Source organism: Streptomyces sp. NRRL WC-3618, assembly GCF_001280005.1.
In the GTDB taxonomy this organism is placed as follows: domain Bacteria; phylum Actinomycetota; class Actinomycetes; order Streptomycetales; family Streptomycetaceae; genus Streptomyces.
In genome coordinates this window covers 1-57,671 of the sequence record NZ_LGDW01000002.1, presented here as the reverse complement: position 1 = coordinate 57,671, position 57,671 = coordinate 1, and the positions used below count along the sequence as shown (strand labels likewise).

The window sequence follows — 57,671 nt, the reverse complement described above, 5'->3', positions numbered from 1 at the left end:
CGCCGTGACCTACGGTGTGGACGCGGCCCGGGAAGGCCCCGGAGAGCTGCTCCGCGACCGCGGCGAGGGTCCAGAGCTCGGCAGCCGGGTTGGCGTCCAGAGCGGCACGCAGCCTTCCCTCGTCGAAGTGGTCGGCGTGCTCGTGGGTGACCAGGATCGCGTCGGCGCCGGCCGCGGCGTCCTCCTCGCTGAATCCCCCGGGGTCGAGGACGAGCGTCTGCCCGTTCTTCTCCAGGCGGATGCAGGCGTGCGACATCTTCGTGAGCTTCATGGTTCCATCCTGCCGCGCGGGCCCGGTCCCTGAGCGCCTGGGGCTGGTGCTTTCACTACCCTGCTGCGGCGGGTCACACGTCGGGCGTCGTCTCCTCGCGGATGACCTGCTGGGCCACCTTGAACGCGCTGTTCGCGGCCGGTACCCCGCAGTAGACGGCGGCCTGGAGGAGTACTTCCCTGATCTCGACCGGGGTGAGGCCGTTGCGCAGGGCGGCGCGCGTGTGGAAGGCGAGTTCGTCGAGGTGGCCGCCCGCGACGAGGGCGGTGAGGGTGACACAGCTGCGGGAGCGCCGGTCGAGGCCGGGCCGGTTCCAGATCTCGCCCCACGCGTATCTGGTGACGAAGTCCTGGAAGTCGCCGGAGAACTCGTCCGCCTGTGCGAGCGCCCGGTCCACGTGCGCGTCGCCGAGCACCTCACGCCGGACCTTCATCCCCGCGTCGTACTGATCCGGACGGCCCTGCCCCGCGGGCAGTACGGCGGGCGGGGCGATCTCCGCGATGGGGGTGGTCGGCGAGGGCGCGGCCAGGACCGGCTTGGCCGGGGCCGCCGAAATGGCCGTCTGGCCGGTGCCGAGGTCGTACGCGGGCTGCCATGCCGTCGAGAAGTGGCGGACGAGGAGATCGGTGACGGCCGCCGGCTGCTCGACCGGGACCAGATGGGAGGCGCCGGGCACCACCGCGAGGCGGGCGTCCGGGATCCCCGCGACCAGGGTGCGGGCCTCGGCGGGGCCGGTGACCTGGTCGTCGGAGCCGACGAGGACGAGGGTGGGCACACCGACGCGGGCCAGGTCGCCCCGTACGTCGAAGGAGGCGAGCGATTCGCAGGCCGCGATGTAGCAGCCGGGGTCGGTGGTGCGGACCATCTGTACGGCCCACTCGGTGATCGCGGGCTGCGCGGCGGCGAAGCCGCTGGTGAACCAGCGTTCGGGGGAGGTACGGGCGATGGGGTCGAGCCCGTTCGTGCGGACGATCACCCCGCGCTGGCGGAACTCGTCGGCCGTCCCGAACCGGGGTGAGGCGGCGATCAGCGCGAGCGAGGCAAGCCGCTCGGGGTGGCGCAGCGCCAGTTCGGTGCCGATCGCGCCGCCGAGCGCACAGCCGGCGTAACCGAAACGCCGTACGCCGGCCGCGTCGAGCGTGGCGAGCAGACGGGCGGCCAGGTCGGTGACCGACCCGGACGGGCGTGCGGGGGCGCCACCGTGCCCGGGCAGATCGAAACGGAAGATCCGCCACTGCTTCACCAGCTCGGGCACCTGGCGATCCCACATATGCCATGTGGTGCCCAGTGAGGGTCCCAAGATCAGGACGGGAGCCTCTTCTGGCCCGTCAAAGCGGTATTGCAGGGTGTTCGACGGTGTCTCACTCACGCGTCAGACCCTCTCACGTCTCACGGACGCCCCTATAACGCGGGGGTGCTGGGCACCGGTCTGACCAGGTTAAAGACCTCGCGGGCGGCATACCGTTTGAGGCATCGGATGATCTCACGGCGGGTCTTGCCCTCCTGGGTGCGGCGTTCGTAGCACGCCTGGGTGCGGGGGTCGTGGCGCAGGCGGGTGAAGACGATCCGGTGCAGGGCGGCGTTGGCCTGCCGGTCGCCGCCGTGGTTGAGCCGGCGCGTGCGCCGCCGGCCGGAGGAGTACTCGATGGGGCTGACTCCGCAAAGAGCAGCAAAGGACGCCTCGGTGTTCAGCCGCTCGGGATTGTCCCCCATGGTGATCAGGAGGGTGACGGCGCTGTCCGGACCGATACCCACCGGCACGAGCAGCTGTGGGGCGTGACGTTCGACGAGCCGGGTCAGGCGCTGGTTCAGCTCATTGACCTGTCCGGTGAGCTGTTCGATGCGCTCGGCGAGCATGCGCAACGTCGTGTGGGTGGCCTGGGCCACCGCGTCCTCATCTCCCCCACCATCAGGGAGGCTGAGGGTCGCGCAGGTGCGGAACAGCTCGGCATTGCCCAAGCTCAGGACGACCTCGCGCCGAACGGGCGGATCCGTGCTCGAGGAGGTGCTGCGCTGTCGGGTCGTCACGAGGGTTCGCCTCCCACGTGGTGACGTGCTGGCTGGGTGAACGGCACCGGTCTGCCCGGACGGTCTGAACCGTGATGGCGCCTGGACTCGGCAAGGCCCTTATAGGGACACGCCCTGTGGCTCGGTGACAGCGGAAAGCATCCCGCAACGACGGTCGACATGCCTGTGACTGGACACTTCGGTCAAAGATCTCAAGAGTCAGACCCCCGTACGGGACCGCATCGCGCAACCCTCCCATCGGTCTCGGCGCAACGGCACGTCCCGACCACAGCCGGATGGCTTCGCCCGAACCAATGCCCAAACTGGCCGGAGCAGGCTGAGAATGAGTCGAATCCCCGCCCACTCGTGACCGGCAATGACGCACATCCGTGTGCGCCGCCGTACTGGCTTCCTTCGTCGTCGACCATGGCACGGGCACGAACGACCGCAGACGCGGGGTCACGCCGAGGTGCCTGCGCCCCTGCGGAACGTTCATGCCGAGTGTGCGCCCTGTCTCAGGCGGCAGCTGACATCACCGAGCAGTTCTGTGCTCGTCAGAGGCGCACGACTTCACCATGGGGGACCGCCCCCTCACCCCGGAACAGCCCATGCTCGGCGACGACATGAAGCGCCGCTGGGCGGCGTTCGACCGCACCGGGACTCGAATGTCCCGGGGCAGACTCCGTGGCCCCCTGTCGGTGCCCCGTACACCGCCCTGACCCTGGCTCCGGGCAGCACTCACGTCTCGACCGACTTCGCGATCCGGCACCCGTGCGACTTCTGGACCCGTGCGGCGGTCGCAGACGCCAAAGCGCTGGTCAGCGTCGCCCGGTCGGAGGATCTCCCATGGCCGCGAGCCAGGCGGCCCGCCGCCGGGGCGAGGCCCGCGACAGCCAGGCGTCCTCGATGAGCTCTTTGAGCTCCTGGTGGGTGAGTTCGCCGATCCGGCTCGCCCGCAGCAACACCGACGGGTGCCCGTCGAAATGCGGCGTGGTGAAGAACGGGGAGCCGGGATCCTGGACCAGCGCTGCCTTGTCCCCCTCGGACGGCACCCAGAACATGATGACGTCCGGGTAGCGCTCACCGGTCTGCGGATCGACCGCGTCCGGCCGGGGAGTTCGGAAGAACACAAAGGACTTGCGGCCGACCTGGTAGACCGGTTTCCCGTGCACCCCGTGCTCCACCGTGACGTGCGGCATCGCCAACGCCAGTTCGTGCACGTCCTCGACCCGTGCCCGCCTCGGCCTCATGCAGGAGAGGCTAGGTGGCCTCGCGGTCTCTCGCCAGCGGGCGGACGAGGGGAGGCCGGGCTGCCGTTCGGCTGCTCATGCCACGGTGTCGAGGATCTCCCGGACCATGTCGAGCGAGGTGGCCGGATGCAGGAAGGCGAGCCGTCCGACGGTCCGGCCTTCCCATCGGGGGGCGACGAAGCCGGTCCGGCCGGCGAGCAGCCGCTGCGACCATGCCTGGTAGTCCTGGGTCGTCCAGCCGGTGCGGTGGAGGAGGACGACGGAGAGCTCGGGGTCGCGGAGCAGTTCCAGGTGGGGAGCGCGGCGTATGAGCGTTCCGGCTCCCACGCCGGGGCGTCGTTCCCCGTGAGCAGCATCTCGCGGGTGGGCATGAGCGCCGCGGTCACCGCGTCGGCCACGTGGGAAGCCTGCTCCAGGGCGTCCTCACCGAGAGCGCGGGGCCGCGTCGCCAGCAGGTCGACCGACCCGAGGACGTAGTCGCCGAAGAACAAGGGGAGCGCGTACACCGAGCCCACCCCCGGCAGCTTCTCGCACGCCATCGCCCCGAAAAGCGGCCAGGGCGTCAGTTCGTGCCGCAGGTCGTCCACGGCCACGGGCTCGCCGGTCTGCGCGGCACTGATGCAGGGCCCCTCAAGCACCGTGAACTGGATCTCCTCCAGCAGCAGGGCGGCGTCCGACGCGGTGAGCAGCTGCCGGGAGGGAGTGTCGGTGAGCAACGACAAGGTGGCGCCGTCCACGCCGAGCCCCTCGCACACCGCCGCGCACACCCGCCGGGGAACCTCCTCGCCGGGGGTACCCACCGCGGTTTCCGCGACCAGCCGCGCCGTTTCATCGCCTCGGCCGTCATCCGGCCCTCCGCGCTGACGCATGTACCCCGGTGCCCACTGTCACGTGTCTCCCTGTGTCGTCCGAGCGGACGGCCACCGCCGACTCGCGAGGCCCTGTCCCCTCGGCGGACGCCGATCCGCGCATGTCAGGTGCCCTGTGTCGCCGCGGGCAAGCCACGAACGGCACCTGAGAACGACCCGGTCGACTCGGGGAGAGCCGGCCGGGGCAGCAAGCGGGCGGCGCGAAGGGCGGTCCCCTCTCGGCGCGTGGCTCCGTCAGGCATCAGGCATCAGGCATCAGGCATCAGGCATCAGGCATCAGGCATCAGGCATCAGGCATCATCTGAAAGCCGACCACGCTGATGATGTGTGCGCGACTCCTTCGCCAGGGCGAGCGGCTTCGCCTCGCACGGGCGGTGAACGAGAACAACGCCGAGACGATCAGCGGCGGGACCACGGTGCACAGCGCTTCGATGGGTGTTGTCGCCGTCCGGGCGGTGAGAACGGGAGCCGCTCGTTCACCGTCGGCTGCTCCTGACGTCCCCCGTACTCCGCGCGAAGGACGAACGCAGCCAGGCGGCGGTCCATCCGGTCTGCATCGCGGCATCGAGGAGGTACGTCGGCCGGATCCGCCGCTTGGGTACGTAGACCAGGTCGACGGCCAGCAGCGTCACGGCGGTGCCCAGACCGATGCGACGGGCGTGGGCGGGGCCCTGCGCGTCCCCGGCCGCAGCGAGCTGGGCGACGCCGGCAGAGGCAAGCAGTCCACCCGTCGTCATCTGCAGCCACACGTCGGTCTTCGGGCCGAAGACCCACTCGAAGCTGCGCAGGTGCAACAGGGGCCACAGTCCGCCCACGATGTTGAAGGCACCGTGCGCGACCGCGAGCGTGTGGGCAGGCCCTCGCACTCCGATTCTGCTCAAGGGACATCCCTTTCGTAGGTTCCGGCCGGGTACCCCTGCCCAGGCGCCCTCATCCGGGCCGAGTTCGACCGTCGTCGTGACCCGGGTGACGGAGGGGTTCCTCGGCGCCGAACCGAACCCGAAGCGCACGGGCGGCTCGACCGGTGCCATCGCCCCGAGGTCCGCGCCTCCGTAGACGGCCGAGACGGCACGGATCGGCAGCAGGTCCCGGGCGCCGTACCACTCCCGGCGGCCCCGTCCGGCGCTGCCGCGGGTGCGCACGCCGGGCAGCAGCAGACGGGCGGGCCGGTCCGTCAGCGCGCTCCATGCCGGACTGCGGGCGAGCGCGCCGGGCACGGCCCTCAGCGCGAAGCCCAGAAGCCCACGCCGACCGGTGGTGAAACGCAGGTCGAGTGGCCCGGCGGTGACGGTCCAGGCGTCGTGCGTGACGCTCACCTCGACCGGGACGACACGGACCGTGTCGAAGACGTAGGTGCCGCTGATGAAGTCCGCTGTCTCGCACGTGGGGGCCAGCAGCAACCTGGCCCCGTCGGCCCGCTCCAGCATCACGTCGCAGAACGCTCCGAAGGGCGACCGTTGCCAGTGTCCGAGCACGATCCGTGTGCCGGAGGAGGTGCCCATGCCCGCGATCCAGCCGTCGAAGCGCACGCGAGGGCGTCGCGTGACGGCGCCAGAATTCGGGCGAGGGGAGTCAGGAGAGCTGGGAGACGCGCTCCGGGCCGCATGGCCTGGAGGGCCCGAGCCGTACATGCCTGACTCCTTCCGAGAAGTGCACCAGCGGCTCACCGAGGGGGGCTTCCCGCAGGCCCGCCGCGACGGTCAGCGTCTCCTCCAGTACATCGACGCCGGCGTCGGCCAGCGGCCACGGCTCGTGCTCGACGGGCGTCTCCCAGAGCATGCCGAACCTGCGCGTGTACGCCCGCCAGCGCGAGGTCAGCCACACATCCCGCTCCGTCGGATCGATCGGGTCGCCAGGCCGGACGACCAGGCGGTAGGAGGCGTCACCGATCCATCGGGAACCGGAGTACGAGACGGTGTCCCCGTCCGTGGACACCCGGAGGGTCCCCGGGTTGTACGGTGCGCCGATGGCACGGGCCGCCACCATCGGGGGGAAGGCGACCTCGATGGACAGGAACCAGAGCCCGTCCCGGCCGTCACGGTGCCGTACGTACGTGCGCAGGTTGGTCTCCGCGAACGTCGGCAGGCCGGGCAGCGAGGCGGGAACACCAGGTGGTCGCACGTCCGCCATGACAAAGGGAGTGAACCCCACCCAGGCGGCCCCCTCGTACTCGTCCACGACCAGCCCCCCGGGCAGAAGCGCCTGGACCGCCTCGGGCCGGAACGGCCAGTGGACGAACGTCTGCGTCAGCCAGCCCGCCCGCAGCGCCGGCAGGCGCACCCGCTGTTCTGCTCCGTATGCCACCACGGGCGTCGGGTCCCCCGCGCACGATCGAAGGAAACACACGGGCACCGGCACGGCGGGCGGAAGCCGCTCGTCGTGGTTCTGACCGTAGACGTCCAGCAGGACGAGGCCGCCGGCCGGGACGTGGCGGCCCTGCCAGGTCAGGTCGGTGATGGCCTGGCCGCCGAGGAACGGCGCGAGGGGTAGAACCGGCGGACCTCGTGGGCGAATGCCGTGGCGAATCCAGCCTCGCCCGATCGGAGCCGCTCCTTGTGCTCCGGCCAGAGGTGCAGGGCGTGCGCGGAAAAGGCCACGAACCAGCTCAGCGCGGTGGTGGGCCGGATGACGTTGAGCAGTTCCACCGCGGCGATCCGGGGCGTCAGCTCCGTGCCCGCGGCGTCGAGGTGGCGGCAGACGCGGTCCAGCACCGAACCCGCGGGGACCTGGGCCGTGCCGGACCTCACCTCGGTGACGAGGGCGGCGAACCGCTGTTCCTGCCTGGACCGCGCCGTGGCCGAAGAGGGTGCTCAGCACCGGGCCGGGGAGCGCCCCGTGCCGGCGCACGTGCTCCTCGTCGTAGAAGAAGCGGACCGCGTCCGGGCCCCGTACCGCCAGGGCCGGGACGCCAAGAAGGCGGAGGTTCAGCGCCGCGTCGTTCTCGGCGCGCATCAGGTCGGGCAGCCAGGCGTAGCCCTCGCTCAGCAGGGCCAGAGACTCGGGAACCAGTCGGTGGGCAGTCATGGCCCCTGGGAGTTCCCGTGGCGGCCCGCACGACACCGGCGCGGTTCAGCCACCGACAGGTCACCCCCGCATCACTCCTGCCGCCCGGAACTCTCTTGAGCACCAGTCCCCGGTTCCGCCAGCCGTCGGTGGGCCGCCGCCTTGACTCCGTCTGGCAGCACCTTCCCGGCCAAGCCCTGCGCCTTGGCCTTCAGCGACCCTGTCACGGCCTTCTTCTCGCCCTCCACGATCGCTCGGAACGCCTGCTCGGCCACCTGCGCGGGATCGTCCTTGTCCATGGTGCCGAACCGGGTGTCGTCCGCCATGCCCGCCCGGTCGAAAAAGTCCGTGTCCGTCGGGCCCGGCATGACCGAGGTGACGGCCACGCCGGTATCCTTCACCTCCTCCGCCAGCGCTTGGGCGAAGGACTGCACGAACGACTTGGACGCGTTGTAAACGGGCTGGAAGGACCCCGGCATCATCGACGCCACGGACGAGGTGAAGGCGAGCCGGCCCGCGCCACGCGCCACCATGGCTCGAAGCAGCGGCTTGGCCAGCCGCACGGTCGCGGTGACGTTGAGGTCGATGACTTCTTGGTCGTCGGCGAGGTCGGTGTCCACGAAGGCTCCGCCTTGGCCCACCCCGGCATTGAGGGCGGCGACATCGACCGTCAGGCCGTCGAGCGCGTCCAGGAGCCGGAACCGTCCTTCGCTGGTCCGGAGATCGGCGCGCACAGCTTGGACCTCCACGCCCAAGTTCCGCAGATCTTGGGCGGCGGACTCCAACGACTCGTCTTCGGCGTTCACCACGAGGTCGTAACCGTGGAGCGCGAACTGCCGGGCCAGCTCGTGGCCGATTCCGCTGGACGCACCGGTGATCAGGGCGAGTGGCCGTGTGTCAGTCATGACGGACGAGTAACCGCCCCGCCCCATGCCACGCCTCGGGGAGACCGCGCGGCTGCCACATGCCCCACTGGTCCGAACACGAGAACAGAGAGCGGCGTGAACGCAGAACAGGCGGGGTCCAGGAAGCTGCTCGCGCAAGCTTCACGCGTGATCACTTGAATCATTCCTGGTGGCTCCTGCCCGCCCCCCACAGTGCTGCCTCACCGGTGTCGGCACACTCCCCATTGCTCCCGCACGACTGCCAGGGGATCCGACCCCCGCCACGGGGCCCGAGCGGCCCTACTGTCCTGCAAGGGCCTGTCCGATGAGGGCGGGCAGGAACGTGGTCAGGAAGAACGGGCCGAGGCTGTTGTGGTGGAGAAAGCGACGCACACCACGCCGTGCGCGTCGTGTGGTGTCCCCGCCCTGCTCCGGTGCGGGGGTCATCGGTGCATCAGTGCCGGCGTCATGACGTACGCAAGGCCGACCACGGTCACGAGCAGTGTTCCGGAGAGCAACGTCCTCACGGTCTGACGTCCCGCGTCCCGTGCGGCCCCCGGCGGAATCGGGCCGGCCTGTCACCATGTGAGAGGTGGCGGCTCACTCGTGGGGCAGGGGCTCCCTGACAACTGAAACCGGTACGGCGCCGATGGGCGCCGCCGTACCGCTGCGCGGCCCAGGGGAGCAGCTACCCCGGCTGGTTCCGTCACGGTGATTGCCCGTACGACGGCAGGGCACCCGGCCGCTGTGGCAGAGCGACCGCGGATCCTGCTGACGGGGTGGTTCGCCTTCCTGGACGGGGAGGCGACCGCCGGGGACGTGCTCGCGCTGAACCGGGTGCAGGAGGCTTTGCGACGGGTGGGGCTGGACCACGATGTGGCCTGGAGCCCCCAATTCCGGCCGGAGGGCCTGTCCTTGGCGCAGGTCCGCCCCGAGGACTACTCCCACCTGGTGTTCGTCTGCGGTCCCCTGCACGGTCCGCAGATCGAGGAACTGCACCGGCGGTTCGCGCACTGCGTGCGGATCGCCGTGGGCACCTCCGTCGTCGACCCCGGCAGCCCCGCCGTCACCGGGTTCCACCGCGTGCTGGCGCGGGACGCTCCCGGTACTGAGCCAATGCCGGACCTGGCAGCCGGCGCGCCCGCCCTCCCCGCCTGTCCCGTGGTCGGGGTGATCCTCACCCACGGTCAGCAGGAGTACGGAGCACGTCGGCAGCATGCGCGGGTTGCCGACGAGGTGACACGCTGGCTGTCCCGCCGGGACTGTGCGCGCCTGGAGCTCGAGACCCGGCTCGACGTGCGCGACTGGCGGTTGAGTGCGACACCCGCCCAGCTGGAGTCGATACTCTCCCGGCTCGACCTGGTCGTCACCGACCGGCTGCACGGGATGGTGCTCGCCCTGCGTGCCGGGGTTCCCGCGCTGGCCGTCGACCCGGTCGAGGGCGGCGCGAAGGTGACGGCGCAGGCACGCGCCTGCGGCTGGCCCGCACTCGTCCCCGCCGAGCGGCTCGAGACATCCGTGCTGGACCAGTGGTGGGAATGGTGTGCGGCCGTGGGCCGAGGGCGCGCCCGCGAGATCGGTGCCCGGTTCCGCCGAGGTGTCACTTCGGACGGCGCGGAGGATCTTGTCCAGGCCCTTCGGCCGGGCGCCACCGGTTAGCCGGTGATCGAAAGCGCCCTGCGCCGCGACCGGTGGATGCGCACGCTGGATCTGGGCCTTCGCCGCTGTCTGGTCCCTGACGTTGTACTCCGTCCTACGGCTGCGGTGCCGGTGGACGGAGTCGGCAGCGTGCCGGGAGTCTCTGCCTGCGAGGCGTGGGGCACCCGGCACCAGGAGGTGATCATCGCGCCCGAGCCCGGAGGCAAGAAGTACGACACGAAGAGGGCCAGGTTGCGCAAGGAGGCAGAGCAGTCGGGGGTTTCCGGCCAGGACGCCAACGAGGCCGCCAACGATTCCCTGCAACAGGATCCGAAGTGGCAGAGTCAGGGACCTCGCACCGAGCGCGGCCGCGGCCCGAAGGGCGAACGCCCCGAGAACGCCGACTGAAGCCGCCCGTTGTCTCCCCCTGAGCGGGGCCGCCCAGGACGCGCGGCCCCGCTCAGCCTACGTACTGGCGGGCGGTCGACTGGCGCTGTGCGGCCTCCAGGAGTCGCAGCCGGGACTCGACCTCCGCGGGCAGCACCCGCCGTTCGCGCAGTACCCACGGCAGTGCGGCCGCGGCCTCGGCGAAGGCGTGCAGGGAGGCGGTGTCGCGCGGGACGGTGCGGGCGAGGTTCAGGGTGCGGCGCAGGGCCCGGCCGGCCGGGCGGCGCAGCCAGGTGAACCACAGCGTGTTGCGGATGCCGTGGGCGCGGCGCAGCGTGGCGTCCCGGACGGCCGACGGCTGGTGGTGGACCGTCAGGTGGTCGGCGTATGTCAGCCACCAGCCATCGGCGGCGAGATCCGCGGCGAGCAGCTCCTCCTCGCCCCCGAGCCACAGCCTGGGGTGGAAGCCGCCGGCAGCCCGGAACGCGTCGGCGCGCAGTACGGTCGCGGCGGCGAGGAAGGAGCCGAGCGCCGGTCCGGGCAGCCAGTCAGGCCCGGGGATGGGCGAGTTGCGCAGTTCGGTGACGATCGGGTCTTCCGTGCCGTCGGGTTCGACGATGATGCGTGCCGTGACCGCGCCGACCGCGGGGTGCCGGTCGAGCAGGTCGGCGGCCCCGGTCAGGGAGCCGGGAGCCCACCAGGAGTCGTCGTCGCAGAAGGCCACGTAGGGTGTCCGCACCTGGTGCATGGCGAGGTTTCGTCCGACGGCGCCGAGGTTGCGGCCGGGGCAGAGCAGCAGTACCTGGGGGTGGTGGCGGGTGACGGCTTCGGCGGTGCCGTCGGTGGAGGCGTTGTCGGTGACGATCACCTGGGGCCGCTCCGGCAGTTCGGCCAACCGGTCGAGGGTACGCAGCAGTTCGGGGCGGCGGTTGTGGGTGATGACGAGGACGGTCGTGCGGGGATCGGTCATGTCGTTGCTCCGATGGCTGCGGCCGCGGTTTCAAGCTTGCGGGCGGCATGTTCGACATCCGGGGGCAGCGGCCGACGCGCGCCCAGTGCGGCGGGCAGGCGGGCGAGGGCCTCGCGCAGGGCCTGGCGGGCGTCGGGATCACACCGGGCCTCGGTGGCCAGTTCCACGGTACGGGCGAGCGCGTAGGGAAGGGGGCGGCGCAGCCATGCGGTGAGCAGGGCGTTGCGGCGGACGGTGGCCGAGCGGCCGTTGCGGGGCGACGGTGCCGGGTGGTGGTGGGCGACCACGTCAGGGCAGTGGGTGACGCCCCAGCCGCGGGCGGCGAGGTCGTAGGCGAGCAGGGTCTCCTCGCCACCGAAGAACAGCACCGGGTGGAAGCCGCCCACGTCCAGGTAGGCGCTGCGGCGGACGACGGAGGCGCAGGCGAGGAAGCCGAGGACCTGGGTTCCGGGCAGATCGGGCGCCGGGCCCATGTCCGTTCCTCTCGTCTGCGTCGGGGGCCCGCCGGGTTCCCGGCGGCGAACACCGCGAAACGCCTAGTCGTCCGGGCCTGGTCCGATCGGGAAGGTGGTCCCCCTTCGCCAGCTGCCGGTGACACGAGCCGTCATCGCGGTACCCCGATCGCCCTGCTTGTCCGCCGACGCCACATGGCGTCGGCGTCCGAGGTCGTCAGTCCCGGGCGGCTGTCCGCAAGGCGAGGAGGGGCAAAGGAAAGATCTCCTGCATCGCCTTCGTCGCGCCCGGTTGCGCGGACTTCGGCAGGGCGTTGGTGACATTTCGGGCCATGTGAACCCAGCACCGCTGATGGCGGGCGGCGGGGAACACCTCGGCCAGCGCCCGCCACAGTCCCATCGCGCCGTCGCCGACGACCAGTTCCGGGTCGCGCATGCCGCGCCGTCGCCCTCGGCGGCACGGCGGGGAACTTCTCCAGCGCGGGCACGAAGTCCCCAGACGACAGACCGTGCAGGTAGAGCATCGGCAGCACCTCGCTGACCTTCGGTGACTTGTGGCACCACGGCGGCAGGATCTTCGAGGAGAACCGCTTCCGCTCACCGGTGGCCTCGTCGATGCGGCGGTCGTTCACCCGCGGCGCGGTGACCTCGACGGGTCCGGCTGGGGTCACCCCGGTGCGGGGCCGGTGGTGGCCGTTGCGGACGACCATGCGGCGCCCACGCTCGTCGGTCTCGGCCGCCAACTCGACTATGTACTGGTTGACTTCCGCCTCCAGCGCCGCGGCCAGCATGCGGCGGGCGCCCTCGCGCACGATCTCATCGATCAGGGAGCCGTCTCGCGTGGCGGCGTCGTCATTCACCACGGTGAGCACGGGCGTGCCTTCCCGACCGGCGCTCGCAACGCCGGCCCACTCGGTGACCATCAAAGGATCATTCGGGAAGGTACGCCCTTCGCGTGCCCTCCGGAACTGATCCACAGGTAGTGAGCATTGCTCGATTCCCGGCAGCCAGGTCGACAGCAAAAGACAGCAGGCGTGAACACACCTGGGCGCTCAGCCGCACTGTCGCGTTCGGGTGATTCAATCGGCTGCGGAGACTGAGGGTGAACGGCAGCACTCTGGAGAGGCTTGTGGCGATGAGCGGATACGTGGAGCTACCCGGCGTGAAGACGTGGTACGAGGTGGAGGGCGCCGGTGACCCGCTGCTCCTCCTTCACGGCGGCTTGTGCACAAATGAGATCTGGGGGGCCCAGCGGGCCGCCCTCGCGGCGAGGTACAGCCTGTTCCTGCCCGAGCGTCGCGGGCACGGGCATACGCCCGACGTTGAAGGGCCGCTCTCGTACCAGGACATGGCCGATGACACCATCGCCTTCCTGGAGTCGGTCGTCGGCGGCCCGGCCCATCTCGTCGGATGGAGCGACGGCGGGATCGTCGCCCTACTCGTCGCCATCGCCCGCCCCGACCTGGTTCGGAAGGTTGTGGCCATGGGGGCCAACTTCCTCCCCGCCCCGGAGAGCTCCGCGGCGCCGGCGATGCTGGACAACATGTCGGCGGATGCTCCCGCCATGGCGGGGTTCCGCGGGATGTACGAAGTCGCGTCGCCCGACGGCGCCGCCCACTGGCCGGTCGTCGTGAACAAGATGGCCGACATGATCCGCACGCAGCCCACCATCTCCACCGAGGACCTGGCTCGCCTCAGCGCGCCCACCCTCGTCCTCGTTGGCGACGACGACCTGATCACACTCGAACACACGATCGCCCTGTATCGCGCGATTCCCGACTCCGAACTGGCCGTCGTCCCGGGAACCTCTCACGCGCTGGCGATGGAGAAGCCCCAGCAGGTCAACCAGCTCATTGTCGACTTCCTCACGAACGATCCGATCCCAACGATGTTCCCCGTCCGGCGCGCCACGGGCACACCATCAGACGGCGGTCCGGCATAACGCCCGAGGAGCCAACGGACGACGTCGACGTAGGGAAGTCCACCCGGGAACCCTCAGACCTCAACACGGGGGATCCACCCATCACGAGCTACGTTTCCGCAGGTCAACGAATTCCGCCGGTAGCCGGAACTGGAGCACCGACCAGATCACGGAGGGCCTTGTTAAACCCCTCGGCGCACCGGGTACTCGGCACCGCGTCCCCGAACAGCCCTGACAGCACACGACGGGCGGCGAAACCATGGAGCGGCCCACAGGCACGACGACAACGGCTGGACTCGCTCTCGTCGTGGTCGACATGATCAACACGTACGAACACGAGGACGCCGAGCTGCTCGTACGGTCCGCCGAACGTGTCGTACCCGTCGTGGCGGAACTGATCGGCCGGGCCCGAAGCGCGGATGTGCCGGTGATCTACGCGAACGACAATTTCGGGCTGTGGCGCTCACACCACGGAGAGCTCGTGGACACCGCGCTGTCCGGACCGCACGCCGACCTGATCAAGCCGATAACGCCGGACGACGAGTCACTCTTCGTGGTCAAGGCGCGCCATTCCGCCTTCTACGAGACACCACTGTCCTACCTCCTGTCGCGACTGGGCGTCAGGCACATAGTGCTGAGCGGTCAGGTCACCGAGCAGTGTGTCCTTTACTCCGCCCTGGACGCGCACATCCGCCATCTCGGGGTCACGGTGCCCAGGGACGCCGTCGCGTCCATCCATCCGCGTCTGGAGTCCGCCGCCCTGGAGATGATGGAGCGCAACATGGGCGCCCGGATCACCACGGCGAAGGAGATCGTCTTCGTCCGCCCCGCCCCCGGGCCCACGCCTCCCCCGTCGTGACGAGGCCGGACGGCTCGGTCCTCATCACGGGCTGATCGCGTACGGCCCCGGGGCCAGGTCACTCCAGGCCGGCAAAGACACTCGAGTCCAAGTGTCCGAGGAGATCGGCGGGACCCCGGTACACCGCGTGGGCGCCGGCCGCCTCCAGGTCGGCACGCGGGATCCCGCCGGACAGCACCGCCACGGGAGCCACCCCGTCCTGTGCGGCGGACTTCATGTCCCAGACGGTGTCTCCGACGAACACGGCCCGTTCACTCGGCACCCCGGCCAGTTCCCTGGCCAGCCGGACGGGGTCGGGGGCGGGTTTGCCCTCGGCCACGTCGTCCGCGCCGGCCGCTCCGAGAATGACGTCGTCCGCGCCGATGGCCCGTCGCAGCGCGGCGAGTTCCGCTCCGCCCGCCGATGTCGCCAGGACGATTCCCCAGCCCCGCTCGGCCAGTGCGCGCAACAGGTCGCCCGCCGCGTCCAGCGCGGGCAGCCGCTCGAAGTACGTCGCGTAGAGGGCGTGGTGGGCCGCGGCGAGCTGTTCGTCCTCCTCCGGGGCGCGGTCGTCGCCGAGCAGGTGGGCCAAAAGGTCGCCGCCGCTGAGGCCCACGGCACGGTGGATCTGCCGCATCGGGACCCGGTGGCCCGCCTGGCGGAACGCCTCCCACCAGGTGACGACGTGGAGGTGATTGGTGTCGACCAGCGTCCCGTCGACGTCGAAGATCGCGGCGCGTTTCGTGGTCATCCCGGGTGCCCTCGCCCTCTCACAGGTCACGCAGGGCCGGCAGCAACTTCCGCTCGGCCCACTCCATGTACGGTTCCTGGTGGTCGCCGCCGATCTGGACCAGGGCGACCTCGGTGAACCCCGCCTCGACATAGGGGCGTACCGCCTCGACGACGGCGTCCACGTCGTCCCCGCAGGGAATGGACCGGGCCACGTCCTCAGGCCGTACGAACTGGGTGGCACCCTCGAACGCGGCAGGTCCGGGCAGTTCGGAGTTGACCGGCCAGCCGCCGCCGAACCAGCGGAACTGCTCATGGGCGCGGGCGATCGCCGCGTCACGGTCGGTGTCGTAACAGATCGGCAGCTGGCCGACTTTGGGCTTTCCCGCGCCGCCGTGGCGGTCGAACGCGGAGATCAGGTCCGGCTCGGGTTCGGTGGCGATCACCAGGTCGGCGAGACGGCCGGCGAGTTCACACGAGCGGTCACCCGAGACGGCGACACCGATCGGCGGGGGCGCGTCGGGCAGATCCCACAAAGTGGCGTTCTCGACGTCGAAATGGTCACCATGGTGGTTGACGTTCTCCCCGGCGAAGAGCGAGCGGATGATCTCCACCGCCTCTTCCAGCCTTTCCAGCCGGACATGCGGGGCCGGCCAACCGCCGCCCACCACATGCTCGTTGAGGTTCTCACCGGAGCCGAGTCCCAGGCGGAACCGCCCCTGCGAGAGGAGTTGCACGGTGGCGGCCTTCTGGGCGACGACCGCCGGGTGGTAGCGGGTCGTCGGGCACGTCACGTATGTCATCAGGGGAATGCGTTCGGTGGCCTGCGCGGCGGCACCGAGCACGCTCCACGCATAGGGGGCGTGTCCCTGGGACGTCAGCCAGGGGAAGTAGTGGTCGGACGTGACCGAGAAGTCGAAACCGGCGCGTTCGGCGCCGACCACATGGCCGACGAGCTCGCGCGGGCCGGCCTGCTCGGTCATCATCGTGTACCCGATCTGCACCATGCCGCTCTTCTCCTAGTGGGTCGACTCCGCGCTTTCGGTTTCCCGCGGTTTCCCGGCTCGTCACCTCTTCGTCCCGAGGCGCAGGTCGATCTCCTTCTCCTGGTCTCCCGACGCGGTGCCCCGCTCCTGCACGTCGAACGCGGCGCTCAGCGCCTCGCGGAGTCGGTCCACGGCCAGATAGCCGCCCTGGATCGTCGCGGCGACCGGGCCCTCCAGCGGGGTGGGCCCGGTCGGGATCCACTCCTGGGTCGGCTCGAACTCCGCCGTCCACACGGCGGAGCGGTCGCCCGGCTGTCCCTGGAGCACGTCCCCGGCGGGACGGTCGGTGGGAAATGCCGTGCGCAGCACCTCGAAGATGGTGGCGGAGTCCTCCTTGGACGCTCCGGTGAGAGACACGGTGGCCATCAGGGTTGTTCTCCTTCGGGTAGGGGCGCCGGTGAAAGGTCGTCGCCCGTTCGGCGGTGTCGGGACGGGTGTCCGGTTATTCGGGACTTCTCCCACTCTCGCCCGCCTCCGCTCGCGCGGCGCGCGGAGCAGCAGCCGCACAGGCTTCCGGGTCGCGCTCGCTCAGGGTGCTCTCGATTCCTCGGGCGGGGGTGGTGCCAGGTGCGCGTACCCCTTTGGCCAACGACGATGCAGACGATCTCGGTCCCCGAATACCGGTCGACGGTCACCGCATGCGACGCCGCCGCCCGACAGCACCGGCTGATCCTCAGCCGTGGCGGGTACGCGGGTCGGCATGGCTGATGGTGTACAGGCTGGACATGGGGGCTGTGGCGGGCTCGGCGCTGCTGCTCGGTGCCGCGCTGGGGTACGGGCTACGGGTGCCGCAGAAGGTGATCGCGACCGTGATGGCCTTCGGGGCCGGCGTGCTGATCTCAGCGGTGTCCTTCGAACTGGTCGGGGAGGCGTACGAGCAGGCAGGGCTCGCGCCGCGGTCGCCGGTACCCTCATCGGCGCCCTCGCCTACACCGGGGGCAACGTCTGGCCGGCCCGGCGTGGAGGGCGTCACCGCAAACGCTCCGGTCACCAACGGGCACAGGCACAGCCCTCGGAGGCCGAGCAGGGGGATCCGGGACCGCGCTCGCACTCGGCGCGCTGCTCGACGGTGTGCCGGAGTCCGCGGTCATCGGCGTCAGGCTGCTGGACGGCGGCACGGTCAGCCTGGCGACGGTGGCGGCGGCGTTCTTCAGAGCAGCCGCGGCCTCGCGCGAACACCCTCAGGAATCGCTTGATCCCAGCAGTCTCGGCCACCGGCCGGGACGGCGCGCCCACTACCGCCGCCGCGAGCACGGCGACTGGTACAACGCCACCTGGCTTCAAGCCGGGTCCGCCCGCCGTCCTGTACTTGATGGTCCACATCGGGTTGGGTGCCGCGAAGGTCGGCATCTGCAACGAAGGCAGTGGACGGATGCGAGATCACGAGCGCAACCGCTGGAAGCAAGTGCTGATCACGACCTGGTCGTCGGTGCCGGGCCGTCGCCATCCGTCTACTCCAGAGCGGCCATGTGGTCCGCGGTGCCGCCACGCCACTCGACCATGAGGATGGTCGCATCGTCGCTGGTGCGCCCGCCCCGCTGCCGCCTCAGGGTGCGGGAGAGCCGACGCGCCTCGGCCCGCACTCCCACTTCGGAGTGATCTGCGAGGTTGACACAACGGATGAGCCGTTCCTCGCCGAACGGTTCTCCTTCCGCGTCGCGTTCCTCGATCACACCGTCGGTGTAGAACAGCAGCCGGTCGCCGCGCTGGAGTGTGTATGCGCTGATCTGCGGGCGCTCCCCGCCGAAGCCGACCGGCAGGGTGGGCGGGCTGTCCAGACGCCGCAGGACCTGACGGTCGCGGATCAGCAACGGCGGGGGGTGGCCCGCGTTGACCCACCGCAGCTGGCCGGTTGTGATGTCCAGGTCCATCATCTGGGCGGTGACGAAGTGGTCGGGGCCGAACTGTTCGGCGATGGCCTGATCCATGTACACGTACTTCTCGGACAGGCCGACCCCGGCGCGCCGGGTGTGCCGGTAGGCGCCGACCGCGACCGTCGCCATGGTGGCGGCATCCAGGCCGTGGCCCATCGCATCGAACACGGCCACGTGCAGCATGTTGTCATTCAGGGCGTAGTCGAAGCTGTCGCCGGCGATGCTGTAGGCAGGCTCCAGGATCCCGGCGAGGGCGACCTGTGGCACGGACATCGTCAGCGGCGGCAGCAGGGACCACTGCATCTCCGCGGCCACACTCATCGGTTCCTGACGACGGGCCTGGAAAAACCGGTCGGTGTAGGCATGCTTGGTCACCAGCATGTCGGCAACCAGACCGGCGAGCCTGCGCAGCAGCCGCCGGTCGTCGTCATCGACCGTGTCCAGGGTGAGGGCCATCACTCCCACCTCATCGCTGCCGTCCAGCAACGGCAGGTACATCCGCACGCCGTCAGGCTGACTGACCTCAAGGGGGGTCACGTACAGGAAGGCTGCGCCGGCCGGGGAATCATCGACCGGCTCGGCGTCACCGACCAGCAGTCTCCTGCCGGGCAGCGGCACGAGCAGCTCCTGTGCGTAGTCCTGCAGCAGGATCGAGACCTCGCGGCCGCCGATCCTGGCCACTTCTTCCGCGACCAGCGGCGCAATCAGCTGGGGCGGCATCTCATGCGCCCGGTCCAGCAGCACGCCCAGGAGCCGCTCGCCGAAACCCTCCGACCGGTCCACCGTCCCCCGGTCGGCTCGCCGCTCGTTTCGTGTCATAGCCCGTCCTCATACCGAATACCGGTCGACCGACATCGATCACAGGCGCGAGAGACGGTCGCCGCTCCTCTTGTACGCATCGCTCTCAGCCGTCGTGATCATCGTTCACCGACACCACACTCACCAGACCTAATCGCACTTAATCATAATTAAGTACTCAAACCGCTCGCAAAGAGCCATAAGCAGGTGCTCAGAGGCCTTTTTTGTGGCGGTTCGACGAGCGGAACTCTCACAGTGAATCCGTACCGACCACAACAACTCATGGCGAGTTGCCGTTCCGGGTCATGGTGCTGCCCGGTCGGCTGGTGGTGGACGTGGCGCACACCTGGTAGCCGCCCAATGCTGACTTTTCTGACGGTCGGAGGCGAGGGCTCCAGCGGCCTCGCCTTCGACCTCCTCGTCGACACACCGTGTGAGGCTCCTGCGTTGGCACGACTCACTGCGGGCAGTGTCCCGGGTGCGCGACGTGGCGGCGCACGGCGTCGAGGTTGCGGGCCGCCCGTCGCGCCGCCGGGATGCTCCACGGCAGGCGGCCGCAGGGCCGGCTCAGGGCTCGGGGCAGGCTCAGCCGCGTCGGCGGGCCCGAGTGGCGATCACGGGCCGCGCCTGATTCGCTGGTTGTGGAAGGTGGGCCGTATCAGCGCCCAAGCCTCTCGCAACCCTCGGAACCGGTGAACAGCGCCTATTCGGCTGCCGTTTTCGGAAGGCGGGACGATGATGGCAATACCCCAGTGGCGAAAGCTGGTTGATCACATCCAGGGTGTTCCCGAGGGCGTTTACGAGACGAATGCGCCCGGCAAGGGATACAACAACCGGACCCCCTTCGGTAAGCAGTTCGGCGCGGACGGCCAGGCGTGGTGCGTCATGTTCGACTGGGACATGTACGCCGATGCGGCTCTGGAGCACCTCGTGCCCAAGGTCGTCAACGTCACCACTTTCAGCAACTGGGCGCGCGCCCGCGGCCAGTGGTCCCTGTACCCGTCGGTGGGTGCGTGGGTAAACCTGCACGGGGGCAAGCACACCGAGCTGGTGGTCGGCTTCGATGACACGCACGTACGCACCAAGGGCGGGAACACCATCCCCGAGGGAGCCGTGGACGACGGCCAGGGCTACGGCGTCTACTCGCACCGCACTGAGCGCAGCAGTCCGGGAGTCGTCGGCTACTTCGCGCCCCGGTTCGAGGACGGCTGTCCGCCCACGGCCGACCCGAACGACCCCCGGGGCGGGACGGCCTCCGCGTCGTGGCTCTGGCCCGGCACGGTACTGCCGGCCGTCGAGCTCTCGGTGGCGGCCTCAGACGTCGTGTACGGGGCGAGGAACATCGCGGTGCGGACCGTCCAGGCCGCGCTGGCGAAGGAGGTCGGGCTCGACTACGCCGCCGCGCCAGGGACGTTCGGGCCACGTACGAAGGGCGCGGTGGCTGCCTTCCAGCGCAAACTCGGACTGATCGGCGCCGACGCGGACGGGGTGTTCGGCCGGTTCTCGCTCACCGAGTTGGGCCGTCGGCAGGGGTTCACCGTCCTCGGGCTGAGTTTCTTCGACGGCCGGCAGCCGACCCCCGGCTCCGACGGAGGCCCCGCCCCCGACGCCGCCCCCGCTGCGCACCCGCCCACCGCTGTCGGGCACTCCGCCATCCCGCTCGCCCAGGTGACCTTCGGCCACGTGAAGGACGGAAGCGCCACGGCCGCCGCCAAGGAGGCCTGCGGCATCCTCGGGGTGCCGCAGACCCACTGGCTGCCGGGCATCCTCGTCGCCGCCCGGCGCGAGTCGTCGTACCTCTTCAACGCGGTCAACACCTGGGACAGCAACGCCGTCGGTCCCCTCCGGAGCGACGGCCACCCGCGCGGCTGCTCCCGGGGCCTCATGCAGGTCGTCCCGGGTACCTTCGCCGAGTACCACCAGCCCGGCACGTCGAACGGGATCTACGACGGCGTCGCCAACGTCTGTGCCGCCATGAACTACGTCATGGGCCGCTACGGCGTGTACCGCGACGGATCCAACCTCGCCGGCCGGGTCTGCCAGTTCGACCCCCACCGCGGGCCCTGCGGGTACTGATCACGAGCCCCTACCCGAAGGGATGCCGGTCATGTCCAAGGTCGTACTTCTGTCCCAACTGCGTCCCGGCGCGCACAACGACAGCGTGCTGGTGGTCCAAAACGCCCTGGCACAGGCGGTGGGGCTCGATTTCAGTTCGGGCCCGGGCACCTTCGGCCGCCACACCCAGGACGCCTACGCCAAGTGGCAGCGGCAGCTCGGCTTCTCCGGCGCCAGGGCGGACGGCCTTCCGGGATTGGAATCGCTCCAGGAACTCGGCGCCCGCTTCGGCTTCGTGGTAGGCGGCGAGGGCTCGTCGAACGGGGTGCCCTCCCCGGTGCCCGGGCACATCATCACCTACCGCTACGGCATCGAGAACCCTCGGTACATCGCCGGCTACCACACCGGTGACGACTACGCCGCGCGGGAGGGGGTCAAGGTCGTCGCCGTCCGCGACGGCACGATCCAGTGGTCCAACGGCAACGGGGGCGCGTACGGGCAGTGGATCGGTCTCCACGCCGACAACGGCCGGGTCTACGTCTACTGCCACCTGTCGCAGCGCGGTGTCGTCGTCGGCCGCGAGGTCAGGGCGGGCGACACGCTCGGCAAGGTCGGCAGTACCGGCCACGTCACCGGCCCGCACCTGCACTTCGAGGACCACCCCCGGGGGGTGTTCGTCTACGCGCACGGCCGCAGACCGTCGTGGTGAACCGGCCGGGCCGGCCGGGGAGCGGCATTCGGGATCGCCGGTGACTTCGTTGTCTTCACGGTGAAGGTCTGGGTGGTCGCGGTCGGCGGCAGAGCGGGGCGGTGTGCTGGGCCACTTCTTCCCCGCAACTACCTCGCCCTTCTCGGACTGGTAGCCGCCCTGTGCTGCTATGAACGACTCGTCCGCCTCACTCACCTCACCACGTAGGACACGGTCTTCATTCGTGTCCACTCGTTTCGCCGCCACGCACAGACTCTCAGCTTTCGCCCTGTGCCCGAATGAGATCCCGGTACCAGTGGTAGCTGGACTTCGGTACGCGACGCAGGTCGTCGTCGTAGTCGACGTAGATGAGGCCGAAGCGCTTGGCGTAGCCGTAAGCCCATTCGAAGTTGTCCAGGAGGGACCAGCAGAAGTAACCCCGTACGTCGATGCCTTCGGCCAGGGCGTCCTGGACCGCCCCGAGGTGGCTGTCGATGTACGCGATGCGTTCGGGGTCCGGTACGTGGCCCGTCGCGTCGGGTACGTCGCGGAAGGCGGCGCCGTTCTCGGTGATGTAGACCGGCGGCAGGCCGCGGTAGTCCTTGTTCAGGCCGCGCAGCAGTTGGGTGAGTACGGTCGCGTCGACCGGCCAGCCCATCGCGGTACGTGGGAGGTCCGCGGGCGGCGCGGACACGACGTCGATGTCGGCCGCCGTACGGAACCTCGGGTCCGGGTCCGCGGTGGGCGCGAACTTGGCGTAGGTGGGGCAGTAGACGTTCATGCCGAGGAAGTCCAGCGGCTGCCGGATGAGGGCGAGGTCGTCAGGTCGGCGGAAGGCGAAGTCGGTGATGTCCGACCACACTTCGCGTTCCAGCGACGGAAAGGTGCCGGCCAGGATCGGATCGGTGAACACCCGGTTGTGCATCAGGTCGAGGCGCTCGGCCGCGGCCCGGTCGGCCGGATCCGCGGAAGCGGGCCGGACCTCGGTCAGGTTGAGCGTGACGCCGAACTTCTCCGCACCGCGCCGCTGCGCCCGCATCGCCTGTACGGCAAGACCGTGGCCGACCATCAGATGGTGCGCGGCGGCGAGCGCGCCGTGCCCCTCGCGGGTGCCGGGGGCATGCTCACCTGTGGCCATGCCGAGGAACGCCGTGCAGTAGGGCTCGTTGAGGGTCGACCACCAGGTGACCCGGTCGCTCAGCGCGTCGTGCACCAGCGCGGCGTAGTCGGCGAACCGTTCGGCGGTGTCCCGGGTGCGCCAGCCGCCGCGCTCCTCCAGTTGCTGTGGGAGGTCCCAGTGGTAGAGCGTCAGCCACGGTTCCACGCCCGCGTCGAGGAGTTCGTCGGTCAGGCGGCGGTAGAAGTCCAGCCCTTTCTGGTTCGCCGGGCCGTGGCCCTCCGGCTGGATCCTGGGCCACGCCACCGAGAACCGGTAGCTTCCCGCCCCGAGATCGCGCACGAGTGCGACGTCCTCGCGGAACCGGTGGTAGTGATCGCAGGCAACGTCGCCATGGTCGCCCCGGGCGGTGGCACCCGGGGTGTGGGAGAAGACGTCCCATATCGACGGTCCGCGACCGTCCTCGTGGACCGCGCCCTCTATCTGGTACGACGCCGTCGACACGCCCCACGTGAAACTGTCCGGGAACTTCCGGAACACCTGTTCTGAAGGCACTTTCTCAGCCCTTCTCTCACCGGTCACGGCGTGTCGCCATGCAGCCAGGCAACCTGTTCAGGGGTGAGGGCGACCTCAGCCGCCCGGAAACCGTCCCGGGACTCCGCGAGTGTCTTGGGGCCGTACATGGCGAAGGTCGGGAAGGGCTGATGCAGGACGTACGCCATCGCGATCGCGGAGGGCGAGACGCCGTGGTCATGGGCGAGCTTCTCGGCTCGCCGCTTACGCTCGAAGTTCTCGGGGTGGTAGAAGCAGCGCGCCAGCAGTTCGTCCGACCGGTCCGCGGGGTCGGCCCGGGTGAAGAAGTTGCGGGAGCGGGCCGACCAGGCGAACAGGGGCATCTGCTGTTCGGTCAGCCAGCGCCGTGATTCCGCGTCGCAGGCGTCCAGACAGCCGGGCCACGGCAGGTCGAAGGGCTCGGCGAGACCGAAGTAGTTGCTGAGCACCGTGAAGCCGCGTTTGCCGTGGGCTCGTGCCCAGTCGTTCGCCTCGGCCACCCGTCGCACCGACCAGTTCGACCCGCCGAAGACCCGGATGAGCCCGGCGTCCGCGTGCTCGTCGAGGACGTCGACGAACTCACCGGCCGGGATGTCCTCGTTGTCGCGGTGCAGCATGTAGATGTCGAGGTGGCCCGTGCCCTGCCGGTCCAGCGACTCATGCAGCTGCCGGGTCAGTGCCTCCGGGTCGCAGTCCGGGGTGTGGGCGCCCTTGCCGATCACCACGACGTCGTCCCGGATGCCCCGGTTGGCGATCCACCGGCCCAGCTGCCGCTCGGCCTGGCCATCGAGGTAGAAGTGGGCTGTGTCGAAGACGTTGCCGCCCAGCGTGACGTAGTGGTCGAACAGCGCGGAGGCGGTGCGGAGATCGGGCTGGTGGTCGCAGCCCATGACGATCCGCGCGAGCGGCTTGTCCAGGCCCTCGATCCGGGCGGCGCGGGCGTCCTCTCCGGTGCCCCCGCCGGGTACGGGCACGCGCAGCGGCAGCGAGGACACCGTGCCGATGGCGGCGTCGTCACGTTCGAACGGGTACCGGACCCCGATCGCCTCGCGCCAGCGGTCCAAGGCCGCCGCGTTGCCCAGGGAGTCGGCGTTGCTGATCGCCTCCGGCTCCGGTCCGGCGATACTCGCGGCGAAGGCGTCCATCTGGAGGGCGTAGGCCCCCGACGCGGGGAATGTCTGCTCTTCGGGCACCTGCCCGATCCGGCGGACGACGATGCGGGGACTCGGCGACAGCGCCCACGGGTCGAGCATCTCGATCGTGCCTCGCGACCCGACGATCTGCACCGTGTTGTTGTCGACCATCCACACGCCGGTTCGCAGGGACGCGGTCACGCCGTTGTCGAAACGCAGGTGGGCGATGGCCCACTGGTCGATTCCGTCGTCGCTGACGGTTCCGTGGCCGGTGAGCTCCACCGGTTCCAGGAAGTCGACACCGGCCGCGGCGCCCGCGACGGCCCGCGCCATCGACACCGGATAGCAGCCGACGTCCAGGATCCCGCCGCCGGCCAGGTTCGGGTCGAACAGCCGCCCTTCGTGGCCGCCTGCGTCGGGAATGACCAGGTCGGCGGTGACGATGGTGGCTTCGTGGCGCTCGGTGGGCACCAGGAAGGAGAAGCCCGCGTCGATGTGGTGGACATCCCCGATGGCGCCGGCGCGGACGAGTTCACGAACGGCTGCCATCTGCGGATGGAAGCGGAACATCATCGCCTCGACGAGGCGGACTCCGGCGTGCTGCGCGGCGTCCACGGCAGCCATCGCCTGGGCGTGGTTGACGGTCAGCGGCTTCTCGCACAGGACATGCTTGCCTGCCGCGATCGCGCGCACGGCGATTTCGGCGTGCGTGGTGTGGACGGTCGCGATGTAGACGGCGTCCACCTGGTCGGAGGAGAGGACCTCGTCCTCGGTGCCGCAGAGCAGCTCGCCCTCGCAGAGATGGGCGACCTCGTCCGCCAGCACCCGAGCCGACGCCGGATCGCGGTCGCCGATCGCCCGCAGCTCGCACCGCTCGCTGTCCGGTAGCTGTTTGAGGAACCGGCGGGCCATGTTTCCGGATCCGACGACCGCCAGACGAAGTGTGGCCGTGTCTCCCTCGTACTCGGTCATAGGCATGCCTGTCCCTCGAATCGTGGTGGGTGACAACGCACGTCGGCGCGTGACGGTGCGCGGGAAAAGATGTGGAGGAGATATAGAGGAGATCTGGGAGATCTGGAGGAGGCGACGAGTGGGGATCGGCGACCGGGAATTGCGGCACGGCCTGTTCCTCGCGGGCGCACTCAAAGGAGGCGACGTCCTCAATGGACGCGAGCACAGACACCAACGGTTTCCCACACCAACCATCAGCATGCGGGGAGCTGCGAGCAACTGTCAATCACGCGGGATTGGTTGGCCTGGATATCCCGCCGCCAACGCGGTGATTCCCACTGGTTCCACTCGGATCATCGAGGCCGGCGCCGCCGCCCTCTTCCCAGGGCTCGGGAGGAACCATGTCGGCCAACTTCCACGGAGACAGCGTCTTTCATCCGTCCCGCTAAGAACCTGCGTACGAGCGAGATGTGTGACCCGTGTTGCAGATGTGACTCAATCACCTGGCTGAAACACCACACCCACGCACTTGACTGGTCATTATTTTTTCGCCTTGAATCGATCGCATCCAAGATCGAGCCAATCTGCACACCCCGTCATCTCAGATGATCACTGCCCGACAGATATTCTGGTATTGCCCGGAGTGCGGAGAGCCGAGATCGCCGACTCGAACACACCGCGTTTTCCCGGGGAAAGGCAGAATGGCCAGGTATCTGCTCGCTGTTCATACACGACCCACACCAGGCATGGAATCCGAGTATCACCGCTGGTACGACGCATTTCATCTCAACGAGGTCCTCCAGGTTCCGGACTTCGTCGCCGCCGAGCGCTACTCCCTTGTGGAGAGCGACCGTTCACCCGTTCTCGGTGACACCAGCCACCTCGCGGTGTTCACCGTCGCGTCGGACGACATCGGCGCCACCATGTCGGCCTTCCGGGACGCGCAGAAGTCGATGACGCGGCCCGCGTGCCTCGATGCGGACAGCGTCACCCTGTCCTGGTGGCGTCCCCTCACGAACCCGGTATCGCCCGCGGTCACGGGCCACGCGTAACCCTTCGACAGCAGTCGGACACGTCACCGAGTTCGCCATGCAATGCCGACCGCCTCTCGCCGAGGTGCGACCACGGTCGGCCACCCCACCGGCATCAAGGCCTGGCACCGCCGTGCCCTGATGCGAGGAAAGGCTTGACGACATGACAGTCCAGCCCGAATCGACATCGATGTCGACGCCGTTACGGCCCCGCGGGCCCGACATCAGAACGCCGCACCGCACCTGGCAGGTCAGCACCAGCAAGGCGGTCAGTTACGAAGTCGTACTGAGTCCGGGCCTGCTCGACCGGTCGAACCCGACCCTGGCCACCGCCGGCGTGGCGCGGGAGCAGCGCCCCGGACGCCGCCTCGTCGTGGTCGACGCCAACGTGCACGCGCTGCACGGCGCCCGGATCGGCGACTACTTCACCCAACAGGCCGTCGACCACGAGGTGTTCGTCGTCGACGCCTACGAGTCCGTGAAGAGCATGGAGACGGTCTTCGAGATCGTCTCCGCGATGGACGCCTTCGGTATCTCCCGTCGCCACGAACCGGTCATCGCCGTCGGCGGAGGCGTGCTGACCGACCTGGTCGGCCTGGCCACGAGCCTGTACCGCCGCTCCACCCCCTACCTGCGCGTGCCCACCACCCTCATCGGCATGGTGGACGCGGGAATCGGCGCCAAGACCGGGGTCAACTTCCGCCAGCACAAGAACCGTCTGGGCACCTACCATCCCTCCGCGGCCACCCTCGACGACCGGGATTTCCTCGACACGCTCAGCCCGCGGCACCTGCGCAACGGGCTCGCCGAGATCCTCAAAATGGCTGTGGTCAAGGACGCGGTGCTCTTCGGACACCTGGAGACACACGGCTCCCGTCTGGTCGAGGAACGGATGCAGACCGCCGGTTCCGCCGACGGCGGCACGGTGGCCGAGGACGTCATGGCGCGCGCCATCCACAGCATGCTCGAAGAGCTCCAGCCCAACCTCTGGGAACACGACCTGCAACGCCTGGTCGACTTCGGGCACTCCTTCTCCCCTGTCGTCGAGATGGCGGCACTGCCCGAGCTGCTGCACGGCGAGGCCGTCTGTATCGACATGGCGTTCAGCGCCGTCCTCGCCCACCGGCGAGGACTGCTCGGCCGCAGGGATCTGGAGCGGATCCTGCGCGTCATGGACGCTCTCGCACTGCCGACCTGGCATCCCGTGTGCACCCCGGATCTCATGGCGCGGGCACTCGCCGACACCGTCAGGCACCGCGACGGCAGACAACTGCTGCCGCTGCCCGTCGGCATCGGACAGGCCTGCTTCGTCAACGACATCAGCCGCACGGAACTCGACACCGCCCTGGCCGCGCTGCCGGACCTGGTCGCCGGTCTCGGCTCGCTCGCCGCGACCTCCGCACATCGAGGAGCATGAGATGGACGGCGTACGAGCGGTTCTGCTGGCCGGCGGCGAGGGACGGCGTATGGGTCCACTGGGGCGTGGCCGGCTCAAGCCGCTGGTTCCGTTCGGCGGTACCAGCCGACTGATCGACTTCAGCCTCGCCAACGCCCGCCGCTCCGGCTTCACAGAAACGTTACTGCTCTCGCAGTACGAGGAGCGGCAGCTCATGGACGACCTCCACACCGTGTGGAACGGCAGCCCTGGCGCGTTCCGGGTGCACTTCGGACCGTACGACGAGGTCTACCGCCAGAGCCCGGCCGGCGTCCCCGGCCGGCTGCCCGAGCGCACCTGGCCCGGCGAGCGCGGCACCGCCGACGCTCTGATCCGCAAGGCCGAGTACGTCTTCGGCGCGGACACCTCCGAGGTGCTGGTACTGCACGCCGATCACGTCTACCGGTTCGACTACGGCGACATGATCCGCCGGCACCGGGCCGAGCGTGCCGCACTGACCGTGGCGTACCAACGCATCGAACGCCGATATGTGCACCTGTTCGGCATGGTGGAGTTCGACCCCGCCGGAAATCTCACCGGGTTCGTCGAAAAGCCCGCGCAGCCCACCAGCGACCTGGTGTTCGCCGCCTTCTGCGTCTTCGACGCGGCGATCCTGCGCCGCTACCTGGAGCAGTTGGACGGTACGGACTGGCAGCACGACATCAGCCGCGACGTCATCCCGGCCATGCTGGACGCCGCCGAACGGATCCGGGGATACGAGGTCACCGGCTACTGGGAGGACATCGGCACGGTCGACCGGTATCACCGGGCCCACCTCGCCCTGCTGGGCGAGGCCCCGACGATGGACCTGTCCGAGTTACCGCTCACTGTGCGCCCCGCGGTGCCACGCCGGTACGTTGCGCGCGAGGCCTCCGTGCACGACAGCATCGTCCCCGCCGACCTGGTCAACGCCGGGCGGGTGGAGCGCAGCGTGGTGTATCCCGGGGTCACCGTCGGGGCCGGGGCGAGCGTGCGGGAGTGCGTGCTGCTGCCCGGGTCTGTGGTGCCGGAGGGCGCCCGCCTGGAGGGGGCCGTCCTCCTGGAGGACGGCACCGTGCAGCAGTGCGACCCGCTCGGCGTACTCGGAGGTGTGGCCCCATGACCACGCTGTCCGAACCCACCACGCCGACGGGCGCTCCCCGCCGGTACGTGGTCGCCGACCTCGGCGGCACCACCTTGCGCATCGGTCGGATCGCCGAAGGAGGGGACCGTGTCGAGGCGGTCCGCCGGACGGCGACCCAAGGGCTGGGCCGCTACCAGGAGTTGTCCGCCCAGGAGTTGCAGGACCGGGTGGTCGAGCAACTCGCCCGGGAGCTGGAGGCCTATCTCGCCACGCCCGAAGGGGCGGACGCGAACGCGGTCGGGGTCTCGTTCGCGGGACCGATGACCAAGGACGGCACGGTGCTGGCCGGACCCACGTTGTGGGGCGGCCCCGCAGCCCCTCTGCCCATCGCCGACATCCTGAACCGGCGGCTGACCGTGCCGGTCGTCGTGGCCAACGACATCACCGCCGCCGCCTGGCGCTACGCGAGCACCGAACCCGACCCCTTCTGTCTGATCACCATCAGCTCGGGCATCGGGCACAAGGTCTTCCGCAACGGTGAGGTGCTCATCTCGGACTCCGGGCACGGCGGCGAGATCGGCCACTGGCGCGTCGATCCCCGCGAGGACGCCGTGCCCTGCGAGTGCGGCGGCCGGGGCCACCTCGGCGGCATCGCCTCCGGTCGCGGGGTACTGACGGCGGCCCGCCGGGCCGCCTCGGCCGACCCCGCGGGCTTCGCCGGATCCGCGCTCGCCGAGTCGGCGCACGGCACCCCGGACGGCATCACCAACGAGGCCCTGGCTCGTGCGGTCCGCGTCGACGACGTATTCGCCACCCGGCTGCTGCGCGGCTGCCTGTTGCCGCTGGCCATGGCGGTCAACTGCGTCTTCACCTCGATCGGTGTCCGTCGATATCTGTTCATCGGCGGCTTCGCGGTGGCCGTCGGACCGCGCTTCATCACGCTGCTCGGCGACGAGTTGACCAAGTTGGGCTGCTTCGGGCTCGACGAGGAGGAGATCCGGTCGATGCTCGCGCTGGGCGCCGCGGACGACGACCACTGTCTCCTGGGCATGGCACACATGCTGGCCGGGACACTGCCCGCCGCGGCCGGGATCGGAGGGTGCGTATGAACACCCTTGTCGTCGGCAGCGGCTTCGTCGGCCGCGCCCTCGCCCGGCACCTCACAGGGTCCGGTGGCACGGCGGTCCTCGGTTCCCGGACTCCACCCCTTTCCGGCGACTCCCCCGCCGGCGACGGCGTCGTACCGGCCTGGATCCCTCTCGACATCACCGAGGACGGAGCCTTCGCCGGAGCGCTGAAGGACACCGGGGCGGACTCCGTCGTTCTCGTCCACGGCCCGTCGGACGTGACCTGGTGCGAGGAGCACCCCGACCGGGCGCTGCACGGCCATGCCGAGGCCGCACGACAGGTGGCGCGCTCAGTGGGGGGCCGGCGCGTCGTGTTCATCTCGACCGACAACGTCTTCGACGGCCTCGCCGGCCCGCCGCCGGACGAGTCGGCCCCGACCGGCCCCGCCAACGCCTACGGCCGGGCGAAGCTCGCCGCCGAACGGATGCTGGCCCACCTGCCCGCCGTCACCCTGCTGCGGGTCAGCCTCATCTACGGGTGGGAGCCCACCGACACCCCGAAGTGGCTCAACTTCTTCGCCGCGTGCGCGCACCGTCTCCTGGCCGGCGAGCCGGTCACGGCGCCTGTCGACCAGTGGACCACCCCCGTACTCCTCGACGACGCCGTCGACGTGACCACCGCACTCCTCAGGGCCACGCGGACACCCCCGCCGCTGCTCCATCTCGGTGGCCCGGAGCGGATCTCCCGGGCGCACTGGGCGACCGTCATCGCCGAGGAACTGGGCGCCCCACCGGAACTGGTCGTGGGAGAACCCCGCGCCTTCGGCCGCTACGCCGGCCGGCCCGCCTCCACCTGCCTGTCCAGCGGACTGCTCTCGACCCACCCGGCGACGGAGGGACTTGCTCCCCTACCGGTCCGGGAGGCCTGCCGTCTGCTGATCGACCGGCACGTCCGGGCGACGACGCCGGGCAACGGTGACCGTCGGATCCCGGTCACGGCGACTCCAGAGGAGGCTTTCGGGAGCAGCGACCCGCATACCCCCACGCCTGCCAAGAGCCGCACTCCGCATACCCCCACGCCGCCGAGGAGCGGGTCATGACAGCCGGCCGCGACGCCTCCGACGCCGTACCCACCCGCGCCGCACGGGGCGTGCCCACGGCCCGCAGGGTCGACCACGTGGCCCTGACCGTGCCGGACCTCGATGACGCCGTCGACTTCACGGTGCGCGTGCTGGGCGGCGAGCTCGTGTACCGCCTGCCTCCGCTGTCCCACGACGACGACTGGATGCGCGAGCACCTCGACGTCCATCCCCGAGCTGCCGCCGAGATCGCCCTGGTCCGCCTCGGACCGACCACCAACGTCGAGCTCTTCGCCTACAGTTCACCCGACAACAAGGCATCGCCGCCCCGCCCCCACGACGTGGGCAGCACCCACCTGGGCCTGTACGTCACCGACGTCGACGCCGCAGTGGCCGCTGTGCGGGAGCGCGGCCCTTGGCACCCTTACGGCCCCGTACGGACGGTGCCCGCCGGACACCCCGCGGCGGGAACCCGCTGGGTGCGCGTGACCACGCCCTGGGGGATGCCCCTCGAACTGCGCGCGGCCCCCGCGTCCCTGCCCTATGAACGGCACACCCCGGCGCGGCGCTTCGGCCCGTGCGAGCGGTGGTACAACCGCGACGAGGGTTCAGCCGCGGCCGAACCCCTGCCCGGCGCCCGCAACGTCGACCACCTCGCCTACACAGTCGCGGACCTCGACGCGGCGGCGGCCTTCTTCACCCGGGTCCTGGGCGCCGAACTCCTCTACCGCGCGACGGCCGACCTCACCGACCCCGACCTGGCACAGGCCCTGGGCGTGCCCCCGGGCGGCACCCTGCACCAGGCGGCCCTGCGCATGGGCCCCACCGACACGGTCGAGCTCAACCACTACCCCCACCCCGGTACGCGCCGGGACTGGCCCCGCAACAGCGACGTGGGCGGCAACCACCTCGCGCTGTATGTGGACGACGTCGACGCGGCGGCCGCGTATCTCGCCGGGCAGCCCGGCTGCACGATGCTCGCCACGCCCGAGACCATCCCGGCCGGGCCCCTGGCAGGCGACCGCTGGGTGTACGTCCGTACCGGCATCGGACTGTACGTCGAGGTGGTCCACATGCCCGACGGCAGCCTGCCCTACGAGCGAGACACCCCCGCGAGGCGCCGTACGGCGCACAGCACACGGTGGTGGGACCGGTGAGCGGCGCCCGCGCAATCCTGCCCCTCCCGCGACCGCCGAACGAAAGGACGCCCCGTGCCCACGCTGACACCCACCGATCCGGACCTCCTGGCCACGGCCGTCGTCACCACACTGGCCGTGCACTTCGACCCCCAGGCCCGCGAGGCCAGCATCTTCTACTGGGAACGCGGACTCCCTTACCGGCAGGAGGTGCTGGAGGCGGCCGAGCAGACCGGTGACGAGGTCCTGCGCCGCAGGGTCGGTGAACTCGAGGGCCGCCCGTCCGACCCGGCACTGCACCTGGCCCTGCACGCGCGGCTGGTCGAACTCGCCGCCGCGGGCGGCGGACCGGCCCTCGACACCCTCTTCGCCCGAGGTTGGGCGGCGGAGTCCAACTCCCGTCTGGGCTACCAGCTGGGCCGCCGCTACCAGGGGACCGGCCAGGACGTCGTCGACGCCGGGCGGCTGCGGACCCTGGCGCCTGGGGCCGGGCTCGCGCCCGGCGACACCCCCCGGGTACGGGTCGTGGTGCCGTTTCGCGACCAACGCCAGGGACTGCGCCTGCGCAATCTGCTGGCCTGTCTGCTGGCCCTGCGGGACCAGTCCGTGCCCCGCTCCTTCTACCAGGTCGTGGTGGTGGAGACGGATCACGAACCGCGCCGGCGCGACGCCATCGAACCCTTTGCCGACCACTATCTCTTCGCGCACAAGCCCGGCAGTTTCAACAAGTCCTGGGCGGTGAACGCCGGCGTGGTCAACGCCCCCGGCCAGGCGGAGATCATCTGTGTCCTGGACGCGGACGCCCTGGTCGACCGCGACTTCATCGCACGCAACGTGGCCCGCTTCCACCACCCCGGCACCATGGGCCACCTCAGCTACCGCGACATGTGGTGCCTCGACGAACCCGCCACTTCCTGGGCCATCGAGGAGCGGCTGTGGCGGCGCGCCCCGGAGGTGGACGGCGAGCGTCTGCGCGCCTTCGTGCTGCGCCGCCCTCCCGGCTGCTGTGTGTGGGTGCGCACCAGCGCCTTCCACCGGATCGGCGGGATGGACGAACGATTCGAGGGCTGGGGCGGCGAGGACAACGACTTCGCCTACCGCATGGACATCAACTCCGCCTTCGACCACTACCACGACCCGCTGTTGCACATGTACCACCCGTCCTCCGCGGTCCTGCGCGAGGACGGCGAACTCGTCAACGCCCATATCCCCGCTCTGAGCTGGGGGCCTTCCGCGGAGCCCATCGGCGACGTCCACCGGTTCACCCGGCCGGCCAAAACCGGCCACCAGCGGGCACCGCACGACCGAAGGGCAGACAGCCATGTCTCGTGACATCCCCGTTCTGGACCTCGCCGAATGGCGGACCTCGGACGAGGCCCACCGCACCGGGATCGTGACGGCGCTGGACGGCGCTCTGCGTGAAACCGGCCTCTTCCTCCTGCGCGGCCACGGCGTCCCGCGGAAACTCACCGACCGTATGCGCGCCCACGGCCGTGACTTCTTCGCCCTGCCCGCCGACACCAAGCGGCGGTACGCCGTCAGCCGCCCGTACGACAACGGCTGGCGAGGTCTGGGCGCGCTCGATGTCGGCGCCGTCGACGGCCAGGCCGGCACCCCCGACCTGCACGAGGCCTTCCACGTCGGGCCCTCCCACACCACGGGCGACCCGTCCTACGACGACCGGTACTACCCGCGCAACAAGTGGCCCGCGCAGCAGCCGGAACTGCGGGAGACGGCGCTGGAGTACACCGGACACATGACGCGGGTCGCTCACGAGGTACTCACCGTCCTCGCCGCGGTGCTCGGCCTGTCGGAGGACTTCTTCACCTCGCGCTCGCAGCGTGCGACCTGGACCCAGAACGTCAACTGGTACCCGTCGCTGCGAGCCGTCGGCGGCGTCGTCGAGGGACAGATGCGGGTCGGCCCGCACACCGACTTCGGCACGCTGAGCCTCCTCGACCGGCAACAAGGGGTCGGCGGGCTGGAAGTCTGGAACGAGGCGGAGGGCTGGTTCAAGCCGCCCTTCGAAGAAGGCACCCTGGTCGTCAACCTCGGAGACCTGATGAACCTGTGGACGGACGGCCGGTGGCGATCCCTCCGTCACCGGGTCCTCGCCCCCAGCGACTCCGCACCCGACGAGGAACTCGTCTCCCTGGTCTACTTCTTCGAGACCGACCCCGACACCGAGGTCGTCCCGCTGGCCGCCCCGGCGGGCGGCGGCGCGGGGATGCGCCCGGTGATCGCCGGGGAGTCGATCCTGGAGAAGGTCGGGGCCAGTCTCACCATCGGATGACCCCGGGTGCCAAGGACGTCCTCGTCTCAGGCCGGGGCCGGCGGCTCGACCCGCGACCAGGCCGAGTGTCCGTCGGGGCCGGTCACCAGGACGGCGAGGGCGCGGTCGGCGGTGGGCCACGGCACCGTCCCGGTGAATCCGTCGGCGTCCCGCGCCAGTGCGGTGACCTCGACCGATCCGTCCGGGTCCGCCGACACCAGCTCGACCCGGCTCGCATCCGGCGCATGCCACCGTACGTCCAGCCCGTCGCCCTGGCCGCGCCGTACGCTGCCGTGGCCGGCGTCGAGCCGCCTGCCGGCCGCCTCGCCCGCACGGACCAGTTCACGCCCCGCGGGCACGGCGTCCGCGGGCGGGGTACCGGCCGCGCACGCGGCGAACACCGCCAGGAACCGCTCGGCGGCGGCCTTCCAGGTGAAGCTCCGGCCGACCTCGACCGCCCGCGCCCGAAACGCCTCGACCCGTTCGGGGTCGCGGTGCCACAGCTCCAGCATCCGGGCCAGCCCGGTGTGTACCGCCTCCGTCAGCAGCGGGTCGTCCACCCGGAACGAGCGCGGGAGGGCCAGCCCGGTCACCCCGGGAGCGTCGAGGTCGAAGGAGTGGCGGAAGTGACGCATCCCGCGCTGGGCGGTGGCGACGGGCACGCAGCCGCTCGCCATCGCCTCCCCCATCGCCATCAGGAAGGTGTCCATCTCGAACTTGGACGGGAAGACGCAGAAATCGCTCGACACGGCCCAGTCCTTGATCTCGGCGTTGCTCATCGGCCCGGTCTCGATCCGCACCAACCCCGGGTACGCCTGGGCCAGTTCGGTGAGATCCGCGTCCTCGGGGGGACGCGGCGCCAGGCAGTGGAAGAGCACGTTGCAGCGCCCGCCCCCATCGAGCAGCCTGCGGACACCCTTGAACAACTCCTGCTGGCCCTTGTGCTGCACGGAGTAACGCGCGTTGTGGTAGATCGTCGGCAACCGCGGGTCCAACCCCAGTCCGCCGAGCGTCCGTTCGCGGACCTCGTCGTCCCGCCGTACGTGCAGCCACTCGTCTCCGATGGCGCAGCCCCCCACCACCAGCAACTGCTCGCGCGCCCTCAACTCCCGCCGTACGGAAAGAGTTTGGAAGAGCTGCTCGAACGGCGTCTCCGCCTGGGTCAGCGCGTGGTCCAGCTGCCCTTCCGAGAGGAAGTCCATCGCGGCCACGGACCGCACGACCAGACCCAGCATGGAGATGTACTCGCGCCCCGGCCCCCGCGGATAGTCCTGGTAGAGCAGGGTGCGCGGCAGGAAGGCCCGCATCACCCGTTCCAGGGGCGCGTCGAGCGGTGGGTCGGCGAGCCCGTCGGCGACCGACGCGTCCGCGCCCTGGCTCTCCAGCACGCCGCGCACTTCGGGACCGTACACCTTGGTGTTGACGGCCATGTTGGTCTGCACGGTGGAGATGACATGGAAGCCATGTCCGGCCAGCAGGCCGGGCAGGAGGTAGTGATGGAAAGGCTCATGCAGATGGACGACCGTTCCCGCGGGGAGCTGCTCCCGCACATAGCGGGCCGCCACCACCTGGAACACCAGCGGCTTGAGGAAGTCCAGGCTGTGGCCCCTGAGTTCGCGTGGCGGGTAGAGGCTGTCGGGGTGGTTGTCGAGCAGGTCGCCGCTCAGCAGCACGATGTCGATACCGTCCACGGTGATCCGGTGGGCGCGTGCGGTGACGTCCAGAGTGACCGTCTCGGGGAATCCGGGCCACTCGGCGGGATCCAGCCGTACGGGTATCCGGTCGGCGAACCGCCAGTCCAGATCGGTGACGGCGTGTTTCTCGGCGATGGCGTCCAGGAGACCGTGCGCGGCGGTCACGGCTCCGGTCCGGTGTCCGGCGGCCTTGAACTGCCGGACGAGGTTCCACAGATAGACAGAGGTCCCGGCCTTCACCAGGTGGTCGTCGAACCCCGTGAACTCGAAGTGGCACTCGATGATGCGCAAATCGTCCGCCCTCTTCGTCATCTTCGTCATCTTCGTCCTCCGGATTCTGATCATCTCCTGCGGGTCTCGGGGCCCGCCGAAGGGATTTCGGCCACTTTGCCTGCCGGTGATCCACTCGCGGGCCACACGTGAAAGCCTCGTCGCAGGGGCTCACTTGAAAGGGAATGGCAGGCATATGAACGACGGGACTTCCGAACTCGACACCGGAACCGACGTACAGAGCCCAGTAGTTGAGCAGCGGATGCCGGTCGGGCTGATCGCGCTGGCGCTGGGCGGGTTCGGGATCGGGCTGACCGAGTTCCTGATCGCCGGGCTGCTGCCGCAGGTCGCGTCGAGCTTCTCGGTGTCCGAGGCTGCGGCGGGCTGGCTGATCTCCGGCTACGCCCTGAGCGTCGCCGTCGGCGCGATCGCCCTCACCGCCGCGACGACACGGTTGCCGCGCAAGAACGTCCTGGTCGGTCTGGTCGCCTTGTTCGTCGTCGGCAACCTGCTGTCCGCGATCGCCCCGAACTACCAGATGATGATGCTCGGCCGGATCGTCGCCGCCCTGTGTCACGGCTCGTTCTTCGGGATCGGCTCGCTGGTCGCCCGGGCCCTGGTCGCGCCGGAGCGCAAGTCCCGCGCGGTGGCGATCATGTTCGCCGGCCTGACGGTGGCGAACGTGCTGGGCGTGCCGTTCGGTGCCCTGGTCGGCGAACGCTGGGGCTGGCGGGCGGCCTTCTGGGCCGTCACCGGCATCGGCGTCCTCGCCCTCGCCGGAATCGCCGCCCTGGTCCCGGCCTGGGCAGGTCAGCAGCGGTCCACCGGGAACGGGACGGACCGGATCGCGGCGGCGCCCACCAGCCTGCGTGCCCAGTTCCGTGTCTTCCGCTCCGCGCAGGTCTGGCTCACTCTGGCGGCCACCGCCCTCAGTTACGGCGGCATGTTCGGCGCCTTCAGCTACATCGCGTACACCTTCACCGAGGTCGCCGGTTTCTCCACCGGGGATGTCTCCTGGCTGTTGATGGTCTACGGCGTCGGCCTGGTCGTCGGCAACATGATCGGCGGTCGGGCCGCCGACATCGACCGCGACCGCGCCCTGCTGCTGGCGCTGTCCGGCCTCACCGTCACGCTGTTCGTGTTCGGCCTGCTGGCCGCCAGCGCCACCGCGACAGTGCTTCTGGTCTTCCTGATGGGCGTATGCGGCTTCGCCAGCGTCCCCGGCATGATCACCCGAGTCACCGACGCCGCCCACGGCGCCGCCCTCGCTGCCAGCGCCAACGTCTCCGCCTCCAACGTCGGCAACGCCCTCGGCGCCTGGCTCGGAGGTCTCGCCATCACCGCGGGCTACGGCTACGCGGCACCGCTCTACGTAGGGAGCGGGATCGCCCTGACCTCCGTTGCCATCATGGCCGTTGCCGCCCACCGGACCAGGTCACCCGGGCGACAGAGTTGACGTACCCGGTGGCTGGATGCCTGGTCGGCGAGGATCGCGGAGGTTCGTTCCCGTCACGGGCGTCACGGGCTCAGCCCTTTCGGTAGGAAGTCATGTCTTTCGGAGGAAGTCATGTCTTTCGGAGGGAGTCATGCTTTTCGGAGGAAGTCGTGGAGGATGTCGACGACTTCCTCCGCGCCCTCATTGCCGGTCACGGCGCCCAGCGGGGCGAGGCTCGTCTCTTTGCGCCGAGCGTAGGCCAAGGCGTCGGAGCAGCTTCGGGCGAGCTCCGGCACACCGTCGGGCCAGGTGGCCGCGGCGGCCGATATCTCGCCGTACATCGTGGAGATCGCCCAGTCCTCGCCCCGGCCGCGTTCCCGGGCGATACGGTCCTGGTCGACCGTTCCCTGTGGCCATGTCACCACGATGTTCGGGTCCACGATCAGGGAGACCTCGTCGGCGTGCAGGATCTGGCTGAGGTTCTGGGGTGGCAGCACGACCGCCCGGCGCCCAAGAGCGCCGATCTCCAGCAGTGTGGTCTGCCCTGGTGACGTCGCGATGATGTCCGCGGTGGCCAGCTCGTTCAGGAACTGTTCCCGGGGCAGGCGACCGCCACTCACGTCCAGGTCGGAGGCGAGGTCCGCCGGGATCGGCAGAGCGTCCGCGTCCAGGTTGCCGGTGACGACCACCCGCTCGTATCCCTGCTCCTTGAAGGCCGTCATCATCGCGGTGGACACCAGCCGTAGGTAGCTTTGGACGCTTCCGGCCGTGGTGGCGGGCGACTGCAGCCCTCCGAAGTTGAGAACCGCCTTGCCCGGCACGACGGCGCCGGACGGGGACGGGCGGGGACCTATGATCCGGCCGACCCAGTGCAGCGAAGTGATCCCCCGCAGGACGGGCCAGCAGAGCTGTGGCAGGGCTGGACACAACTGCGCGCAGTAGCGGGTGACGGTCTGCGGGATGAGTTCGTGCTCGGTCCACATGAAGGGGTTCGTGTCGACGTAGACGACCGGACAACCCACCCGCTCCAGGCGGAGGGCGAGCTCCGCGTTGAGCACGACCACGGCAGCCTCCACGGAATGCCGGGCCAGGAGGTTCCTCAGCTCACCGTCCGTCAGGTCGGAAGTGTCCGCCCAGTCGTGGACGGCATGACGGCGCAGGACGGGGCGGCCGATACCGGTGTCGAGTCCCAGGAAGCGGGTCAGGCCGTTCTCGCGAAGCCTGATCGAGCCGAGAACCGCTGCGAGGAGACCCACGCTCCCCCATCCGAAACCGTCACCTGCCACGGCCAGGGACGAAGGCGCGGCGGTGACAGAGGGCTGGGCCGGTTCCTGCGGCGATGGATGACCGTACATGATCACTTCCTACGACATCGTGATGGTCGGCCGCCGCGAGGCAACCCGGCGGATCGCCCGGGCCACGGCTGAGCCGTCGTCATCGGGCAGATGCGAGTAGCGCCGGAGCAGAGCCGGGTGCGCATCGCCCACGGCGAAGGCCTCATCCGCCAGGTCGAGCAGGGACAGATCGTTCAACTGGTCACCGAAGGCGATCAGCGGTCCTTTGTGGCGGGTGTCGTCCAGCCAGGTTCGCAAGGCCTCGCCCTTCGTGGCCCTGCGATGAGTGAACTGCACCAGGCCCCTCCCCTCGGTCTGCTCGGAGACCGTGATGCCCTCGCCTGCCGCTGTGGTCAGCGCGTCGGCCGCCGCGCCGCAAGTGGCCGAGGCATCAGGGCGGAAGTAGACGCGCGCCACCGGAGCCAGCCGGCACAGCGCCTCGAGCCGCCCGATACGGAAGGGGCTGCCTCTGTCGGTGGCGGGCCAGCCCGCGAAGCCCTTCTCGTGGCCGAGGCCCGTGCCGAACTCCACGGCGTAGGCACCGCTGACGCCCGCGTCCTGGAGTGCGATCCCGGCGCGGTCGATGTCGCCGGGAGCCATGGGGAGCCACACACCCGCAGGGTCCGGGAAGGCCCGCTCCGCTCCGTCGCACGTGATGACGCAGTCGAAGAGCGCCAGCTGCCGCTTCGGCAGGTCGAGGCATCGCGAAGGGCGGCTGGTGGCGAGGACGCAGATGACACCGCGTTCCCTCGCCCAGAGCAGGCTCCGCGCGTTCTGTGCCGAGATGACACCGTCGTGGTCGGTCAGCGTTCCGTCGAGATCACACGCGATGATCACGAGCCGCCGTCCGAGGCCGGACGTGAGGCCGCATGGATCCTGGCCGCCTTCCGGTAGCCCTGGACGAAGGCCAGCCGGCGTACGACGGGATAGACGGCCAGCAGGGGGTTCCACGTGCCCGCGGCGATGCGGGCCACGGCACGCACGGTTTTCGCCACCTCGTGCCGCGGGGACATCCTGGGGAGCAGGCCGAGCCGCTCTCCTTGGTGTTGCCCCGCCCCGTAGCTGCGCACGCTGGCCAGATCGGCCCGGATGCTGAGCGGTTTGTGGATCACCGTGCCCCCGGGCACGAACGCGACGGGTAATCCGGCCGAGCGTCTGCGTAGTTCGAAGTCGCGGTCCTCGCGCCAGGCCAGGCGTGGATCGAAGTGATATCCGCCCATCTGCCGGACGACGTCCTTTCGGTAGAGCAGCGGAGGACTGTAGGCGTTCGGACGGCGGGTTCGCAGAGCGTCCTCGGTGTACTCACGGGTGCGCGCGGTCATCCGCGTCGCCCAGTTGTGACTGCTGAAGACGGTGCGCCCCCGGGAGAAGTCGCCGCTTCCCAGCCCGGTGACCATGGCGCGAATGCTCCCAGGGGTGAAGACACAGTCCGAGTCCATGAGCAGGATGAAGTCGCCGGAGGTTTTCTCCGCGCCCGCGTTGAAGGCCGCGCCGATCCCCGGCTTCTCCAGTGAGACGACCTCCAGGGGGTATCTCTCGAACGAGGCCAGGGATTTCACGAACGCCGCCGTGCTTCCGTTCGTCACCACGACGACCTCGACGGGCTCGTCGACCGACTCCAGGCAGCGGAAGATCAACGGGTCGTCCTTCACGGGAATCACGATCGACGTACGGCTGATCAAGTCCTCATGGGATGTCACTCTTCAACCCCTTCGAAAGTGCCGGCCATGTGGTGCAGCACCCGTTCCGTGTCCACTTCCAGGACGACTTCCGCTCGACCCTGTTCCGACGGCCGCAGCGTCGTGGCGCCGAGCGAGGCGCTGAGCGATGTGTCGACGCTGATATCGCCTCGCACGCTGCGCTTGACGATCTCCGGGTGCGTCATCACCAGCGCGGCGACCAGATCCCACAGCGGCTCGCGGAAGCCGGGCCGGGTCGTGAACGTCGCGCCTTTGGTCCGCACCAGGTCCCGGCTGAACGGACCGGATCCAGACGCGATCTGCGTGTACTCGGACAGTCCATAGGTGAGTTGTGAGGTCACGTCGAGCGGGACGAGCGTGATGCGGGAGAGGGGGGCCGCAAGCACGTAGGCCGCGGCGAGCGGGTCGGCCAGGACGTTGAACTCCGCGTACTGGCCGACGTTGCCCGGCACGCCGAACGCGCCACCGGAGAAGACGAGATGGCGGATGCGCGAAACGGGAAGGGTCTTGGACACGAGGGCGTCGTACAGGTTGCCGAGGGGACCGAGGGCCAGGTAGTCGACCGGCGCTGCCCCAGGGAGGGTGACGGCGGCCGGGCTCGACGGGCGACTTTCGTGCGCCGACACCGACCGCGTGCGTGCACTGCCCAGTTCACCCAGGTAGGCGGACTCCCCCAGGTCCTTGCGCAGGTCTCGGTGGTATTCGTGAATCGCCGGAGTCCATCCTCGGGGCGTGTCCGGTCCCGCCTCCGTACGCGTCCCGACGGCGTACGAGTCGAGCAGGGCGCGCGCGTCGTCGAAGCTGTCGGAAGCGAGCGTGTTGCCCGAACACGTGGTGATGAGCGAGGGAATGTGCCGCCGTGTGAGCAAGTAGTGAAGGGCGAACGCGTCGTCGTTGACGCCCTTGATGTCCGTGTCGACGATCAGATCCGCGTCCGGTGACACAGCGGCACTCATGATGGCGATGTCTCCTCGTAGCCGGGATCGGGTACCTGCTCGAGAGATCCGCGCCGGTGGAAGTAGCAGGCACGCTCGATGAGTTCGGGATACCAGGGCTTGACTCGGGACAGGACTCTCTGCGCGTCGGCCACCGGGAGCATGCGTGCGGAGACGACCTGCTCCGCTCCAGGAGGATTGGTCGGCGTCCCGTCCTGCATCGCGTCGCAGACACCCCACAGCCAGGCCTTTTTGGGGTGCGGCAGATGCGGGCGATAGGGGGCGGGCTTGTATCCGTCGGCCATGTGAACGCCGAACCAGAGAGGGTTGCCGCAGACGGTGAGGCCGGCCTCCTCGCGCAGCTCTCGCACCGCGCAGTCCAGGATCGGTTCCCCCGCCTCGCGGGTGCCTCCGGGTAGGAACACGTTCCCCTGATCGTCCTGGCACACGCAGACGCGCCCCGCTGCGTCGATGGCGACGACGTGGACGCTCTGGACGAGTTCCTCGGGCGGGAGTCGTTCCGTGTAGCTGGCCCAGACTTGGACTTCGGGCCAGTGCTGCCGGTCGTAGAGGGTGGAACTGTGCATCACGGGGCTCCTGAATCAGGCTGGATCAGGACGGATCAGGATGGATCGGGGAGGACACGACGGACCTCGAGCCGCTGACCGCGCGCATTGACACACCGACCGGTGGCGAGGTCGAAGGTGAAGTTGTGGCGCAGGCAGGTGATCTGGCGATCTCCGACGATGGCTCCCACGGACAGGTCCTCGCCTGCGTGGGGGCAGTAACGGCTGACCTCGTAGGCCTGACCGGCGCTGTCCTCGACGGTGATGCGCTCCTGTGGGCGCCGTGACTGGTCGTCGTACTTCTCGACTGCCTTGAGCGCTTCCGCGTCGGCGTGTTTGAGGAGTCCGACCAAGTAGTCGTTGTACACATCGGGATCGCGGTGAAAGCGCACCCGCATGGACAGGAGCAGCGCTTCCCAGCTCAGCCGTCCGGTGAGAACAGGCAGCAGCCACCGGCCGTCGACCGTGAGGTGATAGCTCGGTTTGTCGGTCAGGCACTCGCCCACGATCGCCCCGTCGTGGTGCAGAGCGACATCCCATCGCCCCCCGTGCGGACCGTTGACGGTGAACCGTACGGTCATGTCGATACGGCTGTTGAAATGCCTGCTGAGCCGGCCCAGGTGTCGAAAGTGCTCCGCGAACAACGCGGGCAGCTCCGGGCCCGGTTGCGGGCAGCTCGCCTCGACTCCGGCGATCGCCGCCTCGCGGTCGGCCGCGTACTCCGCCAGATATGCCTCTCTGTCCTCGAAGCGGAACGCGGACGACACCGGATCGCGGGTCACCTCCCCGCCGGCCAGGTCCATCCCGTCCCCTGGGCGAAACACCTCCCACTGCTGCGCGGGGAGCCGCTCTGCCAACCAGGCTCTTGCTTCCTCGGGGTCGGTGTAGGCGCCGTCGGCGCCGTGATCGAGCACCCAGTTGTGCTCGCGCAGGCTGCTGTCGAGGAAACAGGGAGGGCCGGCGAACGGCACGGCGAGGTCGGGTGCGGTCGCCTTCACCAGGCGGGCCACAGCACGCAGTTTGGAGACCTTCTTCTGCCAGGCGATCTGCCGTACCTCGTCGGCGGTGTAGGTGTCATAGGCCATCGGATGCCAGGCGGCGCGCGAGGTCTGCACAGCCATCAGGGACAGCCTTCCCCCCGCCATGTGCTTGGCGCGCCGGGTCTGCGCGGGGGTGAGTTTCGCGTCGTTGCAGTTCAGTACGGCATGTCCGTCCGCGACGATCAGGAAGGCCGCGTCGTGCCACATCGGCGAGACCTCGGGGATCGCGGTGATCCAGGATCCACGGTCGTCCAGGGGGAACGGCTGCCAGGGCGCCAGCTCGACGATGTTGCGGACACCGGCTTCCTCGACCCTGCGGCGGAAGCCCGCAGAAGGGTACTGGGGTATCAACACCCGTGCCGAGTCCGGAAGTTGAGCTAGAAACCATGGATCGAAGTGATCGAGATGCTCATGGGTCACGGCCGTCCAGTCCGCCTGCTTCAGCGGCTCAAGGTCCAGATGGTCGTTGCGGGGATACTGATGCCAGGAGCCCAGGTTGGCGCCGGCCCGGTCGAACCATGGGTCGCATACAAGCCGAAACGCCGAGGCCTGCACCGACAGCCCGGCGTGCCCCAGGAAGGTGACCGTCAGCGCCGACTCGCCGCGTGCGGAAACACCGTCCCGCCGAGGCCCCCGGGCCTTCGCCCCGGGGGGAGGGGAAGCAGATAAGTCGGACATGCTACTCCCACTCGCCTCGGGCGACGATCTCCCGGACGCGCTCACCGAACACCGGATCTGCGCCCTCGTACTCGTTGGTGATGACCGTCCCCTCGTCGAGGAAGTGACCGACTCCTCGCCCCAGCTTCCGCCCGGCCTCGGTGTGCACGTCGAGCGCGTAGTCCGGGATGACGGGTGCTCGGAGGTGATGGTTCATCGTGTGCCGCGACCACATGCAGATCTCGTCCGTGGTCATGTCCTTCTGAGACGAGACCAGGTAGCGCACGGCCTGTACGAGGAAGAGCCAGCGCTCACCGGTGCCTCGCTGCATGCGCATCCCCACGCGATGCAGGGACTCGACGATGGGCGTCTGCAGGAACGTTCCGTCATTGCAGTCGGACGCGGAGATCACCATCAGCCGCGTCCACAGGTGCCCTTCCAGCTCCGCGCTCGTCTCGTACATCTCCCTGGCGACGAGGAGCGCTTCTTCCAGGTTTCCCCGGCGGATGTACTTTTGCAGAGCGGATACGAGTTCGTCGCACTGGAAGCCGCGCACACTCGTCACGGCAGCCCAGGGATCTCTTGTCGAAGGCGGGAGAGACATAGTCCTCCTAATATCCTGCTCCGTGCGGCTCATTCGAGGCGTGCGGAATCCACAATTCGACGGCAGCCAGTCGCACCGCCGCAATGGGATCCGAATTCACTTGCCCAAGGGGGACCGGTTCAGCGAACGGGCCGACAACGGCCGAGCCGACACCGGCGGCTTTCTCTCCATCTGGATCGCTTGAGGTCCAGCTCGATCCACAAAATGTTCGACACTTCGAACGAGAGGATGCCCCGATCAGCAAAAGATCGCCGCATATGCCACTCCGGAGGCATACGTACGAGAAATCGCTTACGGTCCGTGACGCTAACTTCCGATGCATCCACCACGCAAGGGGCCCCATGCAATTACTCGGGCGTTCTCCCCGTATGGCTGAAAATCTCCTGTGAGTGCCGCCGGGAAGTCGGTTTGAACAGTCACGTAATCTCTACAGCACGCCTGTTGACGTCATCATCGGACAGCTGCCACGATCGCCCACTATGCCCATCATTCACGTGGAGGACCTGGTCAAGGAGTTTCGTCGGCCAAAAAAACACGACGGAGCCTTCAGCACCATACGGACGCTGTTCACCCGCCAGTACACGATCAACCGGGCGGTCAACGGCGTGTCCTTCGACGTCGAACCCGGTGAGTTGGTGGGCTATTTGGGCCCGAACGGCGCCGGGAAGTCCACGACGATCAAGATGCTCACCGGCATCCTCGAGCCGACCGCCGGCACGGTATCGGTCGCAGGTGTCACACCATGGCGCCAGCGGGAGAAAAACGCCCGCCAGATCGGCGTGGTCTTCGGCCAGCGGAGCCAGCTGTGGTGGGATCTTCCGCTCAGAGACTCACTCTGGCTGATCGGCAAGCTGTACGACATGCCCCGCGAACTCTTCGAGGCCCGTCAGCGCCAATTCACCGAACTCCTCGCACTGGGACCGTTCTTGGACACCCCCGTGCGCCAACTGTCACTCGGGCAGAGAATGCGCGGTGACCTCGCGGCAGCCATGCTGTACGCCCCGAAGATTCTCTACCTCGACGAACCCACAGTCGGCCTTGACGTCGTGGCGAAGGAGGCGGTTCGCACCTTCGTGCGTGAACTCAACAAGGAGTCCGGGACCACGGTCATTCTCACCACCCATGATCTGGATGACGTCGAGCAGTTATGCGAACGGGTCGTACTCATCGACCAGGGGTCGGTCATGTACGACGGAAGTATTGACACCCTGAGATCCCGCTACGCGCCCTATCGCGAACTGGTGGTGCACACCGACGGCCAAGTGAGCGACCTGCCCGGCGCCACAGTGACCAAACACGAGGACGGGAGGGTATGGCTTCGTTTCGACCCTCAGCACACCACCGCCGCGGATCTTATCGGCTCTCTGCTGGCGCGTCACACGGTAAGCGATCTGTCCATCACCGAGCCACAACTCGAATCGGTCATCCGCAACATCTACGCGGACCGCCGATGACAGCGCTCCTGGCATGCAGTCGAATCGGCTATCGCACGGCCACGGCCTACCGTGGCTCGTACCTGTTGACCTTCGCCACCCTGCTGCTCCAGATCTACCTGATGAAGACGGTATGGACAGGGGTGTACGCCCACCGGGCCGAGGTGGACGGCATCACGCTGAGCACCACCATCGCCTACGCCACGCTGGCGGCAGTCCAGTACACCTTGCTCAATCCCTTGCAGGCATCGCCGATCCCGCAGCGCATACGAGAAGGCAAGGTGGCCGTCGACCTGCTGCGTCCGGTCGGCTTCCCTGCCCAGATGCTCGCCTCACAGGTCGGCGGTGCCCTCTCCGCCGTGCCTGCGGTCGCCATCGCGCTGCCGTTCGCACTCCTGGTGGGCGGTTCGCAGGCCCCGTCCTCAGCGTGGTCGCTCATCACCTACGGTGTCGCCCTGCTCCTGGGCATGCTGGTCAATCAACTGCTGTTCCTGATCAAGGCCATGGTCTCCTTCTGGACCCTGGAATCCACTGGGATCGACATGGTCTACGGGTTCACCGCCCAGTTCCTCTCCGGCGCGCTGCTGCCACTGTGGTTCATGCCCGGCTCCCTGAGGTCGGTGGCCGAGGCACTCCCCTTCCAGTCCACCGCCTACACACCGATCGCGATCTACCTCGGTGAGATCGACGGAAGCCACGTGACGCGCGCGTTGGGTCTGCAGCTGATGTGGGTTGTCGTGCTCGCCGGGCTGGCCGCATTCGTCTGGTCACGGGCCAAGCGTCGCGTCGTGATTCAGGGAGGATGAGGACGAGGATGAGGACACTGCGCTGGTTGAGAACCTACAAACTCCTGGTAGGCGCGGCATGGCGGGCCGAGATGCAATACCGCGGCAATCTCCTGGTGAACATTCTTGGCGGGCTGTGTTACCAGGGAGCAGGACTGGCCTTCATCTGGGCGGTGCTCGCCCGCTTCGGAAATCTGGGGGGATGGACTCTCGGCGAGATCGCCTTCTTGTACGGCCTCCGGCTCGCTGCCCATGGCCTGTGGATCGTCCCCGGTCACCAACTACTCTTCGTCGACCAAGTGGTCGTGGAGGGAGAATACGACCGCTACCTGGTGCGTCCGGCACCACCGCTGCTGCAACTTCTCACGCGCCGGTTCCGGCCGATCGCGTTGGGGGATCTCGCCGGCGGCCTCTCGCTGTTGGCCATCGCCGGCAGCCAGGCGCCCATCAACTGGTCAGTGCCCGCAGTGGGTTTTCTCGTCCTGACGGTAGTGGGGGGAGCCATGGTCGAGGCCTCCGTCCATCTGGCCGCGTCCGCACTGGTCTTCCGAATCCTCAAGACCATGCCCTTGAAGCAACTCATCGACGGCATCTTCAACGATTTCGGCAACTATCCGATGAAGGTCTTCGGTCCGGCAGCGCGATTCGGACTCACCTTCATCTTCCCGCTTGCCTTCGTCGCGTACCTTCCCTCCACGGCTCTCCTGAATCGAACCGGAGAGCTGTCTGTTCCTTCCGCACTGGCCTGGCTCTCCCCCTTCATAGGTTTCATCCTCCTTCTGCTTTCCTATCGATTCTGGTCTCAACAGTCGCGCCACTTCCAAAGCAGCGGTCATTGATCCGGATTCCCGCATGCCGGACCGGGTCTCACAAGTTCGTCGAAGTCAACCCAGGAGGCCCAGCACCCCATGTTGCCGACATTGAGTGTCGTCGTCCCTGTATTCAACGTCGAGCACTACATTTCACCCTGCCTCGAATCACTCCTGAATCAGGATTTATCAAATGTGGAGATCATCGTCGTCGACGACGGCTCCACGGACCTGAGCGGCACCATAGCCGAAGGCTGGAGGCGCAAGGACGACCGCATCAACATCATCTCGCAGTCGAACGCCGGGTTGAGTGCGGCCCGCAATGCGGGATTCCGTGCGGCACGCGGAAAATATCTCGCATTCTGCGACAGTGACGACGTCGTGACCCCCACCGGGTATAGGCACCTCGTGGAAACACTCGAGGCCACGGGATCCGACATGGCATCAGGAGACGTACGCCGGATGGACAGTAGCGGCGTTCGTCCGCACTCGGGGTACGAGGATGTTTTCGCTCAGGGTCGCCGACGTACGCATATTCGCCACGATGTTTCTTTGGTACGTGACCGGATGGCGTGGAACAAGGTGTTCCGACGATCGTTCTGGGACGCGAAGAACCTCGCTTTCTCCTTGCCTGCGTACGAGGACGCACCCGTAATGATCCGCGCCCACATCGAAGCTTCCGCCGTCGATGTTCTGCCGGAGATCATCTATTACTGGCGCATTCGTGAAGTGGGCCCGCCCTCGATCACCCAACGAATGCGTGAGCCGGACAACGTCGCTGCCTGCATGCGCTCGGTCGTGGAGACCTTCGGCGTCATCACCGCGCTCGCACCGGAACTCGTCGCTCCTTACGCCACGGACATGTGCCGACGTGACGTCCGCAACGCACTCCGCTCACTGCACCTGCACGACGACGCCACTCTCGGCGATGCTGTCCGGTTGGCCCAGTCGTTCGTCAGGAGTGTCCCCACCGATGTTCTCCAGGCGTTGCCGCAGCAGGACCGACACCTCATGGAGCTCCTCGTCAGGAACGAGCTGCAGCAGGTCCGCGACCACGTGGATCCGCCACCCGGCTCGTGACGGTGCCCAGTCGAGGTAATCGCTGGGCACCGTCGTGTCTACGGCGTGGTTGGTCGATGTGACAGCAGGTCAGAAGATCGCTGCTGTTCCTGTGGGGTTGCCGAGGAACGGGCTGTTGTAGGCGTAGTGGGCGCCCGTGGTGGAGATGAGGACGTAGCCGTCGACGCCGTCGGTGCGGTAGCCGACGTCTGAGATCTCCCCGGTGATTCCGCCGGGGCTGCCGCCCTTGTATGCGGCGTTGCCGTAGGCGTAGATCTGGCCCGTCTTACTGACCATGACGTAGCCCTGGCCGTTGGCAGTTCGGGACATGGCGACGATGGCACGGTCGTAGCCTGTGGGGCTGCCACCCATGTATGGGGCGTTGCCGTAGGCGTAGATCTGTCCGCCGGAGGTGAGCAGCCAGTAGCCGCCTCCGTCGGGCGTCATCTCCACGTCGACGAATCGGCCCGTGTACCCGGTGGGGCTGCCGCCCCGGTACGCGGCGTTGCCGTAGGCGTAGACCTGACCGCCGGCGCTGACCATGACATAGCCCTGATTGTCAGGGGTTGGGGCCATGGCCACGATCTCCTGGTCGTAGCCGGTGGGGCTGCCGCCCTTGTACGGGGCGTTGCCGTAGGCGTAGATCTGTCCGGCGGAGGTGAGCAGCCAGTAGCCGCCTCCGTTGGCGGTTACCTTGGCGTCGACGAAGCGGCCGGTATAGCCACCGGGGCTGCCGCCGTAGTAGCCGCCGTTCCAGGCGTAGATCTGGCCTGAACTGGAGACATCGGTGTAGGAGTTCGGGCCGGTGATGTGCACGCCGCCGCCGTTTTTGACGGTCTCGGGGCCGGAAGGGGCGCCGATGCTGGTCGTCGTGCGGGTACGAGCCGTGATGACGGTTCCCCTACCGGCGTTCGCGGGGCACTGCACCACGTTGTTCTTCCGGATCTCGAAGTGGACGTGCAGCCCTGTGGAGTCACCGTTGACTGCGGTGTGCCCGATCAGCTGGCCTCGTACGACCTGTGCACCGTCGGCGACAAGTGGACGACTGGGCGACTCGGCCAGGTGCGCGTAGCGGGTGGACCACCCGCCGCTGTGATTGACGTCGAGGTAGTTGCCGTATCCGCCCGGGTCGGACCCGACGGCGTTCCACCGGACCGTTCCGTCCTGCGCCGCATAGACCGGAGCCGACGGCGACTTGGCGATGTCGGTTCCCGCGTGAACGTGAGGTGTGGGCGTCGAGCGTGCTTCGCCGCAGGCGCCGGTGACGGTGCCGTCCGCCGGCCACCACAGGTATCCGTCTTCAGCAGCCTGCGCGTGCCCTCCGGTGACGCTGATCATGGCTGCGAGTAGCGCAACCGCTAAGAGTGCTCTGCGCATGAATTTGATCATGTGCCCCCCCTTTTTCCCGGCTGCTCCTGGCCGGGCTAATGAATTCCTGTTTTCCACCGGGTGCCGCCCAAGCAAGGGAGGGCACCTAATGGACAAGTCCGATTAAACGGTATCTTAAAATCTTCCCGATCTACCCGAAATGACATTTTCTATCACATTTGGCCAATCTAGTCGCGAAGTTGAAGGGGTTCGATCGACGAGAGATCCAATCCGGCCGCACCCAGGTGGGAAATGCTGAGGTGACCTCCTCCGTGCCTGCCTGCCCGCGCTCTGTCTGCCAGAACTCGCCGGCCTGCCCAAGCCCAGCGTCGGTGCCCGGCACCGTCTGCACCAGATCGCCGAGCGTGTCCGCCGCAACCCGCACCTTCTCGACCTCGCCGCCCAGTCGCTCCACGGCGCCGCCACGACCTGCCTTCGCCGCGGTCGGCTCCTCGCCCCGCCCCGCAACAAGCAGAACGGCGACCGCGTCAGCGTCAACCCCGATCAGCCGGCCAGGGCCTGCGCGCTGCTCACCCGCGGTCACCGACGTCCTGGCGGCGCCGCACCCGCTCGAGCTCACCTGGCTCACATGCCGTGTCGCTCACGGCGGCCGGTCGGCGCGCGATGATCGCTGCCCGGTGACACGCTTGATTCATCAGGGATCCACCGAAGGGAATCATCGACATGATCACCACGGACTTCGCCCCCGGCTCCCCCTGCATGCTCGACCTCGGCGCCCCCGACGTCCCGGCCACCGCGTCCTTCTACAGCGCGGTGCTCGGCTGGGACTACGAGCCCATGGGCGAGAGTGAGGGCATGGAAGGCGGCATGTTCCGGAGGGACGGCAAGATCGTCGCCGGGCTCGGCAAGCTCACCGAGGAGGGTGCGCGCTCGGCTTGGATGCTCTACTTCACCGTCGCCGACGCCGACGCCACGACCCAGGCCGTCGAGAGCGCCGGCGGCACGGTGCGGGTGGCGCCGATGGACCTCGAGGAGTGGGGCCGGATGGCGCAGTACAGCGATCCGCTGGGCGGCCAGTTCGCCGTCTGGCAGCCGGGGACGAGCAAGGGCGTGGAACTGGTGGACCAGCCCGGCTCGCTGTCCTGGACCGAGCTCTACACCAGTGACGCCGCAGCCGCCAAGGGGTTCTACGGCGACGTCTTCGGCTGGCAGTTCAGTGACATGGCGCTGCCGGGCGGCGGGGGCGTGTACTCCCTGATCACTCCCGCCGGGCTTCCCGAGGAACGCATGCACGGCGGCCTCATGGAGATGCCCAGCGAGCACCTCACCCTGGCGAACGGGCGGCCGTACTGGCACCCGGTTTTCAACGTCACCGACTGTGACGCCGCGGTCGCCAAGGTCACCGAGAACGGCGGCAGCGTGCAGATGGGGCCGCAGGACATGGAGGATGTCGGCCGGATGGCGGTCTGTCTCGACCCGTCGAACGCGGACTTCGTAGTGCTCACCCCGCCCCGGAGCTGATTGGGGGCACAGTGACGGGGTCTCGTACCGGACTCACAGGAGGACACACATGCTGGGCACCGACTTCCGTACCGGGTCACCCCATTGGATCGACCTCGGCAGTCCGGACACGGATGCGGCCGCGGCCTTCTACGGATCCGTCTTCGGGTGGCGGTTCCTGTCCGCCGGACCGGATGCGGGCGGGTACGGGTTCTTCCAGAAGGGCGGGAAGACAGTCGCCGCCCTCGGACAGCTGACCGAGGAGGGGGCCACGTCGTCCTGGACGACGTATTTCCGGAGCGACGACATCCAGGCCACCGCCCGTGCCGTGGTCGCCGGCGGAGGCACTGTGCGGGTCGAGCCGACGAACGTGGGGGACGGTGGGTGGATCGGCCAGTTCACCGACCCCCAGGGCGCGCAGTTCGCCGTACTGCAGTCAGAGATGGGACTGGAGAAGACGTCCGAGGACAACACGCTGCTGTGGGTGGAACTGCACGTCGGCGAGCCGGAGGAAGCCATCCGCTTCTACAACGGAGTGTTCGGCTGGCGATCCGAGGAGATGCAGGCGCCGGGCATGACGTACCGGGTACTCAGCATCAAGGACGGCGACCAGCAGGACGGGTCCTTCGGAGGGGTGGCTCCGCTCCAGAGCGAGGAGGAAGAACCGCGCTGGGTGCCGTACTTCGCCGTGGCCGACACCGACGCCACCGTCACCGCGGCACAGGAAAGCGGTGGGTCGGTGGTCATGCCGGCCGCGGACGTACCGGATGTCGGGCGCATCGCCTGGCTGGCGGACCCGAGCCAAGCGGTGTTCGCCGTGATGAAGCCCAATCCGCGTCAGAGCCAGTAGGTTCCATGGGTTGACATGACGACGGCCCGTCGGCTTCCCCGGCGGGCCGTCGCTCGTTGCTGCTGCTCATGGTCCTGGTCGTGTTCGTGGTGCTGCTGACGCCGGTCGCCGTGTTCATCGCCGCCGCCGTCCGCTTCGGCGGCGAACGCCGCGACCGCCGCCTCGCCGCGCTGCGCCTGGTCGGTTCCGACCGGAGCATGACCCGGCGACGCGCGGCGGGCGAGGCGCTGGCCGGAGACCATGGACTGGGCGAGCGTCCTGACCATGACCGGCGTGGGCGCGGTCGTGGTCGTCGCGGTCACGCTGCTCAGCGTGCCGCCGCTGCTGCGGATGATGCGCCCGGAGTGCCTGCGCACGGAGTGACCCCTCACGCATCCCCAGAAGTGGGCTCCTCCCGCCGGGAGGAGCCGACTTCCGCGTGCGGGCGGGCACGGCCGCGCACCGGCCCTGTCAGTCGAAGGTGGTCTCGGGGATCTGGACGTTGATCAGTTCCCCTGAGCGCGGGTCGACGGTCAGTCCCCGGCCGGGCCTGCGGTTGCGCAGGTGGGCGTGGGTCAGACGGACGCCCAGGACATCGCCGTCCATCAGGCTCTGGGCTTCCAGCAGTACCCCCTTGCGCTGCCTCTTCAGGGCGCCGAGCCAGCCCATCGCCCCGGCCATGGTGTCGCCCGTGGCGGCGGCGGCCACTCCGATGCCACGGTCCCTGCCGGACTCGGCCAGAGCGCGAAGGTTCTGGTCGATCTCCGGCAGGACGAGCAGGTCGGCGTCGTCGACGAGGACGACGCAGGACTGCCCGCCGCTCCCCAGGGCCTCGGTGAACTCCTGTGCCGTGGGGTTTCGCGAGGTGAGCAGCCGTACGCCCGGATGCCCCTTCAGGGCGCGCAGCGGCGACTCCCGGGGGGTGAGGACGACGAGCCGGGTACCGGAGGCGAGCAGGGAGACGGCGAGGCTCGCCAGCGTGGTGCTGCGGCCGGAGCCGGGTGGCCCGATGGCCGTGAACGTCGGCGAGGAGTCCGCGAAGTCCACTCCCACGGGCGCGACGTCGTCGCCGCCCAGCCCCAGCAATCCCCACATGGGCCGGCGGAGTTCGTCGCCCACTTTCTCGTACGCGTCCGTGAAGGCCACCTTCGCGGGCAGCGAGCCGATCCGGACGGGCCGCAGGGCGGCGGGCAGTCCCGCGTCGCGACGGGTCGCCTCGTCGCCGATCGCGCGCAGCGCCTCCGCCTGCTCCTGACCGGTGGCTCCGGGCCCGAGCAGCGCGACCTGGAGCTCGGTGCCGTCCGAGGCCCAGCCCTGTCCGGGCTTGACGATGTCGGGTATCTCGGCCGGGCGTCTGCCCACGAGGTGGTAGTCGCTGCGGTCGTTCAGCCGCAGCAGCAGTTTGTTGTCGTTGAGCGCGTTGGCCCGTGAGGCCAGCAGGGCGCGCTCGGACGTGCCGACCACGTGCAGACCCGAGGCGGCGCCTTCGCGCAGCAGGCGGTTGAGCTGGTCCATCAGCCGGCCGCCGTGGTGATCGGCGATGAGGTCGACGAGCGCGTCCCAGCCGTCGATGAGCAGCATGACGTGTGCCGGGCGGGCCGCCGGGGGGACGATCTCGCGCAACTCCGCCAGGTTCGCCGCGTGATGCCGGGTCAGCAGTTCCTGGCGGTGCTCCAGTTCGGCGTCGAGCCGGGCGAACAGCCGCTCCAGCCGCTCGGTGTCGCCCCGGAGCACGACGGCGCCGCAGTGCGGCAACACGCCCAGGGCGGACAGCGCGCCGCCCGCGAAGTCGATGCCGTACAGGTGGACGTCCGCGGCCGAGTGACCACGGGCCAGCGCGCCGGCCATGGTCCGCAGCACCTGGGAGCGCCCGGAGCGCGGGATGCCGATGACGTACAGGTGCCCGAAGGTGTCGAGGTCCAGTTGGACGGGCAGTTGGGCCTGCGTACCGGGCAGGTCGGACAACGCCCAGGACACCGGGGCCAGTCGGGCTCCGCCGGTTTGGTCGGGCTGCGGCAGGTCGGCCATCAGCACGCTGCTGTCGAGCGGGGGCAGCCAGGGGCTGGGCTGGGGCACGCAGTCCAGCAACTCCGTCGCCTCGCGCACCGCCTCCACCAGTGCGTTGAGGTCGGTGGCAGGGGCGTCCTCCACGGCTGCGCCACGGGGCTCCCCGGTGGGCTCCGGCATCCCGACGGCACGGCCGAGACGCTCCCACGGCAGTTCGGCGCCCCAGATCTGGGGCCGTTCCGCCTCGACCGGCCGCTGCTGCTGAGCCGGTGCGGCCCCGGGCTGGGACGCGCCGCAGTAGGCGGTCTGGAAGGGGACGACCGTGCCGTGGCCGAGCCGGGCGAGGGCCCGGCCGGGGGTGTGCGGGGAGATGCTGAAGGCGTCCTTGGTGTCGATGACGTCCTGGCTTTCGCCGGCGTCGGTGACGCGCAGGGCGATCCGCAGGTTGGTGTTGGCGCGGATGTCGGCGTTGACCACACCGGCCGGACGCTGGGTGGCGAGGATCAGGTGAATGCCCAGGGACCGGCCGCGCTGGGCGATGCCCACGAGACCGGGGATGAAGTCCGGGATCTCGCGGTACAGGGTGGCGAACTCGTCGATGACGATGACCAGCCTGGGCAGTGGCCGCAGATCCGGGTCCCGGCGGCGCATGCCGTGGTACTCGGGCAGGTCCTTGGCGGCGGCGGCCGCCAGGATGTGCTCGCGTCGCAGCAGTTCGGCCGAGAGCGAGGTCAGCGCGCGCTGTACGAGATGGCTGTCGAGGTCGGTGACCATGCCGAGGGTGTGCGGCAGCTTCACGCAGTCCTTGAAGGCGCTGCCGCCCTTGTAGTCGACCAGGACGAAGGTCAGCTCGTCGGGCCGGTTGACCGCGGCGAGCGAGGCCACGAAGGTCTGCAGCAGCTCTGACTTGCCGGAGCCGGTGGTGCCCGCGACCAGGCCGTGCGGACCGTCCTTCACCAGGTCGAAGGCGGCCGCGCCGTCGTAGCCCGCGCCGAGCAGCAGCGAGGTGGACGACGGGCGCTCGGCCCAGCGCGCCGCGATCAGCTCGCCGCTCGGCTCGGGCATGCCCAGCAGGTCGAGCAGGCCGATACGGTCGGGCAGCCCCTCGGAGGCGTCCGGGGTGACGTCGCGGATCGGTGCGATACCTCGGGCGAGACGCTCGCACCAGGCGGGTTCGACCAGGTCGGGCCGGATGTCGGGCAGGTCGGGCAGCCCGGTGCGGCGCAGCGTCAGCCGGTGGTTCTCGTAGCGGACCACCGCGGTGCACTCCTCGGGGAGCAGGCGTTCCTCGTGGTCCAGGCAGAGGGGGAAGATCCGGACTCCGGGGCCCTCCTTCAGGATGGACACGACTCCGGGGACGTCGCGCAGACGGCGGGCGCCGTCCATCACGACCAGTACGTCGGGTTCGCTGAGCAGCGCCGTGCTCATGGTCGACTCGGCGGCCCGCTGGCGGGTGCGCAGGGTGGAGACCAGCTCGGCGACGCGGTTCGCCACCGTCTCCGGGTCGTTGCCGATGAGGGTGACGGCGCCGCCTCGGGAGCCGGGCAGACCGTCCCGTGTGTGCGGCAGCCAGCAGGCCCATTCCCACGACTGCCGGGACGCCTTGTCGGTGAGGACGACGATCCGCAGATCGCGGGGGGTGTGCAGCACGGCGGCCTGGGCCGCCAGCCAGCGGGCCAGCGCCTGGACCGGTCCGGTCTCCCCGGCCACGCCCACCACGCCGTAGTGCTCCAGGTCTACGCAGACGGGGGCGTCCGGGATGGTCCAGTGGACGGCGGTGTGGTTGTCCTCGCGTGCCGTGTCGTCGATGCCGAGCAGGGACGGCTGCCCGGCGGTCCCGATGCGCAGGGCGAGATGGTCCGGGTCGCCGCGGCGCCGCTCCCACAGCCGGTGGCCGGGGCCGACCGCCCAGAGCCCGGCCAGCGCGGGGTCGGGCGCGTTCTCGGTGCGCAGCCGCTGTTCGGTGGCGACCTTGTGCCGGACATCCGCTTCCAGGGAGGCACGGCGCAGGCGGTAGACGCGGCACTTGCCCTCGTGGTCCACGCGCGCCTGGCGCCGCCCGCTGACGTGGTTCGCCGCCATCATCAGCGGCGACAGGAGCATGAAGATCAGGTAGAAGTACGAGTTCCAGAAGAGGACCATGACGAGGCCGAAGATCATCGGGGCGAACGCCGCGAGCAGGGGGATGGGCCTGCGTCCGAGCGGCTCGGGTGGCGAAGGCAGCCGGAACCGCTCGGGTGCGAGGTGCGGCAGGATGCGCGGCGGGCGGTTGTGGTCCAGGCCGCCGCCGCCCTCGGACGGCACCACCGCGGCGTCCCTCGGGGTCGGTTCCGTCAGTCGCAACAGGAACGCGCCGAGCTGGAGTTCGCCGCCGAGGGGCCACAGTTCCCAGCCGTCGGGAAGCAGAGCGTCGTCCCACGGCTCGTCGGCGGCCCGCTCCTCCTCATCGTCCTCCGCCACGAGCGGCAGCAGCGGCAGATCGGGCTTGCCCCGGTGCTCCGGCGGCTCCGGAACGGACAGCCGTGCCGTGAACTCCCCCGGCAGCTCCACGATGGCCGATCCGTCCGGGCGCACGGTCAGCCGTACGCCGTCCGGCGGGACGCCGCGTCCCCGCAGCGGTACGGCGGAGCCTTCCAGCGGGCCGATGCCGTGGGTGCCCACGCCGAGGGCGTGCACCCGCCCGGCGTCGGGTCCCCCGACCACCTGGAGCTCGACGACCGGTGCGTGGTCCATCCGCTGCGGCTGCGGCATCGCGGAGCGCTCCGGCCCGTACTCCACCGCTGTCCGGGGCACCGGAGCCCCGAGGCCGATGACGCTGCCGTCCATGATCCCGGTGGCGGCCAGCGGCGCTCCGGGGGGCAGCGGTTCGTCGCCCAGATAGCAGGCGCGTGCGGTGGACTCCGGGGCCGTGCCCGGGGGCGCGGCCTCGGCCCGCATCCGGGCCAGGTGCTCGGCGACCTCCTGGACGGGGGTGGTGGCGTCGGCGCTCAGCACGACGTCCTGACGGCTCGAGAGGTCGCCGTCGGTCACGGTGGTGACGAGGAGTTTCACGTCTCCCCTTCGGAGGGTTCGGGGGGTCGGGGGTTCGGGGCGCGCGGCCGAACGGACTCGCTCACGCTCAGTCCACAGGAACGGCTACTGCTCGTCGGGGGCGGACGCCCGGGTGGGG

48 protein-coding genes and 6 pseudogenes (1 of these 54 running past the window's edge) are annotated in these 57,671 nt (G+C 69.3%); 24 read left to right on the top strand and 30 right to left on the bottom strand.

From position 1 onward, the window contains the following. From ADL01_RS01270 to ADL01_RS01260, 3 genes are all read right to left on the bottom strand, one after another. Positions 1-271 carry the 5' portion of an MBL fold metallo-hydrolase gene (locus ADL01_RS01270; protein WP_053739965.1) on the bottom strand. 362 nt of this gene lie to the left of the window's left edge, so 271 of the gene's 633 nt are visible here — the first part of the coding sequence; its start codon is at positions 269-271; its stop codon lies beyond the left edge, outside the window. A gap of 73 nt (positions 272-344) precedes the next feature. Further along, on the bottom strand, positions 345-1,640 hold the full coding sequence (gene pcaC / locus ADL01_RS01265; RefSeq protein ID WP_053739964.1) for a 4-carboxymuconolactone decarboxylase: 1,296 nt from the start codon (positions 1,638-1,640) through the stop codon (positions 345-347). Positions 1,641-1,672: 32 nt separating this feature from the next. Continuing rightward, complete coding sequence (locus ADL01_RS01260; RefSeq protein ID WP_234354449.1) at positions 1,673-2,230, bottom strand: transposase; 558 nt, start codon at positions 2,228-2,230, stop codon at positions 1,673-1,675. 623 nt (positions 2,231-2,853) lie between these two features. Here ADL01_RS01260 and ADL01_RS44420 point away from each other — a divergent pair. Continuing rightward, entirely contained in the window at positions 2,854-2,997 is a 144-nt protein-coding gene (locus tag ADL01_RS44420) for a hypothetical protein (protein WP_159049419.1), read from the top strand. 99 nt (positions 2,998-3,096) lie between these two features. Here the strand turns inward: ADL01_RS44420 and ADL01_RS01255 are convergent, their stop codons facing one another. From ADL01_RS01255 to ADL01_RS01230, 7 genes and pseudogenes are all read right to left on the bottom strand, one after another. Further along, a complete protein-coding gene (locus ADL01_RS01255; protein ID WP_053739962.1) occupies positions 3,097-3,528 on the bottom strand; it encodes an MmcQ/YjbR family DNA-binding protein in 432 nt (143 codons plus the stop codon). Between the two features lie 75 nt (positions 3,529-3,603). After that, positions 3,604-3,855: a hypothetical protein gene (locus ADL01_RS45610; RefSeq protein ID WP_053739961.1), complete on the bottom strand. Its 252-nt coding sequence runs from the start codon at positions 3,853-3,855 to the stop codon at positions 3,604-3,606. Positions 3,856-3,911: 56 nt separating this feature from the next. Further along, positions 3,912-4,397 (bottom strand): annotated as a pseudogene (locus tag ADL01_RS47615) (GAF domain-containing protein); the annotation flags it as partial. Positions 4,398-5,329: 932 nt separating this feature from the next. Beyond that, positions 5,330-5,899 (bottom strand): annotated as a pseudogene (locus ADL01_RS01245) (hypothetical protein); the annotation flags it as partial. Positions 5,900-5,969: 70 nt separating this feature from the next. Continuing rightward, positions 5,970-6,704: a YqjF family protein gene (locus ADL01_RS01240; RefSeq protein WP_053739960.1), complete on the bottom strand. Its 735-nt coding sequence runs from the start codon at positions 6,702-6,704 to the stop codon at positions 5,970-5,972. A 137-nt stretch (positions 6,705-6,841) separates the two neighbouring features. Next, complete coding sequence (locus ADL01_RS47390) at positions 6,842-7,144, bottom strand: hypothetical protein (RefSeq protein WP_053739959.1); 303 nt, start codon at positions 7,142-7,144, stop codon at positions 6,842-6,844. Between the two features lie 348 nt (positions 7,145-7,492). Beyond that, complete coding sequence (locus ADL01_RS01230) at positions 7,493-8,305, bottom strand: SDR family NAD(P)-dependent oxidoreductase (protein WP_053740007.1); 813 nt, start codon at positions 8,303-8,305, stop codon at positions 7,493-7,495. Positions 8,306-9,031: 726 nt separating this feature from the next. On the opposite strand from ADL01_RS01230, the gene ADL01_RS01225 reads away from it, so the two are divergent. Beyond that, complete coding sequence (locus tag ADL01_RS01225) at positions 9,032-9,943, top strand: polysaccharide pyruvyl transferase family protein (protein ID WP_053739958.1); 912 nt, start codon at positions 9,032-9,034, stop codon at positions 9,941-9,943. Between the two features lie 129 nt (positions 9,944-10,072). After that, positions 10,073-10,330 carry a hypothetical protein gene (locus tag ADL01_RS01220; protein WP_234354448.1) on the top strand — a complete coding sequence of 86 codons (258 nt, stop codon included), beginning with the start codon at positions 10,073-10,075 and terminating at the stop codon, positions 10,328-10,330. A 52-nt stretch (positions 10,331-10,382) separates the two neighbouring features. Here the strand turns inward: ADL01_RS01220 and ADL01_RS01215 are convergent, their stop codons facing one another. The 3 genes and pseudogenes from ADL01_RS01215 to ADL01_RS41160 all read right to left on the bottom strand — a co-directional run. Continuing rightward, positions 10,383-11,279, bottom strand: a complete 897-nt coding sequence (locus ADL01_RS01215; RefSeq protein WP_053739957.1) for a glycosyltransferase family 2 protein — start codon at positions 11,277-11,279, stop codon at positions 10,383-10,385. Beyond that, positions 11,276-11,752 (bottom strand): annotated as a pseudogene (locus ADL01_RS01210) (glycosyltransferase family 2 protein); the annotation flags it as partial. The gene ADL01_RS01215 and the pseudogene ADL01_RS01210, both read right to left, overlap by 4 nt. A gap of 238 nt (positions 11,753-11,990) precedes the next feature. Next, positions 11,991-12,603 (bottom strand): annotated as a pseudogene (locus ADL01_RS41160) (transposase); the annotation flags it as partial. Positions 12,604-12,866: 263 nt separating this feature from the next. On the opposite strand from ADL01_RS41160, the gene ADL01_RS01195 reads away from it, so the two are divergent. Together ADL01_RS01195 and ADL01_RS01190 are read left to right on the top strand one after the other, a co-directional pair. Then, positions 12,867-13,673 carry an alpha/beta fold hydrolase gene (locus ADL01_RS01195; protein WP_053740005.1) on the top strand — a complete coding sequence of 269 codons (807 nt, stop codon included), beginning with the start codon at positions 12,867-12,869 and terminating at the stop codon, positions 13,671-13,673. A gap of 238 nt (positions 13,674-13,911) precedes the next feature. Further along, entirely contained in the window at positions 13,912-14,511 is a 600-nt protein-coding gene (locus ADL01_RS01190; RefSeq protein WP_053739954.1) for a cysteine hydrolase family protein, read from the top strand. Between the two features lie 58 nt (positions 14,512-14,569). Here ADL01_RS01190 and ADL01_RS01185 read toward each other — a convergent pair whose 3' ends face one another. The 3 genes from ADL01_RS01185 to ADL01_RS01175 are packed head-to-tail and all read right to left on the bottom strand — an operon-like array spanning position 14,570 to position 16,631. Continuing rightward, positions 14,570-15,241, bottom strand: coding sequence for an HAD family hydrolase (locus ADL01_RS01185; RefSeq protein WP_053739953.1), 672 nt, complete (start codon positions 15,239-15,241; stop codon positions 14,570-14,572). Positions 15,242-15,260: 19 nt separating this feature from the next. Continuing rightward, complete coding sequence (locus ADL01_RS01180) at positions 15,261-16,226, bottom strand: LLM class F420-dependent oxidoreductase (protein ID WP_053739952.1); 966 nt, start codon at positions 16,224-16,226, stop codon at positions 15,261-15,263. Positions 16,227-16,286: 60 nt separating this feature from the next. Further along, complete coding sequence (locus ADL01_RS01175) at positions 16,287-16,631, bottom strand: hypothetical protein (protein ID WP_053739951.1); 345 nt, start codon at positions 16,629-16,631, stop codon at positions 16,287-16,289. A 334-nt stretch (positions 16,632-16,965) separates the two neighbouring features. Here ADL01_RS01175 and ADL01_RS45600 point away from each other — a divergent pair. Beyond that, positions 16,966-17,414, top strand: a pseudogene (locus tag ADL01_RS45600) (ZIP family zinc transporter); the annotation flags it as partial. Between the two features lie 302 nt (positions 17,415-17,716). Here ADL01_RS45600 and ADL01_RS01165 read toward each other — a convergent pair. Further along, the gene (locus tag ADL01_RS01165; protein WP_053739949.1) at positions 17,717-18,958 is read right to left on the bottom strand and encodes a PP2C family protein-serine/threonine phosphatase; all 1,242 of its coding nucleotides are present in this window, start codon (positions 18,956-18,958) and stop codon (positions 17,717-17,719) included. 714 nt (positions 18,959-19,672) lie between these two features. On the opposite strand from ADL01_RS01165, the gene ADL01_RS01160 reads away from it, so the two are divergent. Together ADL01_RS01160 and ADL01_RS01155 are read left to right on the top strand one after the other, a co-directional pair. Next, entirely contained in the window at positions 19,673-21,013 is a 1,341-nt protein-coding gene (locus tag ADL01_RS01160) for a peptidoglycan-binding protein (protein ID WP_053739948.1), read from the top strand. 31 nt (positions 21,014-21,044) lie between these two features. Then, positions 21,045-21,701, top strand: coding sequence for a peptidoglycan DD-metalloendopeptidase family protein (locus ADL01_RS01155; RefSeq protein WP_053739947.1), 657 nt, complete (start codon positions 21,045-21,047; stop codon positions 21,699-21,701). Between the two features lie 256 nt (positions 21,702-21,957). Here the strand turns inward: ADL01_RS01155 and ADL01_RS01150 are convergent, their stop codons facing one another. After that, complete coding sequence (locus tag ADL01_RS01150) at positions 21,958-23,352, bottom strand: GH1 family beta-glucosidase (protein ID WP_053739946.1); 1,395 nt, start codon at positions 23,350-23,352, stop codon at positions 21,958-21,960. Between the two features lie 23 nt (positions 23,353-23,375). Further along, complete coding sequence (locus ADL01_RS01145; RefSeq protein WP_053739945.1) at positions 23,376-25,460, bottom strand: aldo/keto reductase; 2,085 nt, start codon at positions 25,458-25,460, stop codon at positions 23,376-23,378. Positions 25,461-26,179: 719 nt separating this feature from the next. Between ADL01_RS01145 and ADL01_RS01140 the strand changes: the two genes are divergently transcribed. The 8 genes from ADL01_RS01140 (at position 26,180) to ADL01_RS01105 (ending at position 34,537) form a co-directional block, all read left to right on the top strand. Next, positions 26,180-26,485 (top strand): hypothetical protein, encoded by a 306-nt coding sequence (locus ADL01_RS01140; RefSeq protein ID WP_053739944.1) that lies wholly within the window; start codon positions 26,180-26,182, stop codon positions 26,483-26,485. Positions 26,486-26,627: 142 nt separating this feature from the next. Beyond that, positions 26,628-27,881, top strand: a complete 1,254-nt coding sequence (locus ADL01_RS01135; protein ID WP_078960252.1) for a sedoheptulose 7-phosphate cyclase — start codon at positions 26,628-26,630, stop codon at positions 27,879-27,881. Position 27,882: 1 nt separating this feature from the next. Continuing rightward, the gene (locus ADL01_RS01130; RefSeq protein ID WP_053739943.1) at positions 27,883-29,001 is read left to right on the top strand and encodes a glucose-1-phosphate adenylyltransferase family protein; all 1,119 of its coding nucleotides are present in this window, start codon (positions 27,883-27,885) and stop codon (positions 28,999-29,001) included. Next, entirely contained in the window at positions 28,998-30,071 is a 1,074-nt protein-coding gene (locus ADL01_RS01125) for an ROK family protein (RefSeq protein ID WP_053739942.1), read from the top strand. The genes ADL01_RS01130 and ADL01_RS01125 overlap by 4 nt, the downstream gene beginning before the upstream one ends. Then, the gene (locus ADL01_RS01120; protein ID WP_053739941.1) at positions 30,068-31,129 is read left to right on the top strand and encodes an SDR family oxidoreductase; all 1,062 of its coding nucleotides are present in this window, start codon (positions 30,068-30,070) and stop codon (positions 31,127-31,129) included. The genes ADL01_RS01125 and ADL01_RS01120 overlap by 4 nt, the downstream gene beginning before the upstream one ends. Then, positions 31,126-32,265, top strand: a complete 1,140-nt coding sequence (locus ADL01_RS01115; protein WP_053739940.1) for a VOC family protein — start codon at positions 31,126-31,128, stop codon at positions 32,263-32,265. Before ADL01_RS01120 ends, ADL01_RS01115 begins: the two co-directional genes overlap by 4 nt. A gap of 54 nt (positions 32,266-32,319) precedes the next feature. Next, entirely contained in the window at positions 32,320-33,576 is a 1,257-nt protein-coding gene (locus ADL01_RS01110; protein ID WP_053739939.1) for a glycosyltransferase, read from the top strand. Further along, positions 33,566-34,537 carry an isopenicillin N synthase family dioxygenase gene (locus ADL01_RS01105; protein WP_053739938.1) on the top strand — a complete coding sequence of 324 codons (972 nt, stop codon included), beginning with the start codon at positions 33,566-33,568 and terminating at the stop codon, positions 34,535-34,537. The genes ADL01_RS01110 and ADL01_RS01105 overlap by 11 nt, the downstream gene beginning before the upstream one ends. Positions 34,538-34,563: 26 nt before the next feature. On the opposite strand, the gene ADL01_RS01100 is transcribed toward ADL01_RS01105, so the two are convergent. Further along, positions 34,564-36,531: a glycosyltransferase gene (locus tag ADL01_RS01100; RefSeq protein ID WP_159049417.1), complete on the bottom strand. Its 1,968-nt coding sequence runs from the start codon at positions 36,529-36,531 to the stop codon at positions 34,564-34,566. 211 nt (positions 36,532-36,742) lie between these two features. Here ADL01_RS01100 and ADL01_RS01095 point away from each other — a divergent pair, with 211 nt between their 5' ends. After that, positions 36,743-37,936, top strand: a complete 1,194-nt coding sequence (locus ADL01_RS01095) for an MFS transporter (protein WP_053740003.1) — start codon at positions 36,743-36,745, stop codon at positions 37,934-37,936. Between the two features lie 128 nt (positions 37,937-38,064). On the opposite strand, the gene ADL01_RS01090 is transcribed toward ADL01_RS01095, so the two are convergent. The 7 genes from ADL01_RS01090 to ADL01_RS01060 are packed head-to-tail and all read right to left on the bottom strand — an operon-like array spanning position 38,065 to position 44,712. Continuing rightward, entirely contained in the window at positions 38,065-39,270 is a 1,206-nt protein-coding gene (locus ADL01_RS01090) for a hydroxymethylcytosylglucuronate/cytosylglucuronate synthase (protein WP_053739936.1), read from the bottom strand. A 9-nt stretch (positions 39,271-39,279) separates the two neighbouring features. Beyond that, a complete protein-coding gene (locus ADL01_RS01085) occupies positions 39,280-40,086 on the bottom strand; it encodes an HAD family hydrolase (RefSeq protein WP_053739935.1) in 807 nt (268 codons plus the stop codon). Continuing rightward, the gene (locus tag ADL01_RS01080; protein WP_078960250.1) at positions 40,083-40,949 is read right to left on the bottom strand and encodes a glycosyltransferase family 2 protein; all 867 of its coding nucleotides are present in this window, start codon (positions 40,947-40,949) and stop codon (positions 40,083-40,085) included. The genes ADL01_RS01085 and ADL01_RS01080 overlap by 4 nt, the downstream gene beginning before the upstream one ends. Continuing rightward, positions 40,946-41,905, bottom strand: a complete 960-nt coding sequence (locus ADL01_RS01075; RefSeq protein WP_078960249.1) for a nucleoside hydrolase — start codon at positions 41,903-41,905, stop codon at positions 40,946-40,948. Before ADL01_RS01075 ends, ADL01_RS01080 begins: the two co-directional genes overlap by 4 nt. Beyond that, the gene (locus ADL01_RS01070; RefSeq protein WP_063783428.1) at positions 41,902-42,471 is read right to left on the bottom strand and encodes an NUDIX domain-containing protein; all 570 of its coding nucleotides are present in this window, start codon (positions 42,469-42,471) and stop codon (positions 41,902-41,904) included. Before ADL01_RS01070 ends, ADL01_RS01075 begins: the two co-directional genes overlap by 4 nt. 35 nt (positions 42,472-42,506) lie before the next feature. After that, positions 42,507-44,168 carry a Rieske 2Fe-2S domain-containing protein gene (locus ADL01_RS01065; protein ID WP_053739932.1) on the bottom strand — a complete coding sequence of 554 codons (1,662 nt, stop codon included), beginning with the start codon at positions 44,166-44,168 and terminating at the stop codon, positions 42,507-42,509. 1 nt (position 44,169) lies between these two features. Next, on the bottom strand, positions 44,170-44,712 hold the full coding sequence (locus ADL01_RS01060; protein ID WP_053739931.1) for a hypothetical protein: 543 nt from the start codon (positions 44,710-44,712) through the stop codon (positions 44,170-44,172). Between the two features lie 518 nt (positions 44,713-45,230). Here ADL01_RS01060 and ADL01_RS01055 point away from each other — a divergent pair. From ADL01_RS01055 to ADL01_RS41150, 4 genes are all read left to right on the top strand, one after another. Then, the gene (locus ADL01_RS01055) at positions 45,231-46,205 is read left to right on the top strand and encodes an ABC transporter ATP-binding protein (RefSeq protein ID WP_053739930.1); all 975 of its coding nucleotides are present in this window, start codon (positions 45,231-45,233) and stop codon (positions 46,203-46,205) included. Continuing rightward, positions 46,202-46,990 (top strand): ABC transporter permease, encoded by a 789-nt coding sequence (locus tag ADL01_RS01050; protein WP_053739929.1) that lies wholly within the window; start codon positions 46,202-46,204, stop codon positions 46,988-46,990. The genes ADL01_RS01055 and ADL01_RS01050 overlap by 4 nt, the downstream gene beginning before the upstream one ends. Positions 46,991-46,998: 8 nt before the next feature. Next, positions 46,999-47,808 carry an ABC transporter permease gene (locus ADL01_RS01045; protein ID WP_234354447.1) on the top strand — a complete coding sequence of 270 codons (810 nt, stop codon included), beginning with the start codon at positions 46,999-47,001 and terminating at the stop codon, positions 47,806-47,808. A 69-nt stretch (positions 47,809-47,877) separates the two neighbouring features. Next, positions 47,878-48,858: a glycosyltransferase family 2 protein gene (locus ADL01_RS41150; RefSeq protein WP_078960248.1), complete on the top strand. Its 981-nt coding sequence runs from the start codon at positions 47,878-47,880 to the stop codon at positions 48,856-48,858. Positions 48,859-48,927: 69 nt separating this feature from the next. Here the strand turns inward: ADL01_RS41150 and ADL01_RS01035 are convergent, their stop codons facing one another. Further along, the gene (locus ADL01_RS01035) at positions 48,928-50,175 is read right to left on the bottom strand and encodes a M23 family metallopeptidase (protein WP_053739927.1); all 1,248 of its coding nucleotides are present in this window, start codon (positions 50,173-50,175) and stop codon (positions 48,928-48,930) included. A gap of 181 nt (positions 50,176-50,356) precedes the next feature. After that, positions 50,357-50,749, bottom strand: a complete 393-nt coding sequence (locus ADL01_RS01030; RefSeq protein ID WP_159049416.1) for a hypothetical protein — start codon at positions 50,747-50,749, stop codon at positions 50,357-50,359. A gap of 140 nt (positions 50,750-50,889) precedes the next feature. Here ADL01_RS01030 and ADL01_RS01025 point away from each other — a divergent pair, with 140 nt between their 5' ends. The 3 genes and pseudogenes from ADL01_RS01025 to ADL01_RS45595 all read left to right on the top strand — a co-directional run. After that, a complete protein-coding gene (locus tag ADL01_RS01025) occupies positions 50,890-51,687 on the top strand; it encodes a VOC family protein (RefSeq protein ID WP_053739925.1) in 798 nt (265 codons plus the stop codon). Positions 51,688-51,736: 49 nt separating this feature from the next. Further along, on the top strand, positions 51,737-52,516 hold the full coding sequence (locus ADL01_RS01020) for a VOC family protein (protein ID WP_053739924.1): 780 nt from the start codon (positions 51,737-51,739) through the stop codon (positions 52,514-52,516). Between the two features lie 56 nt (positions 52,517-52,572). After that, a pseudogene (locus tag ADL01_RS45595) lies at positions 52,573-52,752 on the top strand (hypothetical protein); the annotation flags it as partial. A gap of 214 nt (positions 52,753-52,966) precedes the next feature. On the opposite strand, the gene ADL01_RS01010 reads toward ADL01_RS45595, so the two are convergent. Beyond that, a complete protein-coding gene (locus tag ADL01_RS01010) occupies positions 52,967-57,553 on the bottom strand; it encodes an FtsK/SpoIIIE domain-containing protein (RefSeq protein ID WP_053739922.1) in 4,587 nt (1,528 codons plus the stop codon). Positions 57,554-57,671 lie beyond the last annotated feature (118 nt).

Coding starts and splice junctions, on each gene's coding strand:
- ADL01_RS44420 (WP_159049419.1), top strand. CDS start 2,854: ATGGGGGACCGCCCCCTCACCCCGGAACAGCCCATGCTCGGCGACGAC.
- ADL01_RS01255 (WP_053739962.1), bottom strand. CDS start 3,528: ATGAGGCCGAGGCGGGCACGGGTCGAGGACGTGCACGAACTGGCGTTG.
- ADL01_RS01230 (WP_053740007.1), bottom strand. CDS start 8,305: ATGACTGACACACGGCCACTCGCCCTGATCACCGGTGCGTCCAGCGGA.
- ADL01_RS01215 (WP_053739957.1), bottom strand. CDS start 11,279: ATGACCGATCCCCGCACGACCGTCCTCGTCATCACCCACAACCGCCGC.
- ADL01_RS01195 (WP_053740005.1), top strand. CDS start 12,867: ATGAGCGGATACGTGGAGCTACCCGGCGTGAAGACGTGGTACGAGGTG.
- ADL01_RS01190 (WP_053739954.1), top strand. CDS start 13,912: ATGGAGCGGCCCACAGGCACGACGACAACGGCTGGACTCGCTCTCGTC.
- ADL01_RS01185 (WP_053739953.1), bottom strand. CDS start 15,241: ATGACCACGAAACGCGCCGCGATCTTCGACGTCGACGGGACGCTGGTC.
- ADL01_RS01180 (WP_053739952.1), bottom strand. CDS start 16,226: ATGGTGCAGATCGGGTACACGATGATGACCGAGCAGGCCGGCCCGCGC.
- ADL01_RS01175 (WP_053739951.1), bottom strand. CDS start 16,631: ATGGCCACCGTGTCTCTCACCGGAGCGTCCAAGGAGGACTCCGCCACC.
- ADL01_RS01165 (WP_053739949.1), bottom strand. CDS start 18,958: ATGACACGAAACGAGCGGCGAGCCGACCGGGGGACGGTGGACCGGTCG.
- ADL01_RS01160 (WP_053739948.1), top strand. CDS start 19,673: ATGATGGCAATACCCCAGTGGCGAAAGCTGGTTGATCACATCCAGGGT.
- ADL01_RS01155 (WP_053739947.1), top strand. CDS start 21,045: ATGTCCAAGGTCGTACTTCTGTCCCAACTGCGTCCCGGCGCGCACAAC.
- ADL01_RS01145 (WP_053739945.1), bottom strand. CDS start 25,460: ATGCCTATGACCGAGTACGAGGGAGACACGGCCACACTTCGTCTGGCG.
- ADL01_RS01140 (WP_053739944.1), top strand. CDS start 26,180: ATGGAATCCGAGTATCACCGCTGGTACGACGCATTTCATCTCAACGAG.
- ADL01_RS01135 (WP_078960252.1), top strand. CDS start 26,628: ATGACAGTCCAGCCCGAATCGACATCGATGTCGACGCCGTTACGGCCC.
- ADL01_RS01130 (WP_053739943.1), top strand. CDS start 27,883: ATGGACGGCGTACGAGCGGTTCTGCTGGCCGGCGGCGAGGGACGGCGT.
- ADL01_RS01125 (WP_053739942.1), top strand. CDS start 28,998: ATGACCACGCTGTCCGAACCCACCACGCCGACGGGCGCTCCCCGCCGG.
- ADL01_RS01120 (WP_053739941.1), top strand. CDS start 30,068: ATGAACACCCTTGTCGTCGGCAGCGGCTTCGTCGGCCGCGCCCTCGCC.
- ADL01_RS01115 (WP_053739940.1), top strand. CDS start 31,126: ATGACAGCCGGCCGCGACGCCTCCGACGCCGTACCCACCCGCGCCGCA.
- ADL01_RS01105 (WP_053739938.1), top strand. CDS start 33,566: ATGTCTCGTGACATCCCCGTTCTGGACCTCGCCGAATGGCGGACCTCG.
- ADL01_RS01100 (WP_159049417.1), bottom strand. CDS start 36,531: ATGACGAAGATGACGAAGAGGGCGGACGATTTGCGCATCATCGAGTGC.
- ADL01_RS01095 (WP_053740003.1), top strand. CDS start 36,743: ATGCCGGTCGGGCTGATCGCGCTGGCGCTGGGCGGGTTCGGGATCGGG.
- ADL01_RS01090 (WP_053739936.1), bottom strand. CDS start 39,270: ATGTACGGTCATCCATCGCCGCAGGAACCGGCCCAGCCCTCTGTCACC.
- ADL01_RS01075 (WP_078960249.1), bottom strand. CDS start 41,905: ATGAGTGCCGCTGTGTCACCGGACGCGGATCTGATCGTCGACACGGAC.
- ADL01_RS01070 (WP_063783428.1), bottom strand. CDS start 42,471: ATGCACAGTTCCACCCTCTACGACCGGCAGCACTGGCCCGAAGTCCAA.
- ADL01_RS01065 (WP_053739932.1), bottom strand. CDS start 44,168: ATGTCCGACTTATCTGCTTCCCCTCCCCCCGGGGCGAAGGCCCGGGGG.
- ADL01_RS01055 (WP_053739930.1), top strand. CDS start 45,231: ATGCCCATCATTCACGTGGAGGACCTGGTCAAGGAGTTTCGTCGGCCA.
- ADL01_RS01050 (WP_053739929.1), top strand. CDS start 46,202: ATGACAGCGCTCCTGGCATGCAGTCGAATCGGCTATCGCACGGCCACG.
- ADL01_RS01045 (WP_234354447.1), top strand. CDS start 46,999: ATGAGGACACTGCGCTGGTTGAGAACCTACAAACTCCTGGTAGGCGCG.
- ADL01_RS41150 (WP_078960248.1), top strand. CDS start 47,878: ATGTTGCCGACATTGAGTGTCGTCGTCCCTGTATTCAACGTCGAGCAC.
- ADL01_RS01035 (WP_053739927.1), bottom strand. CDS start 50,175: ATGATCAGCGTCACCGGAGGGCACGCGCAGGCTGCTGAAGACGGATAC.
- ADL01_RS01025 (WP_053739925.1), top strand. CDS start 50,890: ATGATCACCACGGACTTCGCCCCCGGCTCCCCCTGCATGCTCGACCTC.
- ADL01_RS01020 (WP_053739924.1), top strand. CDS start 51,737: ATGCTGGGCACCGACTTCCGTACCGGGTCACCCCATTGGATCGACCTC.